This is a genomic window from Streptomyces sp. NPDC020192, from assembly GCF_044388685.1.
Lineage (GTDB): Bacteria > Actinomycetota > Actinomycetes > Streptomycetales > Streptomycetaceae > Streptomyces.
The window spans coordinates 1-55375 of record NZ_JBIRXG010000034.1; the positions used below are offsets into that span (position 1 = coordinate 1).

General features: G+C 69.3%; 50 protein-coding genes and 6 pseudogenes. 29 read left to right on the top strand and 27 right to left on the bottom strand.

Translation table 11 applies throughout. The features are described 5' to 3' along the window. Positions 1–484: 484 nt before the first annotated feature. Positions 485–1750: an MFS transporter gene (locus tag ACH47Z_RS39755; protein WP_399083059.1), complete on the top strand. Its 1266-nt coding sequence runs from the start codon at positions 485–487 to the stop codon at positions 1748–1750. Positions 1751–1926: 176 nt separating this feature from the next. Here ACH47Z_RS39755 and ACH47Z_RS39760 read toward each other — a convergent pair whose 3' ends face one another. Next, positions 1927–2121 (bottom strand): hypothetical protein, encoded by a 195-nt coding sequence (locus tag ACH47Z_RS39760; RefSeq protein WP_399083235.1) that lies wholly within the window; start codon positions 2119–2121, stop codon positions 1927–1929. On the opposite strand from ACH47Z_RS39760, the gene ACH47Z_RS39765 reads away from it, so the two are divergent. From ACH47Z_RS39765 to ACH47Z_RS39790, 6 genes and pseudogenes are all read left to right on the top strand, one after another. Beyond that, the gene (locus tag ACH47Z_RS39765) at positions 2042–2452 is read left to right on the top strand and encodes an ornithine carbamoyltransferase (RefSeq protein ID WP_399083061.1); all 411 of its coding nucleotides are present in this window, start codon (positions 2042–2044) and stop codon (positions 2450–2452) included. The two genes, ACH47Z_RS39760 and ACH47Z_RS39765, sit on opposite strands and share 80 nt — an antisense overlap. Beyond that, positions 2452–2799 (top strand): hypothetical protein, encoded by a 348-nt coding sequence (locus ACH47Z_RS39770; RefSeq protein ID WP_399083064.1) that lies wholly within the window; start codon positions 2452–2454, stop codon positions 2797–2799. The genes ACH47Z_RS39765 and ACH47Z_RS39770 overlap by 1 nt, the downstream gene beginning before the upstream one ends. 308 nt (positions 2800–3107) lie before the next feature. Then, positions 3108–3317: a hypothetical protein gene (locus ACH47Z_RS39775; protein ID WP_399083067.1), complete on the top strand. Its 210-nt coding sequence runs from the start codon at positions 3108–3110 to the stop codon at positions 3315–3317. Next, complete coding sequence (locus ACH47Z_RS39780) at positions 3314–4045, top strand: restriction endonuclease (protein WP_399083070.1); 732 nt, start codon at positions 3314–3316, stop codon at positions 4043–4045. The genes ACH47Z_RS39775 and ACH47Z_RS39780 overlap by 4 nt, the downstream gene beginning before the upstream one ends. Positions 4046–4589: 544 nt before the next feature. Then, positions 4590–4736 (top strand): annotated as a pseudogene (locus tag ACH47Z_RS39785) (transposase); the annotation flags it as partial. 53 nt (positions 4737–4789) lie between these two features. Beyond that, positions 4790–5071 (top strand): hypothetical protein, encoded by a 282-nt coding sequence (locus ACH47Z_RS39790; RefSeq protein WP_399083238.1) that lies wholly within the window; start codon positions 4790–4792, stop codon positions 5069–5071. A gap of 434 nt (positions 5072–5505) precedes the next feature. Here the strand turns inward: ACH47Z_RS39790 and ACH47Z_RS39795 are convergent, their stop codons facing one another. Both ACH47Z_RS39795 and ACH47Z_RS39800 read right to left on the bottom strand, forming a co-directional pair. Beyond that, a complete protein-coding gene (locus ACH47Z_RS39795; RefSeq protein WP_399083073.1) occupies positions 5506–5901 on the bottom strand; it encodes an Imm50 family immunity protein in 396 nt (131 codons plus the stop codon). Next, entirely contained in the window at positions 5894–6406 is a 513-nt protein-coding gene (locus ACH47Z_RS39800) for an Imm50 family immunity protein (protein WP_399083076.1), read from the bottom strand. The genes ACH47Z_RS39795 and ACH47Z_RS39800 overlap by 8 nt, the downstream gene beginning before the upstream one ends. Positions 6407–6561: 155 nt before the next feature. On the opposite strand from ACH47Z_RS39800, the pseudogene ACH47Z_RS39805 reads away from it, so the two are divergent. Continuing rightward, a pseudogene (locus ACH47Z_RS39805) lies at positions 6562–7619 on the top strand (IS1380 family transposase); the annotation flags it as partial. A gap of 9 nt (positions 7620–7628) precedes the next feature. Here the strand turns inward: ACH47Z_RS39805 and ACH47Z_RS39810 are convergent. From ACH47Z_RS39810 to ACH47Z_RS39820, 3 genes and pseudogenes are all read right to left on the bottom strand, one after another. After that, positions 7629–7697 (bottom strand): annotated as a pseudogene (locus ACH47Z_RS39810) (transposase); the annotation flags it as partial. A gap of 61 nt (positions 7698–7758) precedes the next feature. Next, positions 7759–7884 carry a hypothetical protein gene (locus tag ACH47Z_RS39815; RefSeq protein WP_399083079.1) on the bottom strand — a complete coding sequence of 42 codons (126 nt, stop codon included), beginning with the start codon at positions 7882–7884 and terminating at the stop codon, positions 7759–7761. 381 nt (positions 7885–8265) lie between these two features. After that, complete coding sequence (locus ACH47Z_RS39820; protein ID WP_399083082.1) at positions 8266–9159, bottom strand: LysR family transcriptional regulator; 894 nt, start codon at positions 9157–9159, stop codon at positions 8266–8268. A 102-nt stretch (positions 9160–9261) separates the two neighbouring features. On the opposite strand from ACH47Z_RS39820, the gene ACH47Z_RS39825 reads away from it, so the two are divergent. Both ACH47Z_RS39825 and ACH47Z_RS39830 read left to right on the top strand, forming a co-directional pair. Then, complete coding sequence (locus ACH47Z_RS39825; protein ID WP_399083085.1) at positions 9262–10365, top strand: alcohol dehydrogenase catalytic domain-containing protein; 1104 nt, start codon at positions 9262–9264, stop codon at positions 10363–10365. A 49-nt stretch (positions 10366–10414) separates the two neighbouring features. Next, positions 10415–10768, top strand: coding sequence for a hypothetical protein (locus ACH47Z_RS39830; protein WP_399083088.1), 354 nt, complete (start codon positions 10415–10417; stop codon positions 10766–10768). A gap of 330 nt (positions 10769–11098) precedes the next feature. On the opposite strand, the gene ACH47Z_RS39835 is transcribed toward ACH47Z_RS39830, so the two are convergent. Beyond that, entirely contained in the window at positions 11099–11971 is an 873-nt protein-coding gene (locus ACH47Z_RS39835; RefSeq protein WP_399083232.1) for an alkaline phosphatase family protein, read from the bottom strand. A gap of 403 nt (positions 11972–12374) precedes the next feature. Here ACH47Z_RS39835 and ACH47Z_RS39840 point away from each other — a divergent pair. Beyond that, positions 12375–13064, top strand: a pseudogene (locus tag ACH47Z_RS39840) (transposase); the annotation flags it as partial. A gap of 454 nt (positions 13065–13518) precedes the next feature. Then, positions 13519–13890 (top strand): VOC family protein, encoded by a 372-nt coding sequence (locus tag ACH47Z_RS39845; RefSeq protein WP_399083091.1) that lies wholly within the window; start codon positions 13519–13521, stop codon positions 13888–13890. A gap of 199 nt (positions 13891–14089) precedes the next feature. Here the strand turns inward: ACH47Z_RS39845 and ACH47Z_RS39850 are convergent, their stop codons facing one another. Further along, a complete protein-coding gene (locus ACH47Z_RS39850; protein WP_399083094.1) occupies positions 14090–15079 on the bottom strand; it encodes a helix-turn-helix transcriptional regulator in 990 nt (329 codons plus the stop codon). A 93-nt stretch (positions 15080–15172) separates the two neighbouring features. Here ACH47Z_RS39850 and ACH47Z_RS39855 point away from each other — a divergent pair, with 93 nt between their 5' ends. The 3 genes from ACH47Z_RS39855 (at position 15173) to ACH47Z_RS39865 (ending at position 17698) form a co-directional block, all read left to right on the top strand. Further along, the gene (locus ACH47Z_RS39855) at positions 15173–15571 is read left to right on the top strand and encodes a VOC family protein (RefSeq protein WP_399083097.1); all 399 of its coding nucleotides are present in this window, start codon (positions 15173–15175) and stop codon (positions 15569–15571) included. Between the two features lie 188 nt (positions 15572–15759). Beyond that, the gene (locus tag ACH47Z_RS39860; RefSeq protein ID WP_399083100.1) at positions 15760–16110 is read left to right on the top strand and encodes a hypothetical protein; all 351 of its coding nucleotides are present in this window, start codon (positions 15760–15762) and stop codon (positions 16108–16110) included. Further along, entirely contained in the window at positions 16082–17698 is a 1617-nt protein-coding gene (locus ACH47Z_RS39865; protein ID WP_399083103.1) for a caspase domain-containing protein, read from the top strand. The genes ACH47Z_RS39860 and ACH47Z_RS39865 overlap by 29 nt, the downstream gene beginning before the upstream one ends. Positions 17699–17947: 249 nt before the next feature. Here the strand turns inward: ACH47Z_RS39865 and ACH47Z_RS39870 are convergent, their stop codons facing one another. The 3 genes from ACH47Z_RS39870 to ACH47Z_RS39880 all read right to left on the bottom strand — a co-directional run bounded on the left by ACH47Z_RS39870 (position 17948) and on the right by ACH47Z_RS39880 (position 19917). Further along, positions 17948–18946, bottom strand: coding sequence for a DUF6215 domain-containing protein (locus ACH47Z_RS39870; RefSeq protein WP_399083106.1), 999 nt, complete (start codon positions 18944–18946; stop codon positions 17948–17950). A gap of 105 nt (positions 18947–19051) precedes the next feature. Next, complete coding sequence (locus ACH47Z_RS39875; protein ID WP_399083109.1) at positions 19052–19639, bottom strand: GNAT family N-acetyltransferase; 588 nt, start codon at positions 19637–19639, stop codon at positions 19052–19054. Then, the gene (locus ACH47Z_RS39880; RefSeq protein WP_399083111.1) at positions 19636–19917 is read right to left on the bottom strand and encodes a hypothetical protein; all 282 of its coding nucleotides are present in this window, start codon (positions 19915–19917) and stop codon (positions 19636–19638) included. Before ACH47Z_RS39880 ends, ACH47Z_RS39875 begins: the two co-directional genes overlap by 4 nt. A 2-nt stretch (positions 19918–19919) precedes the next feature. Here ACH47Z_RS39880 and ACH47Z_RS39885 point away from each other — a divergent pair, with 2 nt between their 5' ends. The 3 genes from ACH47Z_RS39885 to ACH47Z_RS39895 all read left to right on the top strand — a co-directional run bounded on the left by ACH47Z_RS39885 (position 19920) and on the right by ACH47Z_RS39895 (position 22763). After that, on the top strand, positions 19920–20822 hold the full coding sequence (locus tag ACH47Z_RS39885; protein ID WP_399083114.1) for a hypothetical protein: 903 nt from the start codon (positions 19920–19922) through the stop codon (positions 20820–20822). A gap of 121 nt (positions 20823–20943) precedes the next feature. Continuing rightward, positions 20944–21405: a pyridoxamine 5'-phosphate oxidase family protein gene (locus tag ACH47Z_RS39890; RefSeq protein WP_399083117.1), complete on the top strand. Its 462-nt coding sequence runs from the start codon at positions 20944–20946 to the stop codon at positions 21403–21405. 215 nt (positions 21406–21620) lie between these two features. Further along, complete coding sequence (locus ACH47Z_RS39895) at positions 21621–22763, top strand: 3'-5' exonuclease (protein ID WP_399083120.1); 1143 nt, start codon at positions 21621–21623, stop codon at positions 22761–22763. A gap of 81 nt (positions 22764–22844) precedes the next feature. Here the strand turns inward: ACH47Z_RS39895 and ACH47Z_RS39900 are convergent, their stop codons facing one another. The 13 genes from ACH47Z_RS39900 to ACH47Z_RS39960 all read right to left on the bottom strand — a co-directional run bounded on the left by ACH47Z_RS39900 (position 22845) and on the right by ACH47Z_RS39960 (position 36007). After that, the gene (locus tag ACH47Z_RS39900; protein WP_399083123.1) at positions 22845–23567 is read right to left on the bottom strand and encodes a hypothetical protein; all 723 of its coding nucleotides are present in this window, start codon (positions 23565–23567) and stop codon (positions 22845–22847) included. A 34-nt stretch (positions 23568–23601) separates the two neighbouring features. Then, a complete protein-coding gene (locus ACH47Z_RS39905; RefSeq protein WP_399083126.1) occupies positions 23602–24114 on the bottom strand; it encodes a hypothetical protein in 513 nt (170 codons plus the stop codon). Next, the gene (locus tag ACH47Z_RS39910; protein ID WP_399083129.1) at positions 24087–25361 is read right to left on the bottom strand and encodes an MCE family protein; all 1275 of its coding nucleotides are present in this window, start codon (positions 25359–25361) and stop codon (positions 24087–24089) included. Before ACH47Z_RS39910 ends, ACH47Z_RS39905 begins: the two co-directional genes overlap by 28 nt. Beyond that, entirely contained in the window at positions 25358–26641 is a 1284-nt protein-coding gene (locus ACH47Z_RS39915) for an MCE family protein (RefSeq protein WP_399083132.1), read from the bottom strand. The genes ACH47Z_RS39910 and ACH47Z_RS39915 overlap by 4 nt, the downstream gene beginning before the upstream one ends. Further along, entirely contained in the window at positions 26638–27747 is a 1110-nt protein-coding gene (locus ACH47Z_RS39920) for an MCE family protein (protein WP_399083135.1), read from the bottom strand. Before ACH47Z_RS39920 ends, ACH47Z_RS39915 begins: the two co-directional genes overlap by 4 nt. After that, positions 27744–28907 carry an MCE family protein gene (locus ACH47Z_RS39925; protein ID WP_399083138.1) on the bottom strand — a complete coding sequence of 388 codons (1164 nt, stop codon included), beginning with the start codon at positions 28905–28907 and terminating at the stop codon, positions 27744–27746. The genes ACH47Z_RS39920 and ACH47Z_RS39925 overlap by 4 nt, the downstream gene beginning before the upstream one ends. Next, positions 28904–29944, bottom strand: a complete 1041-nt coding sequence (locus tag ACH47Z_RS39930; protein WP_399083141.1) for an MCE family protein — start codon at positions 29942–29944, stop codon at positions 28904–28906. The genes ACH47Z_RS39925 and ACH47Z_RS39930 overlap by 4 nt, the downstream gene beginning before the upstream one ends. Further along, complete coding sequence (locus ACH47Z_RS39935) at positions 29941–31197, bottom strand: MCE family protein (protein ID WP_399083145.1); 1257 nt, start codon at positions 31195–31197, stop codon at positions 29941–29943. Before ACH47Z_RS39935 ends, ACH47Z_RS39930 begins: the two co-directional genes overlap by 4 nt. A gap of 11 nt (positions 31198–31208) precedes the next feature. Beyond that, positions 31209–32012: an MlaE family ABC transporter permease gene (locus tag ACH47Z_RS39940; RefSeq protein WP_399083148.1), complete on the bottom strand. Its 804-nt coding sequence runs from the start codon at positions 32010–32012 to the stop codon at positions 31209–31211. 3 nt (positions 32013–32015) lie between these two features. Further along, positions 32016–32786, bottom strand: coding sequence for an MlaE family ABC transporter permease (locus ACH47Z_RS39945; protein ID WP_399083151.1), 771 nt, complete (start codon positions 32784–32786; stop codon positions 32016–32018). Beyond that, positions 32783–33712: an ABC transporter ATP-binding protein gene (locus ACH47Z_RS39950; RefSeq protein ID WP_399083154.1), complete on the bottom strand. Its 930-nt coding sequence runs from the start codon at positions 33710–33712 to the stop codon at positions 32783–32785. The genes ACH47Z_RS39945 and ACH47Z_RS39950 overlap by 4 nt, the downstream gene beginning before the upstream one ends. A 107-nt stretch (positions 33713–33819) precedes the next feature. Beyond that, positions 33820–34863: a sigma-70 family RNA polymerase sigma factor gene (locus ACH47Z_RS39955; RefSeq protein ID WP_399083157.1), complete on the bottom strand. Its 1044-nt coding sequence runs from the start codon at positions 34861–34863 to the stop codon at positions 33820–33822. A gap of 103 nt (positions 34864–34966) precedes the next feature. Beyond that, positions 34967–36007, bottom strand: coding sequence for a lytic transglycosylase domain-containing protein (locus tag ACH47Z_RS39960; RefSeq protein WP_399083160.1), 1041 nt, complete (start codon positions 36005–36007; stop codon positions 34967–34969). Between the two features lie 711 nt (positions 36008–36718). Here ACH47Z_RS39960 and ACH47Z_RS39965 point away from each other — a divergent pair. Beyond that, the gene (locus ACH47Z_RS39965) at positions 36719–37162 is read left to right on the top strand and encodes a hypothetical protein (RefSeq protein ID WP_399083163.1); all 444 of its coding nucleotides are present in this window, start codon (positions 36719–36721) and stop codon (positions 37160–37162) included. 182 nt (positions 37163–37344) lie between these two features. On the opposite strand, the pseudogene ACH47Z_RS39970 reads toward ACH47Z_RS39965, so the two are convergent. Then, a pseudogene (locus ACH47Z_RS39970) lies at positions 37345–37668 on the bottom strand (hypothetical protein); the annotation flags it as partial. A 330-nt stretch (positions 37669–37998) separates the two neighbouring features. On the opposite strand from ACH47Z_RS39970, the gene ACH47Z_RS39975 reads away from it, so the two are divergent. Together ACH47Z_RS39975 and ACH47Z_RS39980 are read left to right on the top strand one after the other, a co-directional pair. Beyond that, on the top strand, positions 37999–39216 hold the full coding sequence (locus ACH47Z_RS39975) for a serine hydrolase domain-containing protein (protein ID WP_399083166.1): 1218 nt from the start codon (positions 37999–38001) through the stop codon (positions 39214–39216). A 641-nt stretch (positions 39217–39857) separates the two neighbouring features. Continuing rightward, a pseudogene (locus tag ACH47Z_RS39980) lies at positions 39858–40036 on the top strand (IS5/IS1182 family transposase); the annotation flags it as partial. 281 nt (positions 40037–40317) lie between these two features. Here ACH47Z_RS39980 and ACH47Z_RS39985 read toward each other — a convergent pair. Then, positions 40318–41490, bottom strand: coding sequence for an alpha/beta hydrolase family protein (locus ACH47Z_RS39985; protein ID WP_399083169.1), 1173 nt, complete (start codon positions 41488–41490; stop codon positions 40318–40320). Between the two features lie 97 nt (positions 41491–41587). On the opposite strand from ACH47Z_RS39985, the gene ACH47Z_RS39990 reads away from it, so the two are divergent. After that, entirely contained in the window at positions 41588–42202 is a 615-nt protein-coding gene (locus ACH47Z_RS39990) for a TetR/AcrR family transcriptional regulator (RefSeq protein ID WP_399083171.1), read from the top strand. 304 nt (positions 42203–42506) lie between these two features. Here ACH47Z_RS39990 and ACH47Z_RS39995 read toward each other — a convergent pair whose 3' ends face one another. Further along, positions 42507–43748, bottom strand: a complete 1242-nt coding sequence (locus tag ACH47Z_RS39995) for a helix-turn-helix domain-containing protein (protein ID WP_399083174.1) — start codon at positions 43746–43748, stop codon at positions 42507–42509. A gap of 239 nt (positions 43749–43987) precedes the next feature. Here ACH47Z_RS39995 and ACH47Z_RS40000 point away from each other — a divergent pair, with 239 nt between their 5' ends. The 7 genes from ACH47Z_RS40000 to ACH47Z_RS40030 all read left to right on the top strand — a co-directional run bounded on the left by ACH47Z_RS40000 (position 43988) and on the right by ACH47Z_RS40030 (position 55352). Then, the gene (locus tag ACH47Z_RS40000) at positions 43988–45451 is read left to right on the top strand and encodes a class I adenylate-forming enzyme family protein (RefSeq protein WP_399083178.1); all 1464 of its coding nucleotides are present in this window, start codon (positions 43988–43990) and stop codon (positions 45449–45451) included. Between the two features lie 81 nt (positions 45452–45532). Then, positions 45533–47338, top strand: coding sequence for a DUF3556 domain-containing protein (locus ACH47Z_RS40005; RefSeq protein WP_399083181.1), 1806 nt, complete (start codon positions 45533–45535; stop codon positions 47336–47338). Between the two features lie 40 nt (positions 47339–47378). Then, the gene (locus ACH47Z_RS40010) at positions 47379–48800 is read left to right on the top strand and encodes a phytoene desaturase family protein (RefSeq protein WP_399083184.1); all 1422 of its coding nucleotides are present in this window, start codon (positions 47379–47381) and stop codon (positions 48798–48800) included. 954 nt (positions 48801–49754) lie between these two features. Then, positions 49755–51431 (top strand): Dyp-type peroxidase, encoded by a 1677-nt coding sequence (locus tag ACH47Z_RS40015; protein ID WP_399083186.1) that lies wholly within the window; start codon positions 49755–49757, stop codon positions 51429–51431. Positions 51432–52510: 1079 nt separating this feature from the next. Next, on the top strand, positions 52511–53341 hold the full coding sequence (locus ACH47Z_RS40020; protein ID WP_399083189.1) for a hypothetical protein: 831 nt from the start codon (positions 52511–52513) through the stop codon (positions 53339–53341). Between the two features lie 215 nt (positions 53342–53556). Further along, a complete protein-coding gene (locus tag ACH47Z_RS40025; RefSeq protein ID WP_399083192.1) occupies positions 53557–54924 on the top strand; it encodes a hypothetical protein in 1368 nt (455 codons plus the stop codon). 32 nt (positions 54925–54956) lie between these two features. After that, on the top strand, positions 54957–55352 hold the full coding sequence (locus ACH47Z_RS40030) for a hypothetical protein (RefSeq protein WP_399083194.1): 396 nt from the start codon (positions 54957–54959) through the stop codon (positions 55350–55352). Positions 55353–55375 lie beyond the last annotated feature (23 nt).

Consider the following 55375-nt stretch of genomic DNA (forward strand, 5'->3'; position numbering starts at 1 on the left):
TCGACGTGCTGTGGGCGCTCCTGCGCGACAACAGGGTCTTCACCTCCGCCCCGCCGATCGCGCAGGCAGCTTGACTCAGTCATTGAAACTCCCGGTGCTGCTCGGTTCGGTTCGCACCTCCGAGCTACCAAGGGGCCCTGCCATCATGCGTCTACCACCAGAAGATCGGGTACGGCGTCAAGAAGATGCCCGTGAGCTGGTAAGTGAATGAGGTTGAGCCGGTGACAGGAGCCGGAGCGGAGTTGTTGCAGATCCGGCACGGCCGGCCGGAGCCGGAGCCGAGTCTGCCGGTGGTGGAGGGTCTCCAGGAGATGAACGCTACCGGTTCCAGCACTTGGCACCTCCACCGAGGATGGCCGCGGCGCCGGCAACGGTTCCCGGAGGGTCGGCCCGATGTCCTGCGCGAAGTGCGGACTGTAGGTTCCGGTCGACGGCGGAAGCCCAACACCAATGATCACCGGAGTCACCAGGGGGAGCCCGCAGCATGACCACCACGGAGGCCCTTGGCGGGTCGGCTGCAGTCGACGATGCAGCACGAAGCGTCACGCGCCCGTTCTACGTATACGCCGTGCTCGCCAACTCACTGTTCCAGCGCGGCGTATTCGTCCTCTTCCTTCAGCAGCGAGGCTTCTCCGCCGGGCAAGTGGCCCTCCTTCAGACACTGATCTACCTGGTCAGCGGACTTGCGGAGTTTCCGACGGGAGTCATCGCCGACCGAATCGGCAGGCGAGCCAGCATCGTGATCGGCCAGGTGCTGATAGCTGGATGTCTGCTCGGGCAGGGGACGTTCTCCGACTACTGGGTGTTCCTGGCGCTGTTCATCGGGCAGGGCGTGGGCATGGCATGCGTGTCCGGTTCGGACACCGCCCTGCTGTACGACCTGCTCGTGCGTCGTGGTGCAACGGCCGGCTATGTCAAGATCAAGTCCCGGTTCACCATGCTCGGGACGGTCACCTCGGGAGTCGCCATCGTCCTCGGCGGCCAACTGGAGCGGATCTCCTGGGGAGTCGTCTACGTCGGTTCGGCGTCGTGCCTCGTCCTGGCCGTGGTGGTGCTGATGTCACGGGTGCCCGAGATCCGCGGCGCGGACGCGGTGGACGAGCAGGACAGAGCCGAGAAGCACCATGACGCAACAGCATGGCGGGCGATGCTTCGGGTCGCCACGCCGGCGCTCGTGACGCTTGTCGTGGTGTCCGGATTGATGCATGCGACTTTGACGCCGTACATCATTTTTACCCAGAAGACCCTCTCCGATCAGGGAGCGGGCACCGCATTGGTCAGCGTGGTCATCTCGGCGGGATTCTTCGTCGGCGGACTCGTTCCCCTGCTGTCGGACCGCGCGAACCGGCGCATCGGGTATCGGGTCATCGTCCCGGTGTCTCTCCTGATGCTCGCCGCGGCGCTCGGCCTGAGCGGCCTCGGCCTTGTCTGGGTCACCATCACCGCGTTCCTGGTCCTGGTCGGAATTCCCGAGATCACCGCGGTGCTCGTGGACAACGTGCTCAACGAGGCGGTGCCGTCGCGTTACCGGGCGAGCCTCCTGTCGATGATCGCATTCGTGGAGTCGGTGCTCATCGGCACCGGCTATCTCGTCCTCGGCACGCTCATGGACGGGTTGGGCTCCAGTGTCGGCATGGCCACCTACGCCGCGGTCCCCGTGCTGGCATGTCTCCTGTGGCTCCCCGTGCTCGTCCGAGGCGCGCGGGTGACCACCGAGATCGAGAAGCCCGCCGAGCAAAAGGCATCCTGAAACAGGCCAACGATGAGGAGCCGAAGTGGAATTGATGCAGATCGGGCATAAACGACCGGTGCTGGATCTAGACCCGCCGGTCGTCCACGAGGATGCCCTTTCGGTTGCGTTGGTCTGCATGCCCCTGGGCCGTGGTGGACGTGCCCTCACTGGCGCTGAGCGCGATCGCTCCCTTGTTAGAGCAGCGCGGGGAAGTTGAGAAGCTCGACGTTGTCTATGCCAATATTCGGTGGCTCGACTTCTTGGTCCGGGAAGTGGGCCTCGAGCGTGAGCACTACGAGCTGATCGTCGATGCTGAAGTGTTCGGGGTCGGCGAATGGGTCTTCTCCAGCTGTTTCCGCCCCGGTACCGACCCACGCCGCTGCCGACACCGCCCGAGTCCTGTCGTCCTACCTGGACGCGATCACGGTGCGCACCTTCGACCACGCCACAGTGGAGCAGATGGCCGACGCCTCGACGGTGCCGGTCGTCAACGCCTTGTCCAACAGCCACCACCCCTGTCAGTCCCTCGCCGATCTCCTGGCACTGCGCGAGCACTTCGGCACCCTGGTCGGCTTGACCACGGCCTTCATCGGGGACGGCACGAGCAATACCTGCAATTCGTTCCTCGCTGCGTGTGCGGCCTCGGGCATGCACCTCATCGTCGCCCCCCGCCCGGCTACGAGACGGACGAGGACATCCTCGGTGAAGCCCGCGAACTGATGGCGCAGACCGGCGGTTCCGTGTCACTCATCGCCGAGCCGATCGAGGCCGTCGCGACCGCGCAGGCCGTCTACGCCGAGGTGTGGGTGCCCATGGACAGACACCACGAACGCGCCCGACGGACCGAACAGCTGGCCGCCTACCGGGTCGACGGTGCCCTGCTCTCCCATGCTCCCCGCGAAGCGGTGGCCATGCACTGCCTGCCTGCCGTCCGTGGGCAGGAGATCACCTCGGAGATGCTCGACGGCGCCCGATCCCTGGTCTGGCGTCAGGCGGCGAACCGGCTTCCCACGGCCCAGGCGGTCCTTCACACCCTCATCGTCACATCCCGCCGACGCACAACCTGACCGCCGAGGTGGCCACAGTCGTCATGGGTGGGGAGATCCACTGAGCAAGTTCGGCCAATCGACCGATCAGCGGCGGCCGAGCACTGACAGCCGTCCGGGGACAAGATCAGCTGAGGTGGCTGAAAGGCCGGGCTTCGACGGCGCAGGACAGCAGGTGCCGCGCGGTATCCAGCCAGGTCCGGATCGCTTTGTGCCATTCGTCGGCAACCCGCCTTCAACATCACCAAGGCGCGGCTACACATGAAGGCCGGGGTGCCACAGGCGTTCCCTGTGTGGTGTTGGCCGGTCATCGGGGGAGGTCCGCGGGTTTGCTGACCATCGACTCGGGCGTGCTGCTCGCGGTCATCGTCTTCTTCAGGCTGCGGCGGCGTACGGAGGCGCGCAGCCGTTTCGACGAGAGGCTGACTGTCGTCATCGTTCTGGCGCTGGGTGTGCTGATCGCGCCCACTCCGGCGGGCCAGGGAATCCTGAACGTTCTGCAGCAGCTGGCGAGCGGCGTCACGCAGGCCGGCCGGTGAGCCGCAGCAGGCGCAAGGGGAGGGCGTCGGCGACCAGGCGCCCGCCGACGCGACGGCCTGCCCGAAGGCCTGTCAGGCGGCGGCAGCGCGCGGATGACCGGCTGATCGGTCTCCTGGTGGGCGCGGCCGCAGTGATTGCCCTGGTGGTGGCCGTCGTCAACTGGCTGCTGGCTCATTGGTGGATCCTGGCCGTCGTCGGCGTGGGCGCGGTGCTGGCCGTCGGCGGCTGGCTCTACCAGCGGCAGCAGAGGGCGCGGTGGGAAGCGGCCCGTGCGCAGGGTCTGCGGTACGCGCTGCCCCAGCTGGACGCCCTGCACCACACCCGGTTCGAGGACGCGGTGCGGGACCTGATGCGCCGTGACGGCTGCCAGGACGCGGTCCGCGTCGGCGGCCGCGGGGATCTGGGTGCGGACGTCAAGGCCACCGACCCTTATGGGCGGTTGTGGGTGATCCAGTGCAAGCATCGCCGCAACGGCTCGGCCGGCTCCGCGGTCGGCACGCCGGACCTGCAGGTCCTCAACGGAACCGCCCGCCAGGTCCACGGCGCCGACATCGCGGTGATCGTCACGAACGGCCGGGTGACCGCGCCCGCCGTGGACTTCGCCAAACGGCAGCGACTCCACGTCGTCGATCGCCGCACCCTTGGAGTGTGGGCGTCTGGCTCACGCCCCTTGTGGGAGCTGCTTCGGGCCGTACCGCCGCCGCGCAGGCCGGACGACCTCTCCTGAGCTTGTCCTACCTTCCACGTATGGGTCTGAGGTGGTCCTTCGTAAGAAGCCGTTGCCTTTCCGATCTTGAAGTGTGGCAGTCGAACGAGGGTCTCATTCAGGCGGGCGTCGCCGAGTATGGGACGTGCCACGCCGCTGGTTCAGCGTGCGGTGTGTCCGGAGCGGAGCTCGTCAGTGTCGACTGTCGTCAGGGCTACGCTCAGCGGCACACCGGTGCCAGCCGCGGCGGCCAGCCGCTCGCGTACCTCGCGGGGTGTCCGAGGCCGCCAGCCGGGCCCGTCACAGCAGCCAGCGTGGAACGTGACACCCGCGTTCAGTAGGGCAGTCAACGTCCGCCACCCAGCGGAGTCGCTCCGCTTCGGCACGGCGAGGTCCTGGCCAGCGTCGATCAACTCTCCACCGCAGCGCGGGCATCGGCTTGCCCACGTGCCGCGCTTCTTGAACGAAGAACGGCAGGGCAAGCACACGTAATGCCGGTTCGGAGTCCCCCCACGAAAGCACATCGCACCAGTATGGCAAGGCCACTTTGCCCATTCCAGCGATTTTGATCGACTCCCAGTCGGTCAGGGTGGACGCCGTCGTCGGATCCGACGGCGGCAAGGTGATCAACGGGCGCAAGCGGCACGTAGTGGTCGGCACCCTCGGCCTGTTGCTCGCGGTGAAGGTCACTGTGGCCGATGTCGGCGACCGCGCCGCCGCCCAGGTTCACTCGCCCAGGCCGTCGTCGCGCACCACCTGCTGGCCTTGGTCTGGGCCGACGGCGGCTACACCGGCAGCCTCGTCGAGTACAGCCTCACCGTCCTCGCCCTGGTCCTTGCGATCGTCAAGCGCGGCGACGACATGCGCGGCTTCGTCGTGCTGCCCAAGCGCTGGATCGTCGAGCGGTTCCTCGCCCACCTGATGCAAAGTCGCCGCCTCGTGCGCGACTTCGAGCGAGCCCCCCAGCAGCGCGGAGGAGATGGTCTACTGGTCGATGACGATGCTCATGACCGCCGCCCTGCCCGGCCACGCCCTTCGCGAGCGTGAACCGGCCCGGCGCCGACTCGACCAGCCAGCCCCGGGCCACCAGCCGCTTCGCCTTCGACCGCAGCGCTGACCGGGCCAGCCCCGCGCGCCACCTCGGCACCACCGATTTCTCGGCCTCCTCCCGAAGCTCGTCCACACGACGGCGAGCGGTGAGCTCACGCTGTTCCAGCAGCCCCACGACGGACGGCATCCACGAACTCCACCAGACCGACGACTCGACACGTCATCAATCCCCGAGACCGCCTCCTGGATCGGAGTTGTTCGACGACGACGGCGTTGGCGAAGGTGAGCCCGGCTGCAGTGATCAGGGTGGGAGTTGGGATCGCTGACCTGCCGCGTCGTTCCGTGCCTGGGGACCCGCCGTAGCATCTGCGGCGTTCACCTCCGAGGTGAAGCTCCCGGTGCGCCAATCCCCTTTCGACCTTCAGGTGACGTCACTGCGCGCGGCTGGCCAGCCGTCCAATCGGGGACTCGGCGCGGATCTCGGCGGCCTGGAAGGACACGCGCTTGCCCTGGCCGGCGAGCACGACCGTCTTCCCTGCGAGAGCGGCAACGGTCGTAGGCCAGCCGGACCAGCCCTCCACCTCGAAGTTCTTCACGCCGATGCAGACCAGGACGAATTCGACCGCGTTGTGTCCTCGCGCCTGCCACAGGTGCGTGGCACCCGCCGGGACCGCAAAGGCGAAGAACCTCAAGGTGACCGACGCCTCGCGTTCGTCGACGAGAACGGACGTCAGCTTGTAGTCGCTCAGCGGTGGCGGCGGGGAGCCCAGGACGTCGCAAAGCGTCTCGGGATTGGTGACCTCGGCAGACCAGTCACGGTCACTCATAGAACACCTTCGTTGTCGTGGGAGGCAGCACCTGGTGCAGGTGCTGGTCGAGTCGGCTCGCGAACCATCGCCGAGCTGCGTAGGGATCCGTGTGGCCCGAGCGGTAGGCGTTGAGATGGCTGGCCTTGAGCGCGGTATGCGCGGTGAAGTCCAGCGAGAACCCCGGTCCGCTCACCGCGACTGTGATCCGGTGCTCGTGGTTCTCAACGAAGGGGCTGAACTCGATGTCGACCACGGTGCCGCCGGGAACCCCACGCATCCGAAGGTCCTCACCCACCGCAAGGAACTCGATCTGGGCCTCGAACCGGTCGCAGCCGGCTTCGGTCCAAGCTGAAGGAGCGAGGTCCGGAAAGCGGGGCAGCTCCGCCCGCAGCTTCACACCGGGGCCGTAGGGGCTCAGGTGCACCGATCTGAGAACCAGGTGCTCCAGGGGCGGCAACTCGGTGTAGAGAGCAGTCAACTGCTCCGAGTGGACCAAGAGTTCCGGCCATGTGCCAGCTGGCATGGGTGGGTCCCTTCACTTGGGGAGCCTCGCGCCCGGCGAGGCCGACCGGTCCTCGTCCCCGGGGACGGCCGGAGGTCAACAAAGAGCACTTGAGCTGGGATGATAGTGCTCGTTTACGGTCCGGTTGCATCGCCCCAGCACGAGGCACGTTCCAGATGAAGCGCAACGGGTCCAATCCACGCGTCCGGATATCGGGTGGCGGATCGGGAGTGGTCTCGCAGGCCGGCGGCGTGCTGCTGGGAGGCCGCCCGCCGGACCGGCCTGGACGCCCCGTTGTCGGCGGCGCTTGAGCCGTGGTGCAAGCCGCGGGCGGTGCACGACCCGGGCAAGATCCTTCTCGGCCTCGCGCTGGCGGTCGCGTTGGGCGGGGACTGCCTGGCCGACGTCGGGGTGTTGCGAGCGGAGCCCACCTTGTTCGGGCCGGTCGCGTCCGATCCGACGGTGTCCCGGCTGGTCGATGCCCTCGCCGCGGCCGCTCCCCGCGCGCTCGCCGCCGTCGGCCAGGCCCCGGCCGACGTGCGTCAGCGGGTCTGGCGGCTGGCCGGCCAAGCCGCACCGGACGCCGGAGGCAAGGTGACCGTGGACCTCGACGGCGTGCTGGTCCTGGCGCATTCGGAGAAGGAGGACGCCGCCGCACCTGGAACAAGACCTTCGTTCACCACCCGCTGTTCGCGTTCGTCGACCACGGCCCGGAGGGCTCGGGCGACCCGGTCGCGGGCCTCCTGAGGCCCGGGAACGCGGGCAGCAACACCGCCGACCACATCACCGTCGCCCGGCAGGCACTGGCCCAGCTGCCGAAGCAGCACCGGCGCGGGCGGCGGACAGCCGATCCGCACCGACTCCGCCGGCGGCACCCACGAGTTCCTCGATTGGTTGACCGCGCGGGGGCGGTCGTTGTCCTACCCGGTCGGCATGGTCGTCACCGACGCGATCCGCCAGGCCGTCCTTCTCGTTCCCGCCTCCCCCTGGACACCGGCCGTAGAACCGGATGGCAGCGTGGGCGGGCGCGTGGGTCGCCGAACGTGCGGGTGACGTGCTGAAGGGCTGGCCGAAGGGCATGCGGCTGGTCGTCCGCAAGGAACGGCCGTACCCCGTCGCCCCGCTGATCCGGCCAGCCGTGTGCGACCGGCCCCTCGCCCAACTCCGCCTCCAGCTGCACGAACTGGGCCTCGCTCAACCTCGGCGGCCGCGTCGAGCCAGCCGACCGAAGGGCGCGTGGGCCGTCCTTGCCCCAGGCTCGCCGCCACCGCTGCACCGACCGCACGTTGACCCGTATCTCCTTCGCGATCACCGAACTCGGCTCGCCCCGGCCGAACGCCTCGGCGGCCCGAGTGATCTTGTGTCCTGGTTCGTCAGTTGAGGCCGAATGAGTTCAAGGGGTGGTGGTAGTCGCGGGCGGCCCGGCGGAGTGCCGCCGCGATGTTGCTGTGACCGTCCTGACGGTGGAGGCTGATGGCGAGGTTGCGCAGGCTGGCCATGGTGCGGGGCAGGCTTCCGGTGCGGGTCTTGGAGTCGTCCTCGCGGAAGGTCCGGTCGTGGACGTGGTGGAGGAGGCTCTCGATGCCCCAGTGGCCTCGGAGACCCGGTCGGTCATGCCGTCGTCGTAGGTGACAGGCCCTGCGCCGAGCAAGCGCAGCCAGTTCTAGGTGGCAGTGACGGCCAGCTGGATCGCGGTGCTGCCGATCCCTCCGGAGGCGCCGTCGATGAACAGGGCGGTGTGTTGGTGACGCCGTGCTGGTCGAGGGAGTGTGTGGCCGTTTTGAGCGACGGGTAAGCCGGCGGCATCGATGAATTCGAGGGACGCAGGGCTGATCGCGAGGACGATGACCGGGGTCGGCCGACCGCCCCGGCGGCACGTGTCAGACCGTCGAGGTGATCGCTCGGGTGACGGCCGTGATCGCCGGGGTGGGGCGGCCGGGGAGGCGCGCCACGAGAACACGTCGGATCTCAGGAGGCGCGCCCTCGACGTGTACCAGGCTCACCCCGGGCGGTAGCACCGGCGAGATCCGGGACGGCACCGTCGTCACCCCGAAGCCGTTGGCGACCAGCTGGAGTTTCGTCAGCCAGTCGCGTGCGCGGTGGACGATGTGCGGCCGTCCAGGCAGGCCGGGCCAGACGCCGAGCAGTGGCTCGGAGTTCGACGACGGGGTGGCGATCCACGCGGCGTCGACCAGTTCGTCGACATGCACCGTGGTGCGGCCGGCGAACTTCCCGGTCGAAGGCGTCGCCAGGACCAGTTCGGTGTCCACGGCGGTCTCGACGTGCAGTCGCGGCGACTCGCTGTCCAAGGGTCGGTGGGGCGGGCGGGACGTCAGCACGGCGAGGTCGATCGAGCCCGCCCGCAGCGCCCGGATCAGGGTGGGCGTGGTGCCCTCGGTCGTCGTGACCGTGATCTGCGGGTCCGTTGCCGTGAGGCGGGTGAGCGCGGCGGGCAGGATGACGGCGCCCGCGCTCAGGAACAGTCCGAGCCGCACCAGTTCGATTCGTGGGACGGTGCCGGTGAGGTCGGACTCGGCCGCCGCGAGGCAGTCCAGGATGGTGCGGGCGTGGCGCAGCAGGGTCAGACCCGCGGGGGTGAGCCGCACCCCGTCGGGGCGGCGGTCGAACAGGGTGGTGCCCGCGTTCCGTTCGAGGGAGACGGCCTGTCGTGAGACCGCCGACTGCGTGTAGCCGAGCCTGGCGGCTGCCGCGGTGAAGCTGCCGGATTCCGCGATCTGCTGCAGGACCCGCAGACCCGTACTGGAGATGTCCATGCGGCATACGCATACCACAGATGCTGGATCGTCGCTTCCCGCATGACCGCCGGACTCCTAGTGTCGGTGCCGACGGACCGGGACGAACATGGAGGTCATCGCATGCGAGCAGCAGTACTGACGCGGTTCGGTGCCCCGCTCACGGTGCGGGAGATGCCCGACCCCGAGGCCGGCGGCGGTGAGGTGGTGGTCGAGGTACTGGCTACCTGCGTCCCCCCGTACGCGGGCGAGGTCTTCAGCGGCGAACGGAACTACCCCCTGGCCCCTCCCGTCGTGCCCGGGGTCGGCGGCGTGGGACGGATCGTCCACGTAGGTCCGGACGCCACCCGGCTGCGCGTCGGGGACCTGGTGTGGTGCGACTGCACGGTGCGCTCGCGGGACGACGCCCTGACGCCCGACATCACGCTTCAGGGCTGGAGCTCCCGCGGTGAGGGCGGCGCGCGGCTAGCGCGGTACCTGCACGACGGGTCGTTCGCCGAACTCATGCGGGTCCCGACGGAGAACGTCTTCCCGCTGCCGGCCGCCGTGGGGGACGACCCGGCCCGCTGGGCCGCGCTCAGTGTGCACACCATCTCGTACGGCGGGCTGCTGGCAGGCGGGCTCGCGGCTGGTGAGACGCTGCTTGTCAGCGGGGCCACCGGCAACCTCGGCAGCAGTGCGGTCGCGGTCGCGCTCGCGATGGGGGCGGGCCGCGTGGTCGCGCCGGGCCGCAACCGGGCAGCGCTCGACCTTCTCGCCGACCGGTTCGGTCCGCGTGTGCGCCCGGTGCCGCTGACCGGGGACGAGGCCGTCGACCGAGCGGCGATGTCCGCGGCGGGCGACGGCCCGATCGACATGGTGATCGATCTGCTCCCGCCGAGCGCACCCAGCTCCGCGGTGCGTGTGGCGGCCATGGCCGTGCGCGAGTACGGTCGTGTCGTCCTCATGGGCGGCGTCGGCATGCTCGGTGGCGACGCCCTCGCGCTCCCGTACCCGTGGATCATGCGCAACTCGGTCACCGTGCGCGGCCAGTGGATGTACCCACGCACAGCGAACGTCGGCATCATCCGGCTCCTCACCTCGGGCGCTCTGGATCTCGCCCCCGAACGGGTCCGGTCGTTCGGCCTCGATGCCGTCAACGACGCCGTCGCGTACGCCGCCTCACACGGCGGCCCGTTCGACCGCACCGCCCTCGTCCCAGTGGTAACTGTTCGTCCTCCAGTGTGACTTCGTGATCGCGTCGGTGGTGTCAGTGGCGCCCCTTACTGTGACCGGCATGGGCTATGACGTGCACATCACCAGGCGTACGCCGTGGTGGGAAGATGAGGGCGAGCAGATCACGACGCAGGAGTGGGCGGCGGTGGTCGCTGACGACCCGGATCTGGAGATGGTTCAGGTGGCCCGGGTTTCTCCGCGGGGCCAGGACGCAGTATTGGAGTACCGGCACGAGTGGCTGGCCCAGATGGTCACCCACCCCGAACGGGACACTCACGGCGCCTGGTTGGACTGGGGAGAGGGGCAGATCGTGGTGAAGCACCCGGATGAATTCCTCCTCGAGAAGATGCGGGAGATCGCTGGGGTGCTGGGGGCGCGCGTCCAGGGCGACGACTGCGAGTACTACGACGAGTGAACGCTGCCCGCCCGCTGGGGTAGGCCTCCGCCTTGCGTTGAGCACGGTGACCGCCCGGCCGGTGGGGGCCCTCGGCACGCCCCCAGAGACGACAGCCGGCTCGCCCTCGCTGCGACGTACTGGGGAAGATGACGGGCCGGTCGCCGGGCGTCTCGTGCTGGCTACGTAGGTTTCAGCGGGACTCGTGGACAGAGCCGGGCTCGGTGTTCGCGGCTGGCGACGCCGACGAGGGGACGACGTCCGAGTGTCACCACCCGGTACGTCAGGACCGCCGCCTCTGCGAGGCAGGGGTCCTGACGCTGTTCACCGGTGGTTGAAGCCGGACCAGGTTCAGTTCCAGATGCCGGTGATGTCGGAGGCGTTGGCCGCGGCTCCGGCATGGGTGGTCAGACCGGCCAGGTCCTCGAGGGTGCGCAGGGCGTCGTAGTGGTTGTAGTGGGTCGAGGTGGAGCTGCCCGGAGCGACGTGCGCACCGTAGAACACGGTGGCGATGTGGTTGCTGTGCGAGCTGTCGTCCTCGTCGAAGGTGACGGCCAGGACGCTGTTGTGTGTCTTGGCCCAGGTGGCGTAGGCGCCGAGGTTCTTCTGCAGCCAGGTGTCACCTGTGCTGATGGAGCAGTCGTGCATGTCGTTGCACAGGTTCGGGACCACGAACGAGACCTTGGGCAGGGTCGTGTAGTCCGTCGGGAACTGCGCGAAGGTGTACGCCGTGTTCAGCGGGACGTTGCTGAAGGCGAACCACGGGTTGTGCTTCTGGGCGTATTTGGTGGCGGAGTTGGTGCACACCGTGGAGCCCTGGGAGGGCAGGCCCTCGTTGTAGCTGCTCCACGTCTTGCCGGCGGCGATGAGCTCGGAGCCGAGGTTCGCGGCGCTGCTGAACTGGGGGGTGTAGCAGTTGTCGTTGGTGATGCCCTGGTTGTTGCCGGAGAACAGGTCCAGGTAGTTCGGCTGGCTGGGGTGGGTGATGGCGTACGACTGGGTGAGGTTGCCGCCGCCGGCCACCAGGGTGTTGTTGAGGTACGGGGCGCTCGTGCTGCCGATGACCTGCTCGTAGGAGTGGTTCTCGAACACCACCACGATCACGTGGTCGGGGGCGGGGAGGGCGGCGGCCTGTGCAGCCGGGGCGGCCGCCCACACCCCGACCAGGGCGGTGGGGAGGGTGGCGAGGGAGAGCGCCCGGCGCGAGTGCTTGATGCGGGACAGCAAGGACACGGTGGACCTCCTGTGGGAGCGGTTGGGACAGCGCGGGGGGTTGTCTACTGCTCAGGCGGTCGTCTTTGCTTCGGGCAGTAGGAGAGTAGGGGGCGCTCTCGAGGTCTTCAGGTTCTCTGAAATGAAGCCCCGTCAAACTGTCGTCGGTGGGCGGAAAATGACCCTGCACATCGCGTTCACCTGCCAGGGGATGCCCGGAAACCGCGCCGGAACGGGCACGGTGGCCGCCCTGAACGTCTGTGGCATGGCCAGGACCCTTCACGCGGGAAAACCCCGAACTGCCCATCGCCCGAAGAAGACTCCCACCGCCGCCAGGCGAGGCTGGAGCGTGGTCCCGGACGGAATCCGTCTTCGACTGCGGCGAAGCCCTCGCCCCGGACCGGAGGAATCCGTCATGCATCCTCCCTCTCCGTCACCTGCAGATCGCGTGTCCCCTCATGGCCGTCGTGATCCTGCTCGCTCTCGCGGTCTGGTACGTGTTTCTCGGGCCGGGGGCGACTTCTACGCATGCCTGCACGCACGCCGCGACGAACTGTTCGAGCTCACGGAAGCGCTGCCATGCGCCAACGGCCGAGTCGGGACGCCGGTGGACCTGACACTGCCGGCCGAACACCGGCGCGGCCACGGTGCCCTGTACGACGCACTGAACCGCGGTCGTATCGACGCCGGACGGCTGCGGCGGACACTGGCCGCGCTGCCGCAGCCCAGAGCCGCCGATGGGCGGCTCGTCCTAGCCGTGGAGGCGAGCAACTGGCTGCGAGTGGACGCACCGTGCAGAGCGGAGTGGCCGTTCTGCCACACCTCCGGCCGCGGCCGGGACCAGCATCTGATGATCCCCGGTTGGCCGTCCTCGTTCGTCGCCGCTCTCGAGCCGGGCCGTACCTCCTGGTGCCAACTGCTGGACGCAGTCCGACTCGGACCGGAGGACGACGTTGACGAGGTCACCGCCGTCCAGGTGCGCCGCGTCGTCGGGGATCCGAGGCGCGAGGTGCGCAAGCCCGTGCCCCGCCCCTGGGTCTTGCCGCCGCAGGGTGGACGGCCGCCCAAGCACGGGAAGGAGTTCCGCTTCGCCGAACCGGACACCTGCCGTCCGGGACGGGGGCGGAGCTGGCGGTCAGGGTGTACCACTTGTCGGCGCGGGTGTACCGGGCGGTGGCCGCCGCCCGGCCGACGCCCTCGTCGTCAGGGGCCTGGCCCGGCGGTAGGACAGGGTTTCCGGGTGTGGTGGTCCACCCGGTCCTGTCCCAGTTCGCGACGTGGCACTCAAAGGGGAAGTCGAGATCGATCGGGTGGTCGCTCGACCAGTGGCGGCTGAGGTGGCTGGTGCGCTGGTGGTCCGTCATGCGGGGCAGGTGGTGTCCAGCATCTCGCCCAGCGTGCAGTAGGAGCGCAGGGGGCCCACTGGTCGGGGGACTGGCCGGCCTTCCCGCGTGTCGGCTCCGGAGCGTCAGGCGTTGGCGGGGGTGTCCTGTCCCGAATGTAGGTAGCCGCCTCTAGGGTGTTCATCGCGGAAGTCCACTGGTCGGTTCGGAGGCGCCATGTCCCTGCAGATGCAGTTGGTTGCGATAACGCTCGACTGCCCTGATCCGCTGGCTTTGGCGGCGTTCTATCAGCAGGCCGCCGGTCTTGAACCGCATCCGAAGTCGGACGCCGACTTCGCGGGTCTCAACGGTGAGCACGGACTTTTCATCGGGTTTCAGCGGGTCGACGACTACCGGGCGCCGAGCTGGCCCGACCAGATCGTGCCCCAGCAGCTCCACATGTGCTTCAAGGTCGACGGGGACTTGGACGAGGTCGAAGCCCGACTGCTGGAGTTGGGTGCGGGCAAGCCGGATCATCAGCCGCATGGGGACAAGGCGCGGGTCCTCACCGATCCGGCTGGTCATCCCTTTTGCATCAGCCTGCACTGACTGCCGGATTCACGAGGGCCTCGACCTGCCTGGCAGTGGCCTCGATGGCGGTGCTGAGCCATGTGCGGCTGGAGCCCCGCAGGGGCACCTCCACCGGGAAGCGGCGGTGGAATTCGGCGATGGCCTGTGTGACAACGAGGAGGTCATCGTTCTTGGCCGTGGGGGCGTCACGTCGACCACTGGTTGTGGTTCCTCGCTGTCAGGCTTGGCGGGCGTAGGACGCGAGGCGATCGGCGAGCGCGGTGACGAGATCGCGCAGTTCATCGGGGCGCTCGATGACGAACGGCCGGTCGAGTGAGGCGAGTACCGCAGGCAACCAGTCGAGCCGCTGTGCCCGTAGCTCGACGCGCAGCCAGCGCTCGGTCGCCCGGTCCTGGCCTGCCGCGGGCTCGTGCTCCTCCAGGCTCGCGACGCTGGCGGGAAGGCGGGCGCGGATCTGCTCAACCGTCCCGTGGATCCGCAAGGTCACCTCATGCCGGTACTCGGCCGTGGCGAACGCTGACACCACACGCTGTGCCGGACCGGGACCCTCGGGCGTTTCGAATGAGCCGGGCAGGGTCCTCGCGTCTGCGATGCGATCGAGCCGGAAGGTTCGGTCCTCGTCGATCCGGGCGTCCTTGCCCGTGACGTACCACCGGCCCGCATGGGCGACGATCCCGTACGCGTGCAGCGTGCGTTCGCTGCGCCGTCCGTCGCGGTCGGTGTAACGGATCGAGACCGGTCGGCAGTGGTGCACCGCATCGGCGATGGTGAGCAGGACCTCAGCGTCCGGGGTGTCGAACTCGCGGGGCTGATCCGTGAAGGCGAGTGCTTCCAGGAGTGCGTCGAGCCGACGGGCGATGTGCTTGGGCAGCACCCGCCGGATCTTCGCCGATGCCGTCTCGTTCGCCGTGTGCTCCGTCGTCGTCAAACCTGCTCGGCGGCCGGCGACCAGGCCGAGCAGCACGGCCAGCGCTTCGTCGTCGTTGAGCATGAGCGGAGGCAGGCGGTAGCCGGGGGCGAGCCGGTACCCGCCGTAGCGGCCGCGCACCGATTCCACGGGCACGTCCAGGTCGATCAGCTGGTCCACATACCGCCGCACGGTGCGCCCTTCGACGCCGAGCCGGTCGGCGAGTTCGGCCACCGTCCGGGTGCCGCCCGACTGCAGCAGCTCCAGGAGTGTCAGCACGCGGGCAGTGGGTCGAGGCATGTTCGCAGCCTAACGCGAATACAGGACCGATTCTGTCCACTATTTCTCCTAGCCTGCGACGTGCACGCCTTCAGCACAGCCAAGGAGATCCCCATGGACTTCGTCTCGATCCGCATCATCACCAGCGACGTAGCGCGCCTCGTCGAGTTCTACGAGCGAGCCACAGGGGCGCGGGCGACGTGGGCCACCGAAGACTTCGCCGAGCTCAAGACCGCGGGCGCAACCCTCGCGATCGCCGGCACCCGCACCGTCCCGCTGTTCGCCCCGGGCTCTGCCCGCCCGGCGGACAACCACAGCGTGATCACCGAGTTCCTCGTCGACGACGTGGACCGCGTTCACCAGAACCTGACCGGCTTCGTCACCGACTTCGTCACCAAGCCCACCACGATGCCCTGGGGCAACCGGTCACTGCTGTTCCGCGACCCCGACGGCAACCTCGTCAACTTCTTCACCCCTGTCACCCCGGCGGCCATCGAGAAGTTCGCACGTTGACGCCACGCACAGCCGTCACCACGAGGAGCCCTGAGATCTCAGGGCTCCTCGTGGAGACCCACAGCCGGTCCTGGTTCCTCCCGGCCACGATGCCCAGGGCAGGGAAGGCCACCGGTTTGGGCGCTGTGGGCGCGAACACGGCTCTGGCTCCGTACAGTTGATCTGCCGTCACTGACCGAGGGGGAGCCATGAGTTCTACAGCCGCAGGACCGCCCGACGAACCGGCGCTGCCGTTCTGGGTGTCGTGCGACGATCAGGACGCTGAGCCCGAGGACGAGGGCGACTCCATGGGCCTGTTCGGTGTCGGGGATGCGGAGGTGCGGCTGAGGAACGTACCTCTGGGGCCCCTGCGCAAGAATCTTGCCGACGCCGTGGACGCCTTGCAGCAGGTGTTCACCGAGGCTGCCGCCCGGGGAGGGCCACTTCCGTTGCGGGAGGCGCACCTGTCCTTCCAGGTGACCGCGAGCGGTGGTGTGCAGTTCATCGGCAGCGCGCAGATCCAGCGCGGCCATGGCATCACGCTGGTCTTCAAGCAGTGACCGGTGCGTGATGGCACGGCATAGAGCTCTGCTCATCGGGGCGAGCGACTACGAGATGCGCGGTGTCCCCCCGCTTCCCTTCGTTCCCAATGACCTCGCCCGTCTCGGATCGGTGCTCGAGGACCGAGGCTTCGACGTTCTGGTCGTGGCCGGGCGAGAAGACGGCAAGCAGGTGTCGCGGAATTTCGTGGACGGCCAGGTGACCGGATTCCTCAGACGTGCCGGCACGGACGACACGCTGCTCATCCTGCTGAGCGGGCACGGAGTGCACGCCGGGGGGCGCGACTTCCTCGTCCCGGAGGACATCCAGGAGGACACGCACCCCTTCGAATCCGGGTGCGTGGCGATCGACTGGCGCGCACACCTCGACGAGACTTCCGCGGGTCGCGTCGTCTTTCTGATCGACGCCTGCCGGGAGGGGATCGAGCAGGAGTCGATGGGCGTTGCGAGTGTCCGGCAGTGGGGCCGGCAGAGGGTCAGCGCCGCGCTGCGCCGCAAGGTGGCTTACGTCTACGCCTGCTCGCCGGGGCAGTTTGCGCTGTTCGTGCGCTCGCGGGACAAGACCGTCGACCCTGTGGCCGGTGTGCGCCCCGGCGAATCATTCAGTATCTTCTCGCGGTCGGTGTCGGACGTCATCGCCGCCCACCCCGGTACGGCGGCACTCGGCCTCCAGGAGTTCCAGCGGTCCGTCCAGGACCGGATCACGGAATTGCACCGGACATACCGGAAGGCCGGGCAGCCCCAGACGCTGCGGATCGTCACCGACATCCCGGCCGACGACTTCTCCTTCCTGCCGCCGCCGAGGACGCCGAACACGCGGTCGGGCCGTTCACCGCAACCGTCCGTTGCGCGTCCAGACTCCGATACAACGGCACACATGAGCACCGCGATGGGCGCCCTGGCAGGCACGCCCCGATCGGCGCGCACGGCGCGTGGCTTCCGGCTGGCAGGGCGGGTGCTCTCCGTACTGGCTCTCCTCGGCGTACTCGGCGTCACGGCCTGGGCCATCGTCACCTACAACGGCAAGGGCAGCACCAACGGACGCGGCACGGGGTCGGACAAGGCCGGATCGACGACCTCAGCCGCACCTGGCTCCTCCAGCCCGAAGGCGTCGCACACCAACAGCAAGGGAGGTGACGGCGGTTCGGGATCACCGAAGGCCGCAGCGTCCGGTGGCAACGCTCTCCCCGCCTGCACCCCGACCGCCGTGGAGTTAACCGTACGCAGCCTCCACAACACCTACACGCACGCTGAGGCACCCACCGTGCTGGTGACGGCGAAGAACTCCTCGGACAACGACTGCAAGGTCGATCTCGGGCCGCGGAAGGCGGTGTTGACCCTCACAATGGCCGACGGTACCGACCCCTACTGGTCCTCGGCCGACTGCCCCGGAACCGCCGACAGCCGGTTGTTCCTTGCGCCTGCCCACGGCACCGTCACGAACACCGTGCAGTGGAACCGGAAACCGAGCGCCCCCCGGTGCGCGGCGCCTCCCTCGGGTACGGCGGAGGCGGGAACATATCTGGTGGAGCTGACGGCACCGGGATTCGGAAAGGCACAGGCGTCATTTGTCCTGAGTGCGGACTGAACGCGGACCGCCCGACGGGTGCATGACGGCGCCGCAGGGGTGAGGTGGGCGCGCGGACGGAGTGCGCCGGACCGCCCAGAACGCCGGCTATGCGGTCAGCTCTCCGCCGCGCGGTGGATCGACATGGCTTCCAACTACGCCACCGGGTAGGCGCTTGGGTGCCGCCGGCCCGGGGACGCCACGGGTGATTTCGGGCTTCTCGGAATCCGTATCATCACCCGGCTTGGCCGGGACCGGCGGCAAGAGGTCTCATCGAGCACTCCGTTCGGGGATCGTCGGAAGAACCTTTTCGGCGATGTCGAGGAGAACGCTGTCGTCCGGGAGGGCTCCGGACGTGCTCCACACGGTGATGGCGTAGGAGCCGCCCCGGTCCTTCCCGTCGAGGGCCACGGTCAGCGTCCTGGCCAGGGGACCTTGTTCGACCGGTCCGCCGGATCCGCCGCTTTCGAGACTGATCTTGAACTTCATGGTGTGATCAGAGGAGAAGACTGCGGGGCGGCCGAGAACCGTGCCCGTCTTGATTTCCTTCTCGCCCCCGATCGTCATCAGCTTCACGTACTGGGCAGTCGACAGGTCGTTGTAAGTGGCCGAGAGGTTCACGGTGTACGTGTCGAACGTGACCTCGGCCTCCGGCTGGGCGACCTTGCCATCGGTCAGGGGAGCGGTGTTGCTGGTGCCGGAAGCCGTGGTCGCTCTCTCTTCAGGTGTTTTGAGGAGCCGAGCCAGGTCGGGCCGGTTGAGCGCGGTGCACAGCTCGTCACCGGTCACAGCCTCGGGTGTCTTCTTGTAGGCCCTCGGCAGTTCCTCGTCTGCCCTGCCCGGACACGAGGCAGGCTGCGGCGTGCTGTCGTCGGACGGCAGCACGCGCGGGGCCACCCACAGCGCGGCCGCGAGTGCCCCGAACACGGCCACGGCCGCGACGGCCTGGCCCCACGCGTTGGGTTCCTTCTGAGGAGTGTCCGGGCCGGGACGCTGCCCGGCTCCGGCCTGTGCCTGGGCGGCGGCATCGACCGCCGCCTCGTCTGCGCAGGCCACCGGACTCGGGATCCGGCGTGCGCGCAGCGCCCGGACCACCGCGTAGACGCGTATCGCGGTGAACACGATGAACACCACGCCGAGACCGGCCGCGCCCCGGTCGTGATCGCGGACAGCGAGATACATGATGCGTACACCGAGAACGGACCCGATCGCGATGATCAGGGGCTCGCGGACCCAGAAAGGCAGGAGACGGAGGAGGAAACCGAGCATCCGGTGATCTCACCAGGACCAGATCACGTTCGCCGTGGTGGAGGCCACAGTTCCGGGAACGTGCAGCGCCCTGCCGAAGCCGAATGCAGCACTGTCCGGCCGGGGTCATCGCTCCCGCCGGCCACAGCCCGAGAACGAAGGGCTCCTTGCAGGCGGGTACCGGACACGGTGCGGGGCCTCATGTGTCCGGCCGCCGCGTGGACTTGCCCGCGTGTGCGTTCTGAAAGAGCCGGAGAACGCGGGGACCAGGTGGCGGAGCGTGACGGCGTGGTTCGGGCTGTCCGGGAAGGGCTGCCGGCGGCCGACGGTGGTGTACCCCCACGCCTCGTAGAGGGCCTGGACGGCGTGCAGGCGTTCGGCGGTGCCGGTCTTCCGCCGACGCGGGCGCACCACCAGCTCCGAGACGCTGAACGTCGAGTCGTCCGCCGGCGGTTCGCTCTCGCGCTCGCGCCACCACTCCCGGCCCGGAGTCGCCGGAGCGCCGTAGGCGAACCCGACCGGCTCGCCTCCGTCGTAGCCGATGACGCAGGCGTAGCCGGTGCTGCCCCAGTGGTCGGTGAACCAGGGGAAGCACTGGTTGAATTCGTCGTCCATCTCGTCGGCGTAGACGTCCGCGTGCACGTTGAGGAGGGTCTGCCGGATCGCGGACAGGTCCGCGTGCCCGAAGTGGCGCAGTTCGATGGGGATGGTCACGAGGGGCTCCATTCGCTGCTGTAGCGGTCCATCCCGGCGTGCGCGATGTGCGCGGAAGGGACGCGGGCGGTCGGGTCGCGCTGGAAGTCGCCGAGGAGCTGGCGTCCCCGGCCTGGGATGGGGGCGCCGTCCATGACGGTGAAGACGCTGCCGCTGGTGGCACAGGCCTGCTCGATGTCGTCCTGGTGGAGCTGGGCGAGGGCGAGCCGGGCGGTGGAGAAGCTCGCGCTCGGGCTGCCGGCGGACAGCGGCCCCGACGATTCGTTCTGCCGCAGCACACATGACCACGTCCGTGGTCGCCGGACTCGACGACACGTCGCTGATCCTGGCCCTGCAGGAAGTGACCGAGGATCTCACGGCCGACGGCTCGCCCCATGCCTTGCCCATGGACCAGGACGAGGCATGGGAACTGCTGCTGGCCCTGCTCCGGGAGGGCGGGTACAGCGGCGCCGAGTTGGCCGAACTCGATCGGCCCGGTCAGTACGCGGCCGCCCGTCGAGTCCTCGTGGAACTCGTGGAGGACCCCGCCATCCGCGACGCTGCCGGACCGGTGCTCGCGGACCCGCCGTCCGACACCCGGCTGGGCGCCGACCTGGCGGGGCCCGCGCTTGCCGCCGTGGCCGGCACCGTGGCCTGGCCGCAGACCAAGGTCGACGTACGGATCAAACGCAAGGACGGCAAGACGGAGTTCGAGTTCCGCGTGGTGAAAGAGTCCGCACCAGCCAAGTCGGTTCGACAGGGGTTGTGGTGGTGCCTCTGGCCCGGCATGCACATCGCCCGGCGGGGGCTCTCGGTCTCGATCAGCAACCCGACAAGAGCCGCTGGTTCTCTCGGCTACCACCATGGCCACCAGAGCTTTCGGCCGGACGCGGCGCGAAGGGACAGCGGTTCTACGACTGGCCACCACCAGCTCCTGGTCCGTCGCAACCGCACCACCGGTGAACTCGCCTATTGCCGCTGTCACTCCACCACGTCGGCACCCCTGGCCACCCTGGTCAAGGTCGCAGGTTCCAGATGTTCCAAAGTGAGAACGGGCTGGCCGGACTGGATGGGCACCAGGTCCGCCGCTACCCTTCCTGGGCCCACTGGGTCACCCTCGCAACGCTGGCCCATGCCTTCCTCGCCGTCGTCCGCGCCGACGAACACGCACACAGCCCCATGCCGGGCGCCCCGATCCCGCTGATGGCCGCTCTGAGCACCGAAGTCGGTCGCCCTGAGCCAAAAGCTGAGGGGTTCATCGGTCGCTGGGCGTAGGTCCTGAGCCTCAGGCGCGCTTCGCGCCTGCTTGGCTAGGGTCGGTCCTCATGGAGACCACGGGAATCGTTCGTCGCCAGCCGGCGGAGCGTATGCGCGACGCTCTTGAGCGGCTCGTCAACGAGCGGGATGTATGGGTGTCGACGGCACACCCTGATCACGGGCCGCACCAGGTGCCGCTGTGGTTCTTGTGGGATGGGCGAGCAGTGTGGATGTGCACCAGCGCCACTTCCGTGACTGCGCGGAACGTCCGCAAAGAACCGCGCGTGCGCCTGTCGCTACCGGACACCTTCGACGTCGTGCTCCTCCAGGGTGAGGCGGAGTGCTTCCCGGACCAGGAGGTGCCCGGACACGCGGCGGAGGCGTTCGCCGACAAGTTCGGGTGGGATCCACGCCTGGAAGAGGGTTCCTTTCTGTATGTACGCGTGGTCCCGAGAACTGTGCGCGCCTGGCGCGGCGAGCCGGAACTACGCGGGAGAGTCATCATGCGCGACAGGATGTGGCTGGAATAGCGGCCGTCCCTCGCCGACGCGCCATGCTCGGACTGTCGTCCCGGGAGCCGATCTGGAGCGGCCCCGGACACCGACGTCGACGGAATGCATCTCGAACGGCACGCATCGGGTTCGGACCGGGTTGCCGTGGCGGGATCTGGTCCGGTTGCGGGAATGGGCAGCCCGCTGGAGATCTTGAAGCGACTGATCACGTGTCTCGGCCCTATGGAGATGTTGTGCCCACGCTCGACCGCCAGCCTGAGGCCCTGATGGATGAGTTGCTCGAGGCGCTCCCGAATGGGTGGAGTTGTACTCCGGACTACGCCCCAGGGGACCCGTCGGCCGAGTGGTACGACCTGGACATGCGTGAGCGAGCCCGGGACACGCGGCCCCAGGGCGTGCATCTCCGGCCGGGTGAGGAGATCGTCCACGACTGGCGCTTGATCTTCACTCGTGAGCAGTCCGATCGCACCATCGACGGGGCTTTCGTGGGAGTCCTGCGAGGCCCCGGCGGCGCCCACCAACTCTTCGCTCATTACCGGAACATGGACGCCGAGCCCGCAGGCCTGTTCCGCCGCTGGTCGGACCACGTGCCGGCCCATGGGATCGCTCACTGGCTTCAGCAGACCGCCAGGGCCACCGACACCGACCTGATCGAACGCGCTCTTGCAGAGGAGCGCCGAGACTCCCTGCTGGGAAAGCGCTGGTTCCCTGGCCCCTCCGTACTGGTGCTCGACACGGAAACCACCGGCACGTACACCGACCGAGACCGCGTCGTCGAACTGGCGTGGTTGCTGGCCGACCACGCCCCGCGGAAGTGGCGCAGTCATCTGATCAACCCCGGGGTCCCCATGCCAGCCGACGCCTACACGGTCAACGGCATCGACGACTCCCTGCTGCACGCCGAGGGCGGGAGTCCTGCGCAGACGCTCGACCACGCCTTGGAAGCGATAGCCGAGCACCTTCGTGAAGGTGCGGTCCTGGTGGTGGCGAACGCCGAATTCGACCTGGAGTTGCTGGATGCCGAATGCCGGCGCCACAGCCTCCGGCCACTGGCCGCCCGAGTCGGCGTGGAACATCTGGAGGCGATTGACCCGATACGTATCCATCAAAGGCTGTTCGGCGCCCGCAAAGGCCACAGCACCATCCCCGCACTAGCCGAACTGTACGTTTCCGGCGGCCCGATCGGTTCGCATACGGCTCTCGGTGACTGCCACGCCACGCTCCATATCCTGGTTGGTCTGCTGCGCCAGGAGGGCGAGCGGATCGTGCGGCGCGTCACCCTCGACGACGCTCACCGAAGCATCAGTGGCAACCACACGCCCGGAGCCTTGCCACGTCTCGCCCTGCACCACCTGCTGGCCCTCAGCCGTTCCTGACCCTGCCCGTCCACATCGGCGGGAGACGGTTGGAGCTCGTCGTGACCTCCTCTGAGCGGTGAGGCTGCCTTCCCCGCCTGGTCAGAGGGCGTCGACGCCACTCACCTTCCAGCCGTCGGAGGTGTGCGTGAGCGTCAGTCGCACCCGGTTCAGGTCCAGCCGGGGTGCCGGGACCTGGGTGCTCTGGGTGACCTGGTTGACGAAGAGCAGGACGACGGCCTTGTCCGGTGTGGCCGACACGACGGACGCAGCAGGGGTGCCGCCGTCGGAGGGCGTGGCCACGGTCGCCTTCACCACGCCGTGGTACGTGGTCGCTGTCGGCGCGACCACCGTCTTCGTCGTCCTGCCGTACTGGTCGCGGAAGTGCCCGGTCAGCAGGGCGCGGGCCCGGGCGAAGTCCCGGTCCAGATGCTGGTAGTCGTACGACAGCACGACCGGCGCCGCCGTCCGCGCGGCCGCCAGCGCCTCGCCGCGGGCCTGCTCCGCCTGCCGCCCCTGCCGGTACTGCCATCCGAGGACGGCGGCCACGACCAGGGCCGCCACGAGGACGAGGACCGGCACCGCGGTGAGCACGCTCCGTCCGACCCTGCGCGAGGGCGCGCTCTCCTCCGGCTCATCCTCGAAGGACTCGGGCTCCGGCGGGTCCTCCCAGCCGTCCGCCGGCGGCTCGACGAGCAGGGTGCGCCCGGGTACGGCGCCCTCTTCCTGGCGGGCAGCGCGCTTGGCCGCCGCGCGGGCGGCCGCGGTCATGGTGCGGCGGGCCGGGGATCCGGTGCCGCGGGTGCGGGAGGTCGGGTTCGCCACGGTGTCTCTCCTCATTGACGGCCTCACAGTCGGGTCAGCCCACGAACGTGACATCGGAGGTCAGCCAGCGGCCGGCCACGCGCACGAGGTCGAGCTGGAGCCGGTAGGTGCGGGCCTGGCCCTCGGGCGCCGCGGTGTTGGTCACCTTGCTGTCGGCGACGACCAGGACCCGGGCCGAGCGCGCGTCGGACCGCACGATGCCCGCTTCCAGGACCTGCCCCTCGGACACCGACCTGTTCTGGGCGACGAGCTTCGTCAGCTGCGCGGTCTGCGCGGCGAACTGCTTCTTGAAGTCGCCCGTGGCGCCCTGCAGCACGGTGCGGCTGTCCCGGTCGTAGTGCCGGTAGTCGAGCGAGGTGAAGTTCAGCGCCGACTGGCGGGCCGCCGCCATGATGTCCTGACGGCGCTGCTCCGCCGCGCGCTGGTCGGCCAGCTTCAGGCCCAGCCAGACACACAGCACGGTCGTCAGCACGGTCGCGGCGACGAGCCCCGCCGACAGCAGCCTCGCCCGGCCCCCTGTCACGCCATCGGTCCCACGAGCAGCCATTGCCAGGACTCCTTTCCGAACACGGTCTGTTCGCCGCCCGTCGAGCCGATCTCGACGGGCGCTGCGTCCGGGCCGGTCACGGTGCCGGACTCCGGGTCGTACGGGGCCACGAACGCGGCCTGGTCGGCGCTGTACCGGCCGGTGGCCGGGCCGGGCGCGTTCTGGGCACCGCGCACCGAGGTCTTGCTGCCGCGCGGTGCAGTGCAGCGCGCGCCGGTGTTCGCCGGGCGCGTGCCGGTGTCGGCGGGGTCGCGCCGCTGGGTGCCGTAGCCCTGGGTGCACGCGGGCGGGTCGTCGGCGTTCACGGTCAGCCCGAAGTGGGTGGTGCCGTCGCCGGGGATGACCGTGTAGCTGCCCGCGACCGTGAGCGGGAGCGTGACCAGGGACTGTTCGACGCCGGGCAGCCGGGCCAGGGTGATCTGGCCGCCGCTGATGAGGTTGGCCAGCAGGACCGGTACGTGCGGACGCGTGGACTTCAGCAGGGAGTCCAACTGCTGAGCGGCGGGCTCGGTGTTGCCGATCAGCCTGCGCAGATCGCCGTCGCTCGACTTCAGCTGCTCGGTGAGCGTGGCCAGGTCGCGGGAGAACGACTTGATGGCCGAGCCCTGGTCGGCCTGTGTCTTGAGCACTTTCCGCGAGTCCTCGATCAGCGAGACCGTCTGGGGGAGCGACTCGGATGCCGATTCCACCAGCGCGTTGCCGGAGTCCACCAGCCGGCTCAGGTTCGGTCCGGTGCCGGCGAAGGCCTTGCCCAACTCGTCCACGGTGACCCGCAGATCGTCCTTGCCGACCGAGTTGACCAGCCGGTCGAGGCTGAGGACCAGGTCGGCGACCGGCAGCGGGGTCCGGGTGCGGCTGCGCGGGATCGGGCTGCCGTCCATGAGGTACGGCCCGCCCGACCGCCGTGGCTGGAGGTCGACGTACTGCTCGCCCACCGCCGAACGGTCGGCGACCACCGCGAGCGTGTCGGCCGGGATCCTCGGGGCGCCGTCCTCGATCTTCAGCGCCACCGAGACCCCGGACCCGGTCAGCTGCAGATCGCCCACACGGCCCACCGGTACGCCCCGGTAGGTGACCTCGGCGCCGGGGAAGACGCCCCCGGACTCGGCGAAGTCGGCGCGCACGGTGTACCCGCGGTGCAGGACGTCGTCCACGAGGCCCGTGTACCGGGCGCCGACGTACGACACCCCGAGGGCGGTGACGGTCGCGAAGGCGAGCAGCTGGGCCCTGACCGTACGTGTGATCACGGCGTTATCCCCTTCAGCATCAGCTCGGCGAGGCCGAGATCGATCCCGGGCGGGAGGCGACGCGAGCCGCCCGCGGTGCTGTAAGCCGCGGTGCACACGGGCGGGCACAGCAGGGTGCTGCCGTCGGAGGGCGTCGAGGGCACGGCGGGTGCGGAGGGCACGGGGGGCACGGTCGGGGTGCCTGGCAGGGACGGGACGGACGGGAGAGGGGCGGGAGTGGGCAGGCCGGGAAGGGTCGGGGTCCCGGGGGCGGGGGACTTTCCGCGCTTGCCCGGCTTGCCGGTGACGTTGCCGTACAGGTCCGCCAGGTCGAGGTCGGCGGTGATCCTCAGGTTGACGTAGTCGCCCTTGATGGCGTCCGTCGCGTTGCGCGGGAACGGGTAAGTGGTGAGGATCTCCAGGGAGTTGGGCAGGTCGTCGCCCGCCTTGTTCAGCTCCTGCAGGATGGGCTGGAGCTTCTTGAGGTTGGCGACGGTGTCGTCGTGGGAGGCGTTCACCACCCTGGTGCCGGTCTTGCCGAGTGTGGACAGGGCGGTGAGCATCTTCGTCAGGTTCCTGCGCTGGTCGGCGAGGGCCTTCAGGGCGGGCGGCATGGTGTCGACGGCCAGGGCGATCGTCTGCCTCTCGTTCTTCAGCCGCTTCGCCAGCCGGTCGACGCCCTTGAGTGCGCGCACGATCTCCGCCCGCTGGCCGTCGAGGCCGCCGAGGAACGTGTCGAGCTGCTTCAGCAGGGACCTGACCCGGTCCTCGCGCCCGCCGAGGGCCTTGTTCAGCTCGACGGCGATCGTCTTCAGCTGGGCCACCCCACCGCCGTTGAGCAGCGCGGACAGGGCCGACAGCACCTCCTCGACCTCCGGGTTGCGGCCGCTGCGGGACAGCGGAATGAGGTCGCCGTCGTGGAGCCGTCCGACGGGCGCGGTGCCGGCCGGCGCGGACAGGGCGACGTACTTCTCGCCGAGCATGCTCGTCTGCCTCAGGTCGGCGACCGCGTTGCCGGGCAGCTTCACCGAGTCGGCGATGCGCAGCCGCACCCGCGCGTGCCAGCCGTCCAGTTCCACCTTCTCGACCGTGCCCACGGTGACGTCGTCGACCTTGACCGCCGACTGCGGCACCAGGTCCAGGACGTCCCGGAACTCGACGGTGACGTGGTAGGCGTGGCCGTCCGAGGCGGCGCCGCCGGGGAGCGGGACGTCGTACCAGCCGTTGAACTCGCAGCCGGTCAGCAGCAGCGAGCCGATCGCCGTCCAGGCGGCCACCCGCCCCACGCGCTTCACGCTCATGCCGGTGCCCCCAGGATTCCGCCGAGGGTCTTGTCGACCGTGCCCGTCGACGCCGGGGCCGACGGCACCTCAGGCAGGGAGTCGAAGAGCTTTTTCAGCCCGGCGCAGTTGTCGTGGTCGTCGCCGGTCGTCTTCAGGATCGAGCAGAGCAGCGATGACGGATCCTGAGAGGTTTGCGCGTTGTTGCGGGTGTCGAGGGTGCCGGCGGCGGGGTTGTAGGCGTTCTGCAGGTTCGACAGGCCCGTGGGGGCGACGGTCAACAGCTCCTCCAGTGCGGCCCGTTGGGTGACGAGGACCTTGGTGACCTTGGCCAGGCCCTGCACGTCCGAGGTCAGCGCCTTCTTGTTGCCCTTCACGAAGCCGGCCACGTCACCGAGTGCGGCGGCCAGGTACTTCAGCGCGGCGGCGAGATCCTTGCGCTCCCCGGCCAGCTGCCCGGCCACGTCGGCGAGTTCGGTGTTGAACGACCGCACGCCGGCGTCGTCCGCCGCCAGGGCGGCCGTGAACACCTGAAGGTTCCGTACGGTCCCGAACAGGTCGCCGCGCCCGTCGGACAGCGTGGTGACCGCCTGGGACAGGTCGTCCACCGTCTGGTTGAGGTTCTGGCCCTGCCCCCGGAGGTTGTCCGCGCTCACCCCGAGCAGCCGGGACAGCGAGCCCTGCTTGTTGGCGCCGTTCGGGCCGAGTGCCTCGGCGGTGGTGTGCAGGCTGTCGAAGATCCGGTCCAGCTCGACGGGGACGGCCGTACGGGAGTCGGGGATGACGTCTCCGTCCCGCATGACCGCGCCCTTGCGGTACACCGGGAGCAGCTGCACGTAACGGTCGCTGACCACCGAGGAGTTGACGATGGCGGCCTGTGCGCCGGCGGGGACCTTGCGTCCCCGGTCGTACTCCAGCTCCACCCGGACCCGGTCGCCCTCCGGCGTGATCTTCCTGACCTCGCCGATGCGGACGCCGAGGACGCGGACGTCGGAGCCGGGGTAGATGCCGACGGTGCGCGGGAAGTACGCCGTGACGCGGACGCGGCCGGGGCCCGGCCAGAGGACGACGGCGAGGCCCGCGACGACCGCGAGCGCGGTGAACAGGGCCAGGAGTCTGCGGGTCATCGGGTGCCTCCCGTCCGTGGCGTGACCGGGGCGGCGACGAGGTTCTGGACGTAGGAGTCGAACCAGCGGCCGTTTCCGAGGGTGTTGGTGAAGAGCCGCACGTAGGGCGCGAGGAGCTGGACGCTGCGGTCGAGGCTCGCCTGGTTGCGTTCGAGCATCTTCAGGAAGGTGTCGAGGTTCTTCAGTGCGGGCCCGATCTCCTTGCTGTTGTCGTCGACCAGGCCGGACAGCTCGATGCCCAGCAGCGCGGAACTCTTGAGCAGCGTGTGGATCGCCGCGCGCCGGTTGTCGATCTCCTTGAACAGCGCGTCACCGTCCTTCACCAGCGCGGAGAAGTCCTTGGTGTGACCGGCCAGCACCTTGGTGACCCCGTTCGCATGGTCGAGGAGCCCGCGCAGCGCCTGGTCACGGGAGGCGACGGTCCGGGAGATCCGTGACAGTCCCTTGATCGAGGCCCGCACCTCCTCGGGGGAGTCCTGGAAGGTGAGGGAGATCGTGTCCAGTGCCTTCGCGAGCCGGTCCGTGTCGACCGCCTCGGTGGTGGTCGTCAGGTCGCTGAAGGCCTGGACGACGTCGTACGCCGACACGGTCCGGCCGAGCGGGATCTCGCTGCCGGGCTTCACCTGGCCGGGCCCCTTCGGGTACAGGGCCAGGTACTTTGCGCCGAGGATCGTCTTGACGCGGATCGCCGCGCCCGTGTCGTTGCCGAACCCGGGGTGGCCCTTCACCTTGAAGGTGACCTTGACGTGGTCGCCGTCCAGGTCGACGCCTTCGACCTTGCCGACCTTGACCCCGGCGATCCGTACCTCGTCGCCCGGCTTGAGCCCGCCGGCCTCGGAGAAGGCCGCGCTGTAGGTGGTGCCGCCGCCGATCAGCGGCAGGCTGTCGGCGTTGAAGGCGGCGAACGTGAGCAGCGCGAGGACGGTGAGGCCGACGGCGCCTATGACGACCGGGTTCCGCTCGCGGAAGGGCTTCAGGCGCGGGCGCTTCAGCCGGATCGTGGGCAGCTTCGGCGGCAGGACGCGCACCTTCACCAGAGGCTGGGGGCGGGCCTTGCGCCTCGGCAGCAGCCGGGGGAGTCTCGGCAGCTTCGGCGGCAGGACCCGTACCTTCACCAGAGGCTCGGGGCGGCGGCGCCGCCTTGGGACACGCAGTCTCATCCGCCACACCTCGCCCGCGCCACGTGCAGGTCCGGGGTGATCACCTGCTTGGTCTTCGGCAGCACGATCCGGCCGTCGAAGTCGCAGAGGTAGAAGTTGAACCAGGAGCCGTAGGACGCCGTCCCGGTCAGCGCGTTGAGCTTGTTCGGCAGCCGCTTCAGGACGCCCTCCACGGTGTGCTCGTTCTTGTTCAGCGTTCCGGTGAGATCGCCGAGCCCTGCGATGTCGTCCTTCAGCGGTGGACGCGCGTCCTTCAGCAGCCCCGACGTGACGTCGGTGAGGTCGCCGATGCTCACCAGCGACTCCCCGATGGGCCCCCGGTCGGCGGCCAGCCCCGAGACCACCCGGCGCAGCTGTGTGAGCAGCCCGGAGAAGCGGGAGCCGCGCTTGTCGAGCGTGTCCAGGACGGTGTTGAGGTTGTCGACCACCGAGCCGATCAGCTGGTCGCGGTCGGCGAGGGTGGTGGTGAGCGAGGCCGTGTGCGCGAGGAGGCTGTTCACCGTGCCGCCCTCGCCCTGGAGGGTCTGGACGATCTCGGTGGCGAGTTGGTTGACGTCGCTCGGGCTGAGCGCGGCGAACAGCGGCTTGAAGCCGTTCAGCAGGGCGTTGAGGTCCAGCGCCGGCTGGGTCCGGGACAGCGGGATGGTGCCGCCCGGCCGCAGCCGGGCGGTGACGTCTCCGGGGCCCTCGGTGAGCGCGATGTACCGCTGCCCGACCAGGTTGCGGTAGCGGACGACCGCGTGGGTCCCCGCGAGCAGCGGCCGGTCCGCGCTGACGGTGAACGTGACCTCCGCCAGGGTCCGGTCCTTGACCCGGATGCCCTCGACCTCTCCCACCCGTACTCCGGCCACGCGGATGTCGTCGCCGGTCTCCAGCCCGGTGACGTCGGTGAACACGGCGTGGTAGGTGTCCTTCGGGGTGAAGGAGAAGTTGACGATGGTGGCGGCGAGCAGCGCCGTCGCCGTGATCGTGACCAGTGCGAAGAGGCTGAACTTGACCAGCGGGGCGGCGGTCTGCCGGGCTCCTGACCTGCTCATGCGACACTCACCGCCGTTCCGCGCGCGAGCGGACCGAACAGCAGGGTCGTGACGGGCGGCACCTGGTCGGCGGGGACGCCCAGGACGGGGGCCACGAGCGAGCCGACGGCCCGCTGCTCGGCCCGGGTGGCGGACACGTTGACACCTCCGGGGAGTGCGCCGCCGGAACCTCCGGCCGACGTACCGTCATCGAGATGGGGTTTCGGGCCGGGCACCTGAGGATGCGGCAGGCCACGGCAGTCCGGGCCGGACTTCTCGCCGTACACGGGCTCCTCACCGGGCTGGTACGCGCCCTGCGGCCGGACGACTTCGAGGGTGATCCGCATCTCGCCGCCCCGGAACGCGTCCTCCGAGGCCTTCTCCTGCCGGACCAGTCCCTGGAGCAGGCACGGGTACTCGGGGGAGTATCGGGCGAACAGCTCCAGCGTGGGGCGGGAGACCCGGCCCAGGGTGATCAGCCGGTCGCCGTTGTCGGACAGGAATCCGTTCGCCGTGTCCGCCACGGAAGCGGTCGAGCGGAGCGCGGCGGCCAGCTGGTCCTTCTTGTCGACGATCGTGCGGCTCGTGGTGACCGTGTTGCGCAGGATCCGCATCAGGTCGGGCGCGGCGTCACCGTACACCTCGGCGACGTCCGCGAACCGCGAGATGTCCTCCTTGAGGGAGGGCATGTGCGGGTTGAGACGGCGCAGATAACCCTCGACCCGGGTGAGGTTGTCACCGATCCGGTCGCCGCGGCCCTCCAGCGCGGTGGCGAACGCGGAGAGCGTGGCGTTCAGCTCACCCGGCTGGACCGTGCGCAGCAGCGGCAGCAGGTCGTTCATCAGCTGCTGCACCTCGATGCCGACCTTCGTGCGGTCCTGGGTGATGACGTCGCCGGCGCGGATGGGCCGAGCCGACGTCCGCGCAGCACCCGGGGGCGGGACCAGGTCGACGTACTTCTCGCCGAACAGCGTCTTGGGCAGCAGGCGGGCGTGCACGTCCGAGGGGATGTACGGGACGTACCGGGGATCGAGCGCGATGTCGAGCGTGGCCTTCGTGCCGTCCGCGTGCACCTCGCGGACCTCGCCGACCAGCAGCCCGCGCAGCTTGACGTCGGCGCGTGGATCGAGCTGGTTGCCGAGGGTGCCGGCCTCAAGGGTGACGGGCACGACGGACGCGAACGCCTGCTGGTAGACGGCCACCGCGAGCGACAGCAGCAGCGCGAGCACGGCGAGGAAGGCGGCGCCGTACAGCCTGAGTCTCATTCTGTGCATGCGCACCGCTCTCACCCCGCTATCCGTACGGTCGTGGTGGCGCCCCAGATCGCGAGGCTCAGGAAGAAGTCCAGGACGTTGATCGCCACGATCGAGGTCCGCACCGCACGGCCCACCGCGACGCCGACCCCTGCGGGGCCCCCGCTCGCGTGGTAGCCGTAGTAGCAGTGCACCAGGATGATCAGCACGGCGAAGACGATCACCTTGCCGAAGGACCAGAACACGTCGACGGGCGGCAGGTACTGGTGGAAGTAGTGGTCGTACGTGCCCGTCGACTGCCCGTAGTAGCCGGTGGTGATGGTGCGGGCGGCCAGGTACGAGGACAGCAGCCCGATCACGTACAGCGGGATCACCGCGACGAAGCCGGCGATCATCCTCGTCGTCACCAGGAACGGCAGCGACGGCACGCCCATCACCTCCAGCGCGTCGGTCTCCTCGCTGATCCGCATCGCACCGAGCTGCGCGGTGAATCCGGCGCCGACCGTCGCAGACAGGGCGAGCCCGGCCACCAGCGGGGCGATCTCCCGGGTGTTGAAGTACGCCGACAGGAACGCCACGAAGTTGGAGGTGCCGAGCTGGTTGAGGGCCGCGTAGCCCTGGAGGCCGACCTCGGTGCCGGTGAAGAAGGACAGGAACGCGATCACACCGACCGTGCCGCCGACGACGGCGAGCGCACCGCGCCCGAAGCTCACCTCGGCGAGCAGCCGCAGGATCTCCTTCTTGTAGCGGCGCAGGGTGCGGCCCGTCCACGCGAGCGAGCGCCCGTAGAAGGACAGTTGGGCGCCCAGTTCCTCCAGACGGTTCAACAGCGCCATGCTTCAGCCCTTCTGTGGAACGACTTGGAAGTACATGGCGGTCATCACGAAGTTGGTCACGAACAGCAACATGAAGGTGATCACCACGGACTGGTTGACGGCATCGCCCACGCCCTTCGGACCGCCCTGTGCCGTCAGCCCCTTGTACGAGGCGACGATCGCCGCGATGGCCCCGAACACGAGCGCCTTGATCTCCGCCGCCCACAGGTCGGACAGCTGGGCGAGGGTGGTGAAGGACGCCAGGTAGGCGCCGGGCGTGCCGTGCTGGAGGACGACGTTGAAGAAGTAGCCGCCCGCGACACCGACGACCGAGACGAGGCCGTTGAGCAGCACGGCCACGACCATCGACGCCAGCACGCGCGGTACGACGAGCCGGTGGATCGGGTCGATGCCGAGCACCTGCATCGCGTCGATCTCGTCCCGGATCTTGCGTGCCCCGAGGTCCGCACAGATCGCCGTGCCGCCCGCGCCCGCGATCAGCAGCGCGGTGACGATCGGCGAGGCCTCGCGCAGCACCGCGAGCACGGACGCGGCACCGGCGAAGGACTGCGCGCCCAACTGCCGGGTCAGGCTGCCGATCTGCAGCGCGATGACCGCCCCGAAGGGGATCGAGACCAGCGCCGTCGGCAGAATGGTGACGCTCGCGACGAACCACGCCTGCTGAATGAACTCCCGCGCCTGGAAGGGCCGTCGGGGCAGGGCCCGGACGACGTCCAGCGCCATCGCGAAGAGGTTGCCCGAGTGCCGGAGCGCACCTGTCGGGGAGAGCCTCATGCGTTGCTCACCCCCGTCCCGTGCAGCTGTGCCTCGCGTCTCGCGATCGCCTCCCAGCGGGGCGGGCGGGTGATGCCGGGGCCGGGCAGCAGGCGGGGCGTCAGGTCCCGGACGCGTGGACCCTCCTCGATCTGGGCCAGCTCCTGCTCGACCTGGGCCGCGTCCTTCTCCTCCGCCATGCCGATCGGCCCCTGCATCCGGCCGTTCAGGAACTGCCGCACGACGGGCTCGTCACTGGTCAGCAGTTTCTCGCGGGGCCCGAACATCACCAGCTCGCGCCGGAACAGCAGCCCGATGTTGTCCGGGACCTGGCGGGCCGAGGCTATGTCGTGAGTGACGATCAGGAAGGTCGCGTCGATCTGTGCGTTGAGGTCGACGATGAGCTGGTTGAGGTAGGCCACGCGGACCGGATCCAGGCCCGAGTCCGGCTCGTCGAACAGGATGATCTCCGGGTCGAGGACCAGGGCGCGGGCGAGCCCGGCACGCTTGCGCATACCGCCGGAGATCTCGCCGGGCAGCTTCTCCTCGGCGCCGATCAGCCCGACCATGTCCATCTTCTCCAGCACGATGCGCCGGATCTCGCTCTCGGACTTGCGGGTGTGCTCGCGCAGCGGGAAGGCGATGTTGTCGTACAGGTTCATCGAGCCGAACAGCGCGCCGTCCTGGAACAGCACGCCGAACAGCTTCCGCACCTCGTACAGGTCGTGCTCACGGAGTTTGGTGATGTCCCGGCCCTGGATCGTGATGGAGCCGCGCTCCGGCTTCAGCAGCCCCACGAGCGTCTTGAGGAACACCGACTTGCCCGTCCCCGAGGGGCCGAGCATCACCGAGACCTCCCCGGCGGGCAGCGTCAGCGAGACGTCCTGCCAGATGACCTGGTGGCCGAAGGACTTGGTCAGCCCTTCCACACAGATCTCGACACCCATCCGGTTCCACCCTTCGCCCGTGGAGCAGCTCCGACATCTGCTCTACGGGGAGGCGCGGGGCGTCCGTCGCGGCGACCGGGATTTTTTTCGGACGCGTTTACGGCGTGCTACGGCAGCTTCGGTGACGGCGTGCTCGAAGGCGTCCTCGGGGCGAGGACGGGGGAGGAGAGCGGAGCGGCCTGGGCGGGGGGAAGCGAGGGGAGCGACGAGGCGGCCGACCCCGTCGGCAGGTCCGGCAGGTCCGGCACCTTCGGCACGCCGGGCAGCTGCGGGACCTGCGGCGCCGACAGACCCGGGAGCGGGGACGAGGACACGACCGGCAGGGACGGCACGGGCACCGGCAGGGACGTTTCCCCAGTGGGTGAGGGCGTCCGACCCCGAGCCCCGGGCGCCGGGGGCGAGGAGGTGCCCGTCTTGGGGGTGCGCCCCCGGCTCGTGGCGTCGCTGAGCCGGACCTGCGCGGCGCCGGACACGGTCGGCCGCGGCGCCGGACCGTTCCCGTTTCCGCCCGCATTGACCGCGTACGGCAGCACGAACCCCGCCACCGCCAGGGTCGCCGCCGTCGAGGTCACCGCGACCACCTGGGCCTTGCCACCCCCGCGCAGCCGCCCCCGCCCGACCAGGAACAGCACCAGAGCGAGCGTCCCGGCCAGCGAGGCGCGCAGCGTCCGCCGGGCCCGGGCGAGCAGCGACTCGACGGTCCGGTAGCTGAGCCCCATCCGTACCGCGACCTGGCTCACGTCCAGGTCCTCGGACTTCAGCCGGAGCGCCTCCGCCTGCCGGGCGGGCAGCTCACCGCTGCGCACGGCGAGCCACTTCGCCTCGGCCCGGTCGCACACCGCTTCCTCGACGGGTACCGGGCCCGGCGCGACGAGCGTGGGGCGGCTGCCCACCTCGGCCTCGCGGTTGACCTGCCGGTACCGGTCGACGCACAGCCGCATCGTCACCGTCGTCAGCCAGGCGCCGAGCCGCTCGTCGTCGAGGTCCGAACGTTCCGCGGCCCGCAACATCGCCTCGTGCACGGCGTCCTCGGCGTCCTCCTGGCTCATGGAGCGTCGCCGGGCCACCTTGAGCAGCTGCTCGCGATGGCTCCACATGCGCTGCCAACGCTCCTCGCCGGCCGCTGTGTCCGCAGGCATGTCCGTCGCCATGAGAGGGCCCCTTCGCACTCACCCGCCGGTCCTGTGCTTCCGGCGGGTGGCGACATTACCGCCGAGTAGTCGCGGTTGTGGAGGGGGAGACGCCCATCGTGTTCTAGCCGTTGCCGACGGTCAGCGGCCCCGCGTCGGGCAGCACACCGCCGCCGGGCAGCGTGAGAGTCGGCTCGGGGACGGGAACCAGCGGCGTCCCGGACGCCTTCGGGACGCCGGCCGTAGGGGACGGGCTGGGCGAGGGTGCGGCGGGCGGCGCCGACGGCGTGCGCGAGGGACCAGGGCCCGGCTTGCGGTCGTCCGAGGGCTTCGACGGCGAGGGCTTCGGCCTCTTCGGGCGGGACGGCTTCGGCCGGTCCGACCGGGATCCGGCGGACGCGTCCGGCACCACGCGGTGTCCGGTCAGGTAGTACGCGTACCAGGCCTTGACGGTGCGCAGATAGGCGTCCGAGTGGTTGTAGCCCAGGATCGCCCGGTCCAGGTCGGCGGGGTTCGACAGGTCCCGGCCGCCCGCGCACAGGTAGCGGCCGGCGGCGAGCGCCGCGTCGTATACGTTGTTCGGGTCCGACCGTCCGTCGCCGTTGCCGTCCGCGCCCCAGCGGGCCCAGGTGGACGGGATGAACTGCATCGGGCCGACCGCGCGGTCGTACACCGCGTCCCCGTCGTACGCGCCGCCATCGGTGTCCGGTACGACGGCGAAGGCGCCGCCGGTCAGCCGCGGGCCGAGGATGGGTGTCACGGTCGTACCGTCCGGGGTCACCCGGCCGCCCCATGCCTGCCCGGACTCCACCTGGCCGATCGCGGCCAGCAACTGCCAGCGCAGCCGGCAGCCGGGCGCGCTGCGCGCCAGCTCCTCCTCGGCCCGCCGGTACGCGGCGAACACGCTCGCGGGCAGGGAGCCGCCGACCGTCGCTCCCGGTGCCGAGCCGTTCTTCGGCGTCCGCAGCGGGGGAAGGCCGGTGCGGTACGGGGTGTTGCCGGACACGCTGGGGCCGTGCTCGGCGGGCACCGTCCGCGTGGGATCCGCGGCCTCGGCCGAGACCGCCCCCGGCGCCTGCGACGCGGTCAGGACGGCCATCGCCGCCGCCGCGATCGCTGTACCCCTGGCACCCCTCAGTGCCCCCTTGAGCGCACGCGCTGTCACTGTGCAGTCCCCTCCGTGGGTGAATCCGTCATCTGCTCTACGCGGCCGGAAGGCAGGTCCGTCGCGTGGAACCGGGCGGATGGGGGCGCCTTTTCGGGAGCGGGGTACACACGCGTGTCCGGGCGGACATCGACCCCGATCGTCGGCCCGCCCGACCGCGCGCGTAAGGGTGGGCTGCGGACCACGATGCAACCCTCGCGTCCCGCAGCCAATGGACAACGCAGGACGCCGCCACCCGGCTCGAAGCGGGAGCGTGGGGGCTCGCCGCCCCTGTGGGTGGTGCTGACCTGGATGCGGGAACTTCAACCGGCTTGCGGGGCAGGGGTGGTTGGCGTGCGCCGGGACCGGTCTCGGGCGCAGAGCTTTCCTTGTGCCACCAGAACCGTATCGTCAATCGAACGGGCCATCGAGGGGCTGCCAGTGGAACACATCGCGCGGCGGCTCGGCCTGCCGCAGCACAGGGTGAACAGCTCACTCGGGTCCGTCTGCCGCATGGCTTGCCTCGCTCGTTCGTTGCTGGCGCACGTACACGGCAGAGGCAGGTGCCGTGCGCCCTCGCGAACTGATTCGCACTTGCGGCCGAGCAGTCCGCGCCGAATCCGGCTTGGCGGTATCCGAATCGTTCCGTATCTGCTCCGTTCCGTGATGGTTGGACGCGTCGACCGGCGGCGAATTGGCCGCCGGCGGACCGAGAGAGAGGAAGCCCCACACATGCCTCCCATCCCGGTGAAGCCCGGCACCTACGAGATCGACGGCACCATCCTGGGCGGACGGGCCGTGGTCACGGCCGGGGAGCACGCCAGCGAGCACGGCGTCCCCCTCATCACCAACCGCCCGCTGTACCCCCCGTTCCAGCAGACCTGGACCATCGAGCCCCTTGAGCCCATTCCGGGCTCCGCGTATGTGATCCGCCTGACCCACCACGAGCAGACCGGCATCGTGACCGCCGAGGACAAGCTCTGGGTCGACAACGTCCCGCGCCAGGACTGGGCGAAGTTCACGTTCGAGCCGGCCCTCGGCGGGTTCCATGTACTGTCGGACAACGGCCTGGCCTTGCGCCTCGTGCGCCCCGGCGCGCAGATCGAACTCGCCCCGCCCAAGCAGGAGCCCCAGGAACTGTGGCACCTGACCTTCCGCCCCTTCGGCGACGAGTAGTCCTCACAGCAGGTGCCCGACAGTGCTCCCTTCGCGTGCGACGTGCGGGATGGGAGCACTGCCGTGTCCGGGTCTCCCAAGGCCACCTTGGCGGGCGTCTCCTGCTTGGGCGGCAGCGGCACGACGCCGATCTGCTCCAGGAGCTTGCGCTGCCCGTCCATCAGGCCGTGCCAGACGGCGTGTTCACGGTTGCGCTGAAGCCACCGCCCGACGTCCATCCCGTGCACGGTCACGCCGGGCAGGACGTCGGTCCGGCCCTCTTCGTCGCACACCAGCTCCCGCAGCGCGGCGTAGAGCTGCTGCCAGTGCGCCGGCCACTGCGGGTTCCAGTGCTCATCGACCGCCTCCAGCGCGGTCTTCCACTCCGGGTGGTCGTCCTGCGCCTTCGCCAGCCGACACATTTGCGGCGGGTGCGCTGTTGGGCGCGGACACCGCCCCTGCTCACCGCCCTGATCACCACTGAAGCCGGAACCATGCCCCCGATCTACCGGCGGCTGGCCGGCCATGGCGGTCACCACCTGCCCGAGCGGGCCGACAGTGCGTGGACGGACATCGTCAAGATCCTTCACGACCGCTACCGCAACCCATAGCGGCACTGCTGACCGAGGTGGCGTCGGTGAGCGGCAACGGCAGCTCAGGTGCCGGTGCCGCCGGCACAGATCGCGACGCGCTCGCGAGGTGCATGACCGTCACGGTCGTCGTCGGCGGCGGGGTCGACTCGGGGTGAGTTCGGGGTCGGATCAGGGTTGGTCCCGATGCCTGGCCGGGCGGTTGTCGAGCAGGATCGATCGCGTGGATACAGACCGTTCAGCACAACGAATCTCACGGAGTCTCATATGAAGCTGCTGGCTCGCCGCGTCGCCGCCCTCTGTCTCATCAGCTCCGCTGTCATCGGCGTGGGTGCCGGTTCGGGCGGGCAGGCCTTCGCCGTGAGTAACGCTGGTACCGGCGCTACGAAGGTCTTCCCGTCGCTGGATCCGTCCGCGCTCCAAGCCGCCATCGAGTCCCGGCCGGCCGACGGTGCCTCCGGCGCGATCGCTCGGGTCGGCGAGCCGGGCCAGTTGTGGAAGGGGTCGACCGTCGACAGCCAAACCGGGCGGAAGATCCCAGCGAACGCGCACTTCCACATCGGTAGCATCTCGAAAGTCTTCGAGACCACGGTCGTCCTGCAACTCGTCGCCGAGGGCCGGATCGACCTCGACCACACCGCTCAGCAGTACATGCCCGGTCTGCTCCCGGACACCTTCCAGCCGGTCACCGTCCGCGAGCTCATCAACTACACCAGCGGGCTTCCGGACGTGGACGAGGGCAAACCCGCACAGAGCGCCGACGCGACGATCGCCAACCGTTACGAGTACCGCACCTTCGACGACATCATCAGGACCACCCTGCGCCCCGCCGACCGCCCCTGGCCCGGTCCGCACTTCGCGCCCGGCACCGAGCAGGAGTACAACTCCCTCGGTTTCCGGATCGCGGGCAGACTCATCGAACGGGTCACCGGCCACTCGTTCAAGGAGGAGGTCACCGAACGCATCCTGAAGCCGCTGCAACTCGAACAGACCTCGGTGCCCGAGGACGACCCCGTGATGCCCCGGCCCTACCTCCACGGATACGTGACCGACAGCCACGGAAGGGCGGTGGACGTCAGCGAGCAGGGCGGTGACCCGTCCAACATGATCTCCACCCCGGCCGACCTGGACCGCTTCATCACCGCCCTGTTCCAGGGCCGCCTGCTGCCCCCCGCGCAGCTCAACGAGATGTTCACCCTGCCAAAGGACAACGAGGGCAAGCTCGTCCCGTTCATCGGCACCAGCTGCAACAAGGTGGCCTGCTTCGGCGCCGCCCTGATGTCCACCCCGCTGCCCGACGGGGGCGTGCTCTGGGGCAAGACCGGCCACGACTTCGGCTACGCCAACGGTATGTTCGCGACCCGCGACCTGTCCCTGCGCGGCATCTACTCGGTCTCCAACCTGAGCCTCGACTTCGGGGCTCCGACCCCGCTGGCCAACCGCCTGCTGACGGCGGTCGTGGCGCCCGCAGCCGGGCAGCACTGATCCAGCCAGAACTGGGTCCACGAGGCGATTCGGGGCTGGCCTTGGCCTCTGGCCTGGTTCGCGAAGCCGGCCCCGCGTATCCGGATCCGCCTCTGCCGGACGGGCACGTGTGTCATCGATTTCCGTAGCTGGTGATCACCATGGGGACGTAGGACACGAACTTCCCCCCTGTTACCGCACTTGACCGGCGTGACGGTTGTCTTTGTCGATGCGACAGGCCCTGTCGTGATCGTCCGGGCTCGTCCCGTGACGAAGTGCCTGCTCGGTGTACGGGCTGCGACATCACCCGCGACTGGGTGCACAGCCGCTGTGTACGCCGTCTGGCCGACTGGGCGATCGGTGGCCGGCCGGTGCGCATCGAGCTGAGCGTGCGCCGCCCGCATGCGCTGCGACCTGCAGCCCCTCCAGGAGGTCGGCGAGATCGCGGTCGACCTGCGGAGGCCAATCAGTGGAAGCCACAACCACGGCTATCGGGTGACAGCCATACCCAGCACCCCTGGGTGTCCCGATCGTACGAATGACCCGGATCAGCCCACGAAGAAAGGTATGGATCGGGTGGCGGGCAGGGGGGGCGTAACAGGCTGGGCCCTCGGACTGGAGCGGGATGTCTCACGTCCCAACTCGCCAGCTTGGGAGCCTCGTTGGTTGTCCATCCTCGCGCACTCGACCTGCCACACGCGCTCGTGGAGTGGGCCACCATGCTGATCGTCACCCGCGAGGGTGACAGCCGCTGCAAAATCCGCCCTTCCCAGCGAGCCATGGTGGCCCTGGTGTACACCTGCGCGAGCACACCACCCTCGCCGAGCTCGCCGCCGGCTTCATGTCTCCGCTGACCACGCGCATCCGCAAGGTCTTCCGACTCGCGGGCCGGCTTCCCGCCTACCGGCGCTGCGCGACCGTGGAGGAGGCGACGCGAGACGAGCCAGCCCCGTGACAGGGGCCCGGAATCCCTACCCGTGACCTCAAGCGAGACGTCAGCGGCATCCTGACGGCTTATCCGATTGCGCGATGCGGCAAGGCGCGCTGCCGAGCCCTGGAAAGCATGACGCCGAGAGTAATCGGCCCATGCCCTCGAAACGACCTGCAGGCCAGCATGCGAGGTCAGCCGGCGAGCAGGGTGTCGAGCCAGTCGAAGGTGCGCTGGTGGAACAGGAACATCGCACCCTCGTGGCAGTGCTCGCCTGCGCCTTCGTCCTCACGGAAGGAGATCAGCTCCTTCTGGCAGGTCAACTCGCCGAACAGACGCTGCGGCTGCCCCGTGAAGAACTGGTCGTTCTCGGCTTCGAGTACGAGTGTCGGGAAGGTGATGTGGTCGGCGATACCCGCCATGGTGTACGCCTCGGTTGCCTTGACCAACTCGTCGATGTCGGACACACCGAAGGTCCACCGGCCGTTGCGCACCACCCATCGCACCATGGTGTTCTGCGCCATCAACGCCTCCATACCGCCGGGCATCGAAGCCGCACGGCTGGCGGTTGCGGCGATGACCGCGTGGAAGTCGTAGACGCCGTCGTACAGCACGCACGCGGCGAGACGGTGCTCGAAGGCGGCCGCCCTCGCGGCGAGGTAGCCGCCGAGGCTCATGCCGATCAGCACGAGTTGCTCGGCGTCCACCTCGGGCACGGTGAGCGCGAAGTCGACGGCCGGGGTGACCACGGCCTCCCAGTCCGGCCGGAAGTGCAGGCCCTGATCGCGGACGGTGCTGCCCTGGCCGGGGCCGTCGAACGCGATGACGTTGTAGCCGCGCCGCAGTGCGCCTGCGGCCAGCGCAAAGTAGTCCTCCTCGAGGGTGGAGTCGTACCCGCCGTGGGCGAGCACGGTCGGGCGCGGGGTGCCCGAGTCGTCGGCGAGGAACAGGTAGCCAGGCAGCGTGGTGTCCTCGTACGGGATGCGCAGGGCGCGGGCCGGAGTGTCGAGCAGCTCGGCCGCGTCAGCGAACGTCTGCTGGGAGGCCCTGGCGAGCCGCGCCGACTCGGCGTCAGCGGCGGGATCCTCGCGGCGGTAGAAGTCGGCGGTCCGGTAGTAGTTGGACGCGCGCAGCAGCGCCTCCCGGGCGCTGACTCGGTGACCGGCGGCCAGCGCGTCCCGGCCGATGCGCTCGATGCGCGCCGCCGTCGCAGCCCACTGGGCCGACCAGGCCTCCTCGTCTCCCTCTGGGATCTGCCGGCAGGTGACCAGGACCTCGCCGAGGTCGGCGCCGCCGTAGGCGGCGTAGCCCGCAGCCCGCAGTGCCTCGAAGGAGAAGGACTCGTCGTCGTAGAGGAATTTCATCATCGGCTCCCTTCCATGAATGGAACGGAACGGCAGCGTTCCGTAGCGTTTAAAAGGTAACACATGGAACGCAACCGTTCCGTTCGCTATGCTCGGGAGCATGACAGTGCAGCAGAAGAAGGGCCGCCCGGCGACCGGCGGGGCGGTCCTGCGACAGCGGGTGACCGAGGCGATCACCGAGGCAGCCTTCGCCGAACTCGCCGAGGCCGGGTATGCGCGGATGTCGATGGAGTCAGTGGCCCGGCGCGCCGGCGTGGGCAAGGCCGCGCTCTACCGGCGCTGGCCCTCGAAGCAGGCGATGGTCACCGAGTTGATCCGTGGCAAGGTCACCGACGCGCTCCCGCCCACGCCTGCCACGGGCGCCCTGCACACCGACCTGCGGGAACTGCTCGCCACCTTCCGCAGCCAACTGGCCAATCCGCTACTTGCCCGGATCGCGGCCGGACTGCTCGCCGAGGCCAGCCACGACGACGCTCTGGCGGAGGGGCTCAACACCGGAGTGACCGCACCGCGGCGGGCGGCGGCGCGCACGATACTGCAGGGCGCGATTGACCGCGGCGAACTCCCCCCCGGGCTGGATCTGGATCTCGGCACCGACCTACTGATCGCACCGCTCGCATTCCGCGTACTGGTCATACAGGGGCGCAGCGACGATGAGTATCTGGAAACACTGACCAACGCAATCGAGGCGGCGCTGAGAGCGGCAGTCCGCTAGCCTCGCCGTTTCGGTTGGGGTGGAGTCAAGCGATCCCCGACCGGTTCTGGCACCTGGCCCTCGACCAGCACGACAGTCTGCGGACAGGGGCCGAGGTCGCCGAGCTGACCGGCATGGTCGATCTGCCGGGATACCGACGGGCACCCGCATGGCAAGACCACCGGCTTCGACCGCTTCCCCTGACGAGGATCATGTCGCAGCTCGCCTCACCCGCCGCGGCCGCCGCCTACGACTGCGAATCTCCGCGACCTGGCCGTCACCCTGGCATCCCTGCTGATGTGGGCGTGACATTTGACGACAACTCCTAGGCGCCGCCCTCCGCATACCAGATTCCGAGCTGCGCGCAGGCCAGCAGGGCCACCTCGATGTCCAGACGGTTCTCGGTGAGCGGGTGGCCGAGTATCTCCTCGGCCTTTCGGACCCGGTAGTGGACGGTGTTCTTGTGCACATGCATGCGTGCGGCGGCGTCGGTGAAGCTGCCGCGCGCGTCGAGGAAAACCTGGAGAGTCTCGCGCAGGCGGACCGTGGCCTCGTCGTCGCGCATGAGGTCACCGAGGACGCGCCCGGCCCAGGCTCTGACATCGGGGAGGTGGTCGACGAGGAGGCCGGCCAGCGCGACCTGGGAGTGGAGGACGAGCGCGCGGTCGGGGTCGGCTCCGGTGGCGGCGACGTTGCGGGCACGCTGTGCGTCCCGGAACGTCTGCCGGAATCCGTCGAGTCCGGGAGAGGGGTCACCGAGGGCGATGCGGAGCTCGGGGTGCGCGCGCAGTTCGTTCCCGAGGCGGTGGACGTCGAGGTCCGGCCTGCCAGTGGAGGAGATCCACGCCCAGCACGTCTGCTCGTCGGCGGAGATCGTCAGCGGAGCCTTGCCGGTGGCCGCCGCCAGCATCGCCGCGCCCGCGCGGAGGTGGGCCGAGGCATGGCCGGCCGGGCCGGGCCCGGTCCAGATGATCGCGGCGAGGTGCCACCCGCGCAGCGACGTCGACAGCATCTTCTCGGCCGAGGCGAGGTCGAGTCCCTCGGTGTCGAGCACGGCGCGGACCTGCGCGGCACGGGTCGCGTCGGAGCGGGCGTCCCAACGTCTGCGCTCGTTCTCGTAGATGTCGATGACGCCTTCGATGACCTGGTCGATGTAACTGTTCGTCAGCAGCGCGATCCGGCTCGTCGCCGTCAGCGCCTCGTCCGTGGGCAGGTCGAGACTCCGGAGCGCGGTCATGGCCCACTGCACGAACATGTGCTCGCCGAGGCGGTAGGCGCGCAGCAGCGCTTCCAGCGACAGGTCGTGCTGGGCGAAGCGGCGGGCGTACTCGGCGGCGGCCGGCGGCACCGTGATGTCGTCGAGGGAGATGTTCAGCGCCAGCATGTCGACGATGGCCGTCAGGTTCGAGGAGGTGCTGGCGACCATCAGCCGCCGTACGGCGTCGTCGTGGCGGAACTCGGGGATGACGTCGACGAACATCGAGGTCATCCTGGCCGTCAGGTTCTCCAGATCGGCCTGGATGCTCTTGGCGGCATCCCGCACGACCCCGTCGACATGAGCGCTCATACCGGGACGGTATCCAACGGATGCTGTCCGGAAAGTACCTGGCGGACGGCGGACCACGGTGGGCGGCAGCAAGCGGGAGCGGGGCCGGCCCGGGCGCTCGTCGGCCGGGAGCTCGTTTTGTGACGGCGGCAACAAAGAGGCCGGTCCGCGATGGGACACAAGCCCATGGTCGCCCGCCCGCGTCCTCCCTACCTTTTTCCCACCAACTTCGTCACGGTGCGACTCAAGGGTGGGGAAACGTGCTGCACATCGCCGAATTGCCGGATCTTCGGGCCGCCCGGAATCCCATGGGCCCCTGTATCGAGGACGACCACGAGCAGCTGGACAATCAGGCTTTCCTGACACGGGTCCGGAATGCGGCGGCCGCCCTGCGTGCCCATGGAACGGGCGCCGGGGATGTGGTCGCGGTCATTCTGCCGAATCGTCTGGAACTCGTCGTCGTCATGTTCGCCGCGTGGCGGCTGGGGGCCGCGGTCACGCCCGTGAATCCCGGGCTCACCGATGCGGAGGCACGCCATCAGATCGAGGTTTCCGGGGCGAAGGTGGTGATCACCGATGATCGTGCCCGTACCGTCGGGACGCTCGATGTGGCGGCCGTGACGGCTGCCTCGGCGGCCGGGGAGGGTGTGGGCGCTGACTCCATCGCTCCGGCGTCCGACGCCCTCGCCCTGATCATCTACACGAGCGGCACCACGGGGCGCCCGAAGGGCGTGATGCTCGACCACGCCAACGTCGCCGCCATGTGCCGGATGATCATCGAAGGGATCGGCCTGGACGAGACCGACCACAGCCTGCTGGTCCTGCCGTTGTTCCACGTCAACGGCATCGTGGTGAGCGTGCTGTCGCCGCTGCTGGCGGGAGGGCGGGCGACGATCGCGGGCCGGTTCCGGGCCCCGGCGTTCTTCGCCTCGGTCGAACGTGCCCGGCCGACCTACTTCTCGGCGGTGCCGGCGATCTACGCGCTGCTGGTGGCGCTGCCCGACGAGGTGCGTCCGGACACCTCGTCGCTGCGCCGGGTGATCTGCGGGGCCGCGCCGATGCCCGCCGAACTGATCACCCGGTTCGAGGACCGGTACGGCGTGCCCGTCGTCGAGGGCTACGGGCTGTCCGAGGGCACCTGCGCCTCGACGCTGAACCCGCCTGCCGGGCCGCGTAAGCCCGGGACGGTCGGGCTCCCGCTGCCGGGGCAGACCGTCGCCGTGATGGACGGCGAGGGCAACCTGCTCGACGACGGGTCGGCGGGCGAGGTGGTGGTCCGGGGCCCGAACGTCATGCGCGGCTACCTCGGACTCCCCGAGGAGACGGCCGCGACGATCATCGATGGCTGGCTGCACACCGGTGACGTCGGGCGCTTCGACGCCGACGGCTATCTCGTCCTGGTCGACCGGATCAAGGACATGATCATCCGGGGCGGGGAGAACATCTACCCCAAGGAGATCGAGAACGTCCTGCACACCCACCCGGCGGTGCTGGAGGCCGCGGTGGTCGGCGCCCCCGACCAGGTGCTCGGCGAGGTCCCGGTCGCCCACGTCGTACCGCTGCCGGGTGCGGCGGTCACCGCCGGTGAACTTGTCGAGCACTGCCGCGGCTCGCTGGCCCGGATCAAGGTGCCGGTGACGGTCGTCGTCACCGAGTCGCTGCCGAGGAATCCGGTGGGGAAGATCGACAAACGGATCCTTCGCTCCCTCTCCGTCAATTCGTAACGGATTTACGTCACTGCTCACCCGGAGATTTCCGGATGTGGTCCGGCATGCCCGAAAACCGGGACAAGAAAGGCGAGAACAATGGGGTTCAAAACAGGTGACTTCCCGCCCGTCGATCAGGAGGCATTCCTGGAGAAGCCGCTTCAGGAGCGCCTGAAAACTCTGGCCCTGCACTGGGTGGAATACGGATTCGGTTCGCCGAAGATGATTCCGGCGACCTACGTGGTCAAGGTCCTCTTCCTCTACGTGCTCGCCGGGACGGCCCTGGCGACCTGGACCTCGGACGCCGGCCCGTTCTGGAACGTCACGCACTGGTGGAACGAGCCGATCGTCTACCAGAAGCTGGTGCTGTGGACGGTCCTCCTCGAAACGGCCGGGGTGGCGGGGTCATGGGGCCCGATCGCCGGCAAGTTCAAGCCGATGACCGGCGGGATCCTGTTCTGGGCCAGGCCCGGCACCATCAGGCTGCGGCCGTGGAAGCGCGTGCCGTTCACGGGCGGCGACCGCCGTACGGTGGGCGACGTACTGCTGTACCTGGCCTTCCTGCTGTCCCTGCTGCTGGCGGTCGTGCTGCCCGGCGTGCCGAGCGGGTCGCTCACCGAGGCGCTGCCGGACAACACCTCCGGCCTGGTGCGCCCGGCCCTGCTTCTCGCGCCGATCGTCCTGTACGTGCTGAACGGCCTGCGGGACAAGACGGTCTTCCTGGCCGCCCGCGGCGAGCAGTACCTGCCCGCGCTGGTGTTCTTCGCCGTCCTGCCGTTCACCGACATGATCGTCGCGGCGAAGCTGCTGATCTGCGTGGTCTGGATCGGCGCCGGGGTGTCCAAGTTCGGGCTGCACTTCACCAACGTCGTCGCACCGATGGTCTCCAACAGCCCCTGCGTCCCGTCGAAGCGGATCAAGCGGCTGCACTACCGCGACTTCCCCCGCGACATCCGCCCCTCGAAGGTCGCGGCCTTCATGGCGCACGTGGGTGGCTCGACCGTGGAGATCGTCGCCCCGCTGGTGCTGCTGTTCTCCACCAACCGCTCGCTCACGCTCGCCGGCGTCGTCCTGATGGTCGTCTTCCACCTGTTCATCACCTCCACGTTCCCCCTGGCCGTGCCGCTGGAGTGGAACCTCCTGTTCGCCTACCTCTCGGTCTTCCTGTTCCTCGGCTTCCCGACCTGGGACGGCTACGGCGTCGGCGACATGTCCTCGCCGTGGCCGGCCGCCGGGATCGCTGCCGGACTCCTGTTCTTCCCCGTCCTAGGCAACCTGCGCCCGGACCTGGTGTCGTTCCTGCCCTCGATGCGGCAGTACGCGGGCAACTGGGCCTCCGCGCTGTGGGCGTTCGCGCCGGGCGCGGAGGAGAAGCTCAACTCGCTGCCCCACCGCCCGACGAAGAACCAGGTCGACCAGCTCCAGGCGATGGGCTACCCGGCGGCCGTCGCCGAGATCACCATGCAGCAGACGATCGCCTGGCGGTCGATGCACAGCCAGGGCCGCGGCCTGTTCTCGGTCCTGCTGAAGAACCTGCCCGATCTCGACCAACGCACCGTGCGTGAGGCGGAGTTCGGCTGCAACTCGCTGATCGGGTTCAACTTCGGCGACGGCCACCTGCACAACATCGACCTGATCAACGCGGTGCAGTCCCGGATCGGGTTCGCCCCCGGGGAGTGGATCACCGTCTGGGTGGAGTCGCAGCCCATCCACCGAGGGATCCAGCACTACCAGGTGATCGACGCCGCGCTCGGGGTGATCGAACGGGGCACGTGGAAGGTCGCCGACGCAGTCAAGGAGCAGCCGTGGCTGCCGAACGGCCCGATCCCGCTCGACGTCACCTGGACCCGTGAAGCATCGTCGACAGCGCAGCAGCGCGCGGCGACACGGCAACCGGCGCCATGACGAGCGGAACACCCCCCGGTCCCAGGAAGGAGAGGACGACATGAGCACAGCCACCGTGGTCGGCGCCGGCCCCAACGGGCTCGCCGCCGCCCTCACCCTGGCCCGCGCGGACGTACGGGTCACCGTGCTGGAGGCGGCCGACGAGATCGGCGGTGGCACCCGCTCCGGCGAAGGGATCCTGCCCGGACTGCTGCACGACCACTGCTCGGCCATCCACCCGATGGCCGTCGGATCCCCGTTCCTGCAGAGCCTCGGACTGGACCGCTACGGCCTGAAGTGGACATTGCCGGAGATCGACTGCGTCCACCCGCTCGACGGCGGCACGGCCGGGGTGCTGCACCGCTCGGTCGCCGAGACCGCCGCGGGTCTCGGCGCCGACGGCCGGCGCTGGCGGTGGCTGTTCGAGGGGCCGTCATCGTCGTACGACGCCCTGAGCGACGACATCCTCGGCCCGCTGCTGCGGTTGCCCCGGCATCCCGTGCGCCTCACCCGATTCGGCATCCCCGCACTGGCCCCGGCGTCGCTGCTGGCGGGGATGTTCACCGGCGAGCAGGCGCGGGCACTGTTCGGCGGGGTCGCCGCGCACGCGTTCCACCCCCTGCACCGTCCGCTCAGCGCGAGCATCGGGCTCGGCATCCTCACCGCCGGACACCGGCACGGCTGGGCCGTCGCGGAAGGAGGATCGCGCCGTATCACCGACGCCATGGCGGCGCTGCTGCTCGACCTCGGCGGGACGATCGTGACCGGGGTCAGGGTGCGGTCGGTCTCGGACCTGCCGCCCACGGACGTGACCGTCTGGGACGTGGCACCCACGGCCCTGGCGGACATCCTGGGCGACCTGCTGCCGGCGCGGGCGGCCCGGGCCTACCGCCGTTTCCGGTACGGCCCGGGGGCGTTCAAGGTCGACTTCGCGGTCGAGGGCGGAGTCCCCTGGACCGCCGAAGCGGCACGGCGGGCCGGCACGGTGCACGTCGGCGGCACGTTCGCCGAGATCGCTGCCACCGAGCGGGAGATCCACGCCGGACGGATGCCGCCGAGGCCGTTCGTCCTGGTCGGGCAGCAGTATCTGGCCGACCCGTCGCGGTCGGTCGGAAACGTGCACCCCGTATGGGCGTACGCCCACGTCCCGTACGGCTACTCCGGCGACGCCACCGAAGCGATCACCGCCCAGATCGAGCGCTTCGCCCCGGGATTCCGGGACCGGATCATCGGCACCGCCGTACGCACCACGCGCCAGTTCGCCGCGTACAACCCGAACTACGTCGGCGGCAACATCATGACCGGCGCCAAGGACATCCCCCAACTGCTCGTCGGCCCGCGCCTCACCCTCCGTCCCTACGACACCGGGCTCCCCGGCCACTACCTCTGCTCCGCGGCCACCCCGCCCGGCCCCGGAGCACACGGCATGTGCGGCGCCCACGCCGCCGCACGAGCCCTGCGCCACCTGGCAACAAGGCATTGAGGAAGGAATCGACAACGGTCGTCGTGTCCGACATCGACCCGGAGACCCGAAGTAGACCGCGGAAGCCATCGACGGAGCCATCGTCATACCGGCCGACGTCACGGACGAGGACCAGGTCGAAGCACTCGTCGGCCGGACCGTCGCCGAACTGGGCGGCCTGCACGTCCGGAGGAGAATCGATCATCACCATGTCCTCCATCACCTCCACCTCCGGCTCCCCCTGCGGCGGGCACGGACTGCGACGTTCGAGGACGACGCCGCGTCCTGGCCCGTCAAGCTGCGCCTGGATGGCTTCGTCTGTGACGAACTGACGCCATTGCCGACGCCGGAGGGGGGACTGCCGTGGCTGGCTCGTGACGCGTTTCAGCCCCAGCCTCATGAACAGCTGGCCGCGCGCTACCGCGCGGTGGGGCGCGACGACGAGTCTCGGCGGGTGCTGCTGGCTCAGCACCGGCGGCGACGTGAGGCGGCGGGAGTGCCGGCGAAAGCATGGGGTCTTCTCCAGGACGCAACGGTCGGATATGGGTATCGGCCGTGGCTGGCCGGGCTGTGGTTGTTGGGCCTGCTCGCCGCCGGATCGGTCTGCTTCGCGTCCCACCACCCCGCACCGCTGGGCACGGGCGGTCCTCATTTCCACCCGGTCGCCTGCACGCTCGACCTGCCGGTGCCGGTAGTGAACCTCGGTCAATCGGGCGCGTGGAATCCGAGCGGGTCGTCAGATGCCGGCCTATGCGCTGATCATGAGTGGCTGGACACTAGCCACGACGCTGGTCGCCGGGGTTCATCGCCCAGGCGTTGCGTCGTACGAGGGTTCGAGCCCGGGCGTCCGGGTTATTTCGGAGCATATGCCCGTGGCAGGGCGGGGTGGGTGGGAGGAGGAGGGGTGGCGGGCGCCGCGCTTCGGCGTTGTCCCTCATGCGCTCGACCGTCCCCGAACCCGAGGCAGGAGGCCCCATGACGACGCAGGAGATCAGGATCGTCGACTTCAAGAAGGAGACGGGCATCGGTCCCGTCGATCCGGAGAAGGGCGAGTTCACTACGGACGAGCAGAGGCTCATGAAGGACATTCAGGGCAACATCCTCAAGAGCCACGGTCGGGAGAACAGCCGTCACCTGTTCATCCGGTTCGACCCGGCCAGGAAGGACAAGGGCCGTGACTGGCTGACCGGTATGGCCGACCGCGTGACCAGCGCCATGACCCAGTGGGGGCAGACCCGCAAGCGTTCCGCGATCTTCGCGAAGGCGGGCATCGGCCCGGTAGGCGCGTACGCGAGTGCGGACCTCGGCGGCAAACCCGGTTTCACCGTGGGAAGGAAGGTAGGCCCCATCGGTGGGTCCTTGGGCGTGGGACTCGGTGGAAGCCGTCCGATCGGCGTGTACGGCGGCGCGAAGGTCGGCCCTGACGGCGATGGCCACGGCAGCGCGGGGCGGGGCATCCTCGACCCGGAGGCGTACATCAGCTCGGAGCTCGCCAAGAACACGGATGACCCGTTCGTCAACGTCATGCTGTCGGCCTCCGGATACCAGGCGCTCGGCTTCAGGGACCTCCCGGAGGACAAGGCGTTCCGCCGCGGGAGCCGGCACCCGGAAACCCTGGAGAAGCTGCATGATCCCAAGGAATCCCAGTGGCACGAGGGATTCCGCAAGCCGATCGACGCGCTGGTCATCGTGGCCGACGATTCCCCCGAACGGGTGCAGAAGACAGCCGACGAGATCCGCTCCTCGCTGGAGGCGTCCGGTGCCGGCCAGGTCGTGCACCAGGAGGTCGGCAAGGTCCTGCGGATGTACCCCAACGGGCCGGCCCGCGAGCACTTCGGCTTCGTCGACGGGGTGAGCGAACCGCACTTCCTCGCCAAGGACATCGCGAAGGCGAAGAAGGAGGAGGGGGACACCAAGTGGGACCCCGGTGCTCCCCTGGAACTGGTGCTGGCGAAGGACCCTGGCGGAGACCGGGAGACCGGCTGGGGCTCGTACTTCGTCTACCGCAAGCTGGAGCAGGACGTCCCGCACTTCAACCAGCAGCGGCTGAAACTCGCCGGAGAGCTGGCCAAGGCCGACGGCCGGGCCGAACCCCACGAGGGCGACCTGGAACTGGCCGGGGCCTACATGGTGGGACGCTTCCGCAACGGCATGCCCGTCCACTTCGCCGCGACCGGCCGGAGCATGACCGACCCCATCCCCAACGACTTCGACTACCTGGACGACCAGGACGGCCTGAAGTGCCCCTTCCAGGCCCACATCCGCAAGACCAACCCGCGCGGTGACGTCGCGCGGCGGTTCCCCGACGACGCGACCCTGGAGAAGGAACGAGCCCGGCGCATCGCCCGGCGTGGCATCTCCTACGAGAGCGACGGCGCCAAGGGACTGCTCTTCCTGTGTGCCCAGGCCAACATCAGCGACCAGTTCGAGTTCATGCAGGCCGCTTGGTGCAACGACCCCAAGTTCGTCTCCGGGGACGCGGGCCAGGACCCGGTCGTGGGAACGGGCAGCGCCGCCACACCGACATCCTGGCCGAAGAAGCACGGCTCCACGGAAAAGATCAAGGCCAGCCTCGCCGAATCGGTGACACTGCGAGGTGCCGAGTACTTCTTCGTGCCCAGCATCGGCTTCCTCAGGAACGCGCGACGCTGATCCCCACCGGGCCGGGCAGGGCGACCTTGCCCGGCCCTGGCCGAAGTCAGCCGGTAGTAGCGCCGGCCTTCTTCGGGTGTGCAGGCCCGGGGCAGGGTGTACTGGCCTGGGCAGTGCATGGTTGCGAGTGTGGGTGCGGGGGCGTCCGGCCACAGCCAGGGCTCGGCAGGGGGAGCAGGCACGGGACTGGGCCGTCGTCGCCGTTCCACATACGGCCGTACGGGTCGGGGATGATGCCCCATCCCCAGTAGGGCAGGGGCCGATCCGGGATGAGGCCGAGCTGTGTGAGGGGGGCGGTCGGCTCGGGACCCACCGTGCGCGCGTGGCTCCAGTTGTCGCCCAGGTCGAAGGTGCAGGCGAACATCTGACCGGGCTCGAGGTCGGAACCGGCCTGGACAGCGTCTGCGTCCAGCTCTACCTCCGGGTCGTCGACGTCGCAAAAGCGGTGCTGGGTGGCCCGTTTGCCGATCGTGGCAGGGTCCCAGGACGTGGGTCGGCGACCTGCCGAGCGTCATGGAGCAGGCTGGCCTCCCGGTCGGTCAGGCGGGGCAGAGCCGCCCGACCTGCTCATCACCTACGCCTGTGCCACCACCGACGCGGCCACCCGTCACGGACCGCAAGCTCCACACCCATCCGCGCGGCTCCTCACCGAACCCGAGCCCGGTCTGTTCACCATGCCGCGACCGGCACTGTCCTCGTCAGCGAAGAACCCACCGAAAGCTCACAGAACGCCCTCTGAGGGGGCGTTTGACCTACGTGGATTGCCGTCTATCTCCTCGTAAGTTCCCCGCCAGGTGGGTGTCGTCTCGTCCGTCATGCTGGCGAGCCTGGTGGAGTGGATGCGGCGCATCCGTCAACGGGAGAGGAAGTGCTGCTTCGCGATGGGCGGCGTAGGGTGGTGGGTGAGCAAAACGTCTGGTCCGGAGCATCGCCCGACGGTGCCATCCGGACCCTGCAGGGCAGCGTCCCATGTCCGAGGCCCGTCTTGAGCGACCCGACTGCACTGCCCCAGTTCCAGGCAGGCGCACCCTGATGACAGTCCGTGCTGTGCGCGGGTACGTGACGCGCGGGAAACGACCATGAGTGGTTTCTCCGACCAGCTGATGGTCCGGTACCTGGATCCGACGCGGGTCCAGCAACTGCTGGAGCCCCCCGACGATCCGAACCGGGCGCGGCTGCGGTCCTTGCTTGCCGCGGTCTACGAACCCAGCACCCTGGAGGTGCGGTTCGTGGACGCAGTCCAGGTCACCTCGACCGCCTTCCAGGTGCCGGTGAGTGCGCCGGTGACGGCGCGTGGCAACTGGGAGAAGCTGCTGCCGGAGATCGCGCAGGCGCGAGCCGTACTGGAACTCCCCGGACTGACGCCGCCGCTGTGGATCGACCTGGCGCTCGACACCGTCGTCACGGCGCGGGTCACGCTGACCGACGGTGCGTTGGAGTCCCTGGCCTCCGAAGACCTCTCGGGGCTCTCCCAGGCGGACTTCGTCGCCCGGTTCGCCTTTCTCGACCTCGCGGAGCTGATGCGCCGCGCCAAGGTCGCCGACTACGAGGAACTCCAGGCGGAGTTCCCCCGGCTGTACCGGCTGCACTACGCACAGCCGCCGGCCTTCGACCCGAACGCGCCCGCCCGCCGATACCGGCTGCGCGTCTCGGTGCTGTTCTTCCCGGACCTCGACCTCGCCGCAGCGCTGCGCCAGTTGGTCCAGAGCCGGCAGGCGCTGGACGAAACCCGTCCGCGTCCCGAGGAGTACGACGGCGGGGCCCTGCTGGCCGCCAGCGCGTGGCTGGCGGTGTTCCCCGAGGCCGCGCTCCCGGCCGCCGACCCCGTCGCAGCGGCGAAGCAGACGAAGCAGGTGACCGACCTGCTCGCCGCCGACGGCTTCGTGGCGGCGTTCGAGAGTATTTCGTAAGCCGCCACAATTTCGTAAGTCGCCCGTACACCAGTGAGTTGGGCCAAAGGAGGCGGAGAGGACACCCAGCACAGGTCGGCGGAGCAGCCCAAGGGGCGTGGCCGACGGGCGCGCGGACGGTGTGCCCAGGGGCGGCGTCGCGTGATGGGAAGCGCCGCCACGGGGCAACGCGTCGTCAGGCATCGCGTCGTCACGCAGCACGTAAGGAGCGGTCGATGCCGGTCAAGTACATCGATGTCCAAGCCAGCAGCGAATTGTTCGCGCCGGCGGTCAGGGCGTTCGGCGACATCGCCATCGTCGGCAGGGGCGGGTTCGGCGCCCCGGCCTCGGACGCCAAGGAGTTCACCTCGCCGGGGTCGGCCGCACAGTACCTCAAGGCCCTCGGCGGGACCACACTGTCGGCCGACGCGGCCAAGGGGCGCGACAACGTCACCGCGTCGGCGAGCGTTCCGGCGCCCGTGCTGGTGCGTTTCACCGCCGGCAATGTGTCGGAGGTGCACACGGTGACCGCCGTCGCCCCGGTGCAGCCGCCTCCGCCGCCGCCCTCCCCGGCAGCCGGACCGCCTGCCCCGCCGTCTCCTCCGACCGCGGCCCCCACGTTCACCCTCACCCTGGACACCCCGCTGAGCGCCACCTATCCCGCCGGGTCGAAGGTGACCCAGGAGAGCGACAGCGACCTCCTGCGCGCGATCCGCACGGCGTTCGCCCAGACGCCGCCGCCGACCGTCGTCTGGGGCGTTCCGGTGGATCACGCCTCACCCCAGTGGGACGACGGGCTGACCAAGGTCGACAAGCTCGACGTCCAGATCGTGCTGCTGGCCAACACCCCGCTCAACGCGACGACCGTGGACACCCTCGCCGTGCTGAAACAGCACGTGACGGCGGACCTCGGCGACGGCAAGGAGCGGATCGGGGTGGCCATGCTCGACCGCGCCGTGCCGCAGGGCGACCTTAAGACACTGGTCACCCCGCCGGTCATCGACGAGCGGATGGTGCTGATCGCCCACAAGTCGAACGACGACGTCGCGGCGGCCCTGGCCGGGGTCATCGCCGGGTACGAGCCGCACATCTCGCTGCTGCTCAAGCCCATCAGCATCGCCATGACCGACGTGTTCTCCGACACGGAGATCGACGGTTTGAACGACGTCCTGGTCAACTGGGTCACCAGGCCGGTCCTGCTGCCGGGCCAGGCACTCTACCTCGGCGAGGGCTACACCTCCGATGCGAGCCACGACAAGAAGTACGTCGACATCGTCCGGACCCTCGACGACATCAACTTCCGGATCAAGGCCGCCCTGATCGAGGTGATCGGCAACCTGCGGACCTCCCGGGTCGGGCTGCGCGCGGTCGAGACCATCGTCCAGTCGGTGCTGGCCCCGCTGGTGGCCCGGCAGGTGATCGAGGACTTCAGCATCGTGATCCCACTGCTGACGTTGCTGGACAAGGACCCGGCCGACCTGTCGGCGGCGGAGGCGCAGGAGATCAGCGACGCCCGGGCCAGTCGTCTCGTCGACATGACCGTCCAGGTTGTCTACGCGGGTGCGATTCACCGGTTGAAGATCGATCTCGTCCTCAAGGGCTGAGCGAGCGGGGACGAGAGAGGGAGTGAGAGACCATGCCCGACGCCCTGAAGTGGGACAGCCGGCTGACGGTGATGCTGAACGGCAAGCCGGTGACGCCGATCGACTCGTTCAACCCGACCTTCAACGTGCCGGTCCAGCCGTTGCATTCACTGGAGGCGGACAACGTCGCGCACATCGTCCAGCCGCATGCGTTCACCTTCACCATGGCGGTCAAGGCAATCGGCGCGTCGGTGGCGACGCTCACCGGCCTGGCCCTGTCCAGCACCGCCTTCAGCATCGGGGTACAGCAGGCCAAGGGGAGCGACTGGACGTTCAAGAACATCGCCTTCAACGACTGCTACATCACGTCCGTGGCCAGCACCATCGTGATCGACGGCGTGCCGACCACCACCTTCAACTGCATCTGCCTGCAGGCCGTTCCGGCCTAGGCCCGCGCGCCCGAGGGAGGACT

Bases quoted from the DNA above. Each gene is read 5' to 3' on its own strand.
- ACH47Z_RS39865 (WP_399083103.1), top strand. From the start codon at position 16,082: ATGGCATCACGCTGGTCTTCAAGCAGTGACCGGTGCGTGATGGCACGG.
- ACH47Z_RS39935 (WP_399083145.1), bottom strand. From the start codon at position 31,197: ATGCACAGAATGAGACTCAGGCTGTACGGCGCCGCCTTCCTCGCCGTG.
- ACH47Z_RS39920 (WP_399083135.1), bottom strand. From the start codon at position 27,747: ATGACCCGCAGACTCCTGGCCCTGTTCACCGCGCTCGCGGTCGTCGCG.
- ACH47Z_RS39795 (WP_399083073.1), bottom strand. From the start codon at position 5,901: ATGAGTGACCGTGACTGGTCTGCCGAGGTCACCAATCCCGAGACGCTT.
- ACH47Z_RS40025 (WP_399083192.1), top strand. From the start codon at position 53,557: ATGCCGGTCAAGTACATCGATGTCCAAGCCAGCAGCGAATTGTTCGCG.
- ACH47Z_RS39820 (WP_399083082.1), bottom strand. From the start codon at position 9,159: ATGGACATCTCCAGTACGGGTCTGCGGGTCCTGCAGCAGATCGCGGAA.
- ACH47Z_RS39800 (WP_399083076.1), bottom strand. From the start codon at position 6,406: ATGCCAGCTGGCACATGGCCGGAACTCTTGGTCCACTCGGAGCAGTTG.
- ACH47Z_RS39890 (WP_399083117.1), top strand. From the start codon at position 20,944: ATGGAGACCACGGGAATCGTTCGTCGCCAGCCGGCGGAGCGTATGCGC.
- ACH47Z_RS39955 (WP_399083157.1), bottom strand. From the start codon at position 34,863: ATGGCGACGGACATGCCTGCGGACACAGCGGCCGGCGAGGAGCGTTGG.
- ACH47Z_RS39860 (WP_399083100.1), top strand. From the start codon at position 15,760: ATGAGTTCTACAGCCGCAGGACCGCCCGACGAACCGGCGCTGCCGTTC.
- ACH47Z_RS39945 (WP_399083151.1), bottom strand. From the start codon at position 32,786: ATGAGGCTCTCCCCGACAGGTGCGCTCCGGCACTCGGGCAACCTCTTC.
- ACH47Z_RS39830 (WP_399083088.1), top strand. From the start codon at position 10,415: ATGGGCTATGACGTGCACATCACCAGGCGTACGCCGTGGTGGGAAGAT.
- ACH47Z_RS40010 (WP_399083184.1), top strand. From the start codon at position 47,379: ATGAGCACAGCCACCGTGGTCGGCGCCGGCCCCAACGGGCTCGCCGCC.
- ACH47Z_RS39845 (WP_399083091.1), top strand. From the start codon at position 13,519: ATGTCCCTGCAGATGCAGTTGGTTGCGATAACGCTCGACTGCCCTGAT.
- ACH47Z_RS39770 (WP_399083064.1), top strand. From the start codon at position 2,452: ATGGCGCAGACCGGCGGTTCCGTGTCACTCATCGCCGAGCCGATCGAG.
- ACH47Z_RS40005 (WP_399083181.1), top strand. From the start codon at position 45,533: ATGGGGTTCAAAACAGGTGACTTCCCGCCCGTCGATCAGGAGGCATTC.
- ACH47Z_RS39815 (WP_399083079.1), bottom strand. From the start codon at position 7,884: ATGGCCAGCCTGCGCAACCTCGCCATCAGCCTCCACCGTCAGGACGGT.
- ACH47Z_RS40015 (WP_399083186.1), top strand. From the start codon at position 49,755: ATGACGACGCAGGAGATCAGGATCGTCGACTTCAAGAAGGAGACGGGC.
- ACH47Z_RS39905 (WP_399083126.1), bottom strand. From the start codon at position 24,114: ATGGCTGCTCGTGGGACCGATGGCGTGACAGGGGGCCGGGCGAGGCTG.
- ACH47Z_RS39870 (WP_399083106.1), bottom strand. From the start codon at position 18,946: ATGCTCGGTTTCCTCCTCCGTCTCCTGCCTTTCTGGGTCCGCGAGCCC.
- ACH47Z_RS39995 (WP_399083174.1), bottom strand. From the start codon at position 43,748: ATGAGCGCTCATGTCGACGGGGTCGTGCGGGATGCCGCCAAGAGCATC.
- ACH47Z_RS39940 (WP_399083148.1), bottom strand. From the start codon at position 32,012: ATGGCGCTGTTGAACCGTCTGGAGGAACTGGGCGCCCAACTGTCCTTC.
- ACH47Z_RS39765 (WP_399083061.1), top strand. From the start codon at position 2,042: ATGCTGAAGTGTTCGGGGTCGGCGAATGGGTCTTCTCCAGCTGTTTCC.
- ACH47Z_RS39755 (WP_399083059.1), top strand. From the start codon at position 485: ATGACCACCACGGAGGCCCTTGGCGGGTCGGCTGCAGTCGACGATGCA.
- ACH47Z_RS39930 (WP_399083141.1), bottom strand. From the start codon at position 29,944: ATGAGCAGGTCAGGAGCCCGGCAGACCGCCGCCCCGCTGGTCAAGTTC.
- ACH47Z_RS39990 (WP_399083171.1), top strand. From the start codon at position 41,588: ATGACAGTGCAGCAGAAGAAGGGCCGCCCGGCGACCGGCGGGGCGGTC.
- ACH47Z_RS39925 (WP_399083138.1), bottom strand. From the start codon at position 28,907: ATGAGACTGCGTGTCCCAAGGCGGCGCCGCCGCCCCGAGCCTCTGGTG.
- ACH47Z_RS39855 (WP_399083097.1), top strand. From the start codon at position 15,173: ATGGACTTCGTCTCGATCCGCATCATCACCAGCGACGTAGCGCGCCTC.
- ACH47Z_RS39825 (WP_399083085.1), top strand. From the start codon at position 9,262: ATGCGAGCAGCAGTACTGACGCGGTTCGGTGCCCCGCTCACGGTGCGG.
- ACH47Z_RS40030 (WP_399083194.1), top strand. From the start codon at position 54,957: ATGCCCGACGCCCTGAAGTGGGACAGCCGGCTGACGGTGATGCTGAAC.
- ACH47Z_RS39885 (WP_399083114.1), top strand. From the start codon at position 19,920: ATGACCACGTCCGTGGTCGCCGGACTCGACGACACGTCGCTGATCCTG.
- ACH47Z_RS39965 (WP_399083163.1), top strand. From the start codon at position 36,719: ATGCCTCCCATCCCGGTGAAGCCCGGCACCTACGAGATCGACGGCACC.
- ACH47Z_RS39950 (WP_399083154.1), bottom strand. From the start codon at position 33,712: ATGGGTGTCGAGATCTGTGTGGAAGGGCTGACCAAGTCCTTCGGCCAC.
- ACH47Z_RS39850 (WP_399083094.1), bottom strand. From the start codon at position 15,079: ATGCCTCGACCCACTGCCCGCGTGCTGACACTCCTGGAGCTGCTGCAG.
- ACH47Z_RS40020 (WP_399083189.1), top strand. From the start codon at position 52,511: ATGAGTGGTTTCTCCGACCAGCTGATGGTCCGGTACCTGGATCCGACG.
- ACH47Z_RS39915 (WP_399083132.1), bottom strand. From the start codon at position 26,641: ATGAGCGTGAAGCGCGTGGGGCGGGTGGCCGCCTGGACGGCGATCGGC.
- ACH47Z_RS39975 (WP_399083166.1), top strand. From the start codon at position 37,999: ATGAAGCTGCTGGCTCGCCGCGTCGCCGCCCTCTGTCTCATCAGCTCC.
- ACH47Z_RS39985 (WP_399083169.1), bottom strand. From the start codon at position 41,490: ATGATGAAATTCCTCTACGACGACGAGTCCTTCTCCTTCGAGGCACTG.